Source organism: Acetobacter fabarum (assembly GCF_040702925.2).
Taxonomy (GTDB): Bacteria; Pseudomonadota; Alphaproteobacteria; order Acetobacterales; family Acetobacteraceae; genus Acetobacter; species Acetobacter fabarum_B.
Window position 1 is genome coordinate 171,614 of sequence record NZ_JBFCXX020000002.1, and the last position, 57,671, is coordinate 229,284.

At 59.4% G+C, this 57,671-nt stretch carries 51 protein-coding genes, 2 tRNA genes and 1 pseudogene (2 of these 54 running past the window's edge); 36 read left to right on the forward strand and 18 right to left on the reverse strand.

The genetic code is table 11. From position 1 onward, the window contains the following. From AB2L51_RS03200 to AB2L51_RS03215, 4 genes and pseudogenes are all read left to right on the forward strand, one after another. Positions 1-528, forward strand: the 3' portion of a protein-coding gene (locus AB2L51_RS03200) for a beta-ketoacyl-ACP synthase III (RefSeq protein ID WP_395581314.1). Its footprint begins 441 nt before the window's first position; the window shows 528 of its 969 coding nt (coding positions 442-969); the start codon falls outside the window, past its left edge; its stop codon occupies positions 526-528. Between the two features lie 67 nt (positions 529-595). Next, on the forward strand, positions 596-919 hold the full coding sequence (locus tag AB2L51_RS03205; RefSeq protein WP_221441731.1) for an integration host factor subunit alpha: 324 nt from the start codon (positions 596-598) through the stop codon (positions 917-919). 70 nt (positions 920-989) lie between these two features. Further along, positions 990-1,230, forward strand: a pseudogene (locus AB2L51_RS15365) (MerR family transcriptional regulator); the annotation flags it as partial. Between the two features lie 361 nt (positions 1,231-1,591). Further along, a tRNA-Pro gene (locus AB2L51_RS03215) sits at positions 1,592-1,665 on the forward strand. 60 nt (positions 1,666-1,725) lie between these two features. On the opposite strand, the gene AB2L51_RS03220 is transcribed toward AB2L51_RS03215, so the two are convergent. After that, a complete protein-coding gene (locus tag AB2L51_RS03220) occupies positions 1,726-2,844 on the reverse strand; it encodes an AI-2E family transporter (RefSeq protein WP_395581313.1) in 1,119 nt (372 codons plus the stop codon). A 205-nt stretch (positions 2,845-3,049) separates the two neighbouring features. Here AB2L51_RS03220 and murJ point away from each other — a divergent pair, with 205 nt between their 5' ends. After that, positions 3,050-4,600 carry a murein biosynthesis integral membrane protein MurJ gene (gene murJ, locus AB2L51_RS03225; RefSeq protein ID WP_395581312.1) on the forward strand — a complete coding sequence of 517 codons (1,551 nt, stop codon included), beginning with the start codon at positions 3,050-3,052 and terminating at the stop codon, positions 4,598-4,600. Between the two features lie 15 nt (positions 4,601-4,615). Then, positions 4,616-5,890, forward strand: coding sequence for a UdgX family uracil-DNA binding protein (locus AB2L51_RS03230; protein WP_395581311.1), 1,275 nt, complete (start codon positions 4,616-4,618; stop codon positions 5,888-5,890). 15 nt (positions 5,891-5,905) lie between these two features. Here AB2L51_RS03230 and AB2L51_RS03235 read toward each other — a convergent pair whose 3' ends face one another. The 4 genes from AB2L51_RS03235 to trxB all read right to left on the reverse strand — a co-directional run bounded on the left by AB2L51_RS03235 (position 5,906) and on the right by trxB (position 9,245). After that, on the reverse strand, positions 5,906-6,196 hold the full coding sequence (locus tag AB2L51_RS03235) for an integration host factor subunit beta (protein ID WP_086645467.1): 291 nt from the start codon (positions 6,194-6,196) through the stop codon (positions 5,906-5,908). Between the two features lie 154 nt (positions 6,197-6,350). Continuing rightward, entirely contained in the window at positions 6,351-6,815 is a 465-nt protein-coding gene (locus AB2L51_RS03240; protein WP_166112361.1) for a Ros/MucR family transcriptional regulator, read from the reverse strand. Between the two features lie 491 nt (positions 6,816-7,306). Further along, positions 7,307-8,188 (reverse strand): LysR family transcriptional regulator, encoded by an 882-nt coding sequence (locus AB2L51_RS03245; protein WP_395581310.1) that lies wholly within the window; start codon positions 8,186-8,188, stop codon positions 7,307-7,309. Between the two features lie 103 nt (positions 8,189-8,291). Beyond that, entirely contained in the window at positions 8,292-9,245 is a 954-nt protein-coding gene (trxB, locus tag AB2L51_RS03250; RefSeq protein ID WP_395581309.1) for a thioredoxin-disulfide reductase, read from the reverse strand. Positions 9,246-9,387: 142 nt separating this feature from the next. Between trxB and AB2L51_RS03255 the strand changes: the two genes are divergently transcribed. From AB2L51_RS03255 to AB2L51_RS03290, 8 genes are all read left to right on the forward strand, one after another. Next, positions 9,388-9,933: an Lrp/AsnC family transcriptional regulator gene (locus tag AB2L51_RS03255; protein ID WP_395581308.1), complete on the forward strand. Its 546-nt coding sequence runs from the start codon at positions 9,388-9,390 to the stop codon at positions 9,931-9,933. Further along, positions 9,933-11,054, forward strand: coding sequence for a glycosyltransferase (locus AB2L51_RS03260; RefSeq protein WP_395581307.1), 1,122 nt, complete (start codon positions 9,933-9,935; stop codon positions 11,052-11,054). Before AB2L51_RS03255 ends, AB2L51_RS03260 begins: the two co-directional genes overlap by 1 nt. Positions 11,055-11,056: 2 nt before the next feature. Further along, on the forward strand, positions 11,057-12,526 hold the full coding sequence (locus tag AB2L51_RS03265; protein WP_395581306.1) for an ArnT family glycosyltransferase: 1,470 nt from the start codon (positions 11,057-11,059) through the stop codon (positions 12,524-12,526). Between the two features lie 81 nt (positions 12,527-12,607). Beyond that, on the forward strand, positions 12,608-13,603 hold the full coding sequence (gene gshB / locus AB2L51_RS03270) for a glutathione synthase (RefSeq protein WP_395581305.1): 996 nt from the start codon (positions 12,608-12,610) through the stop codon (positions 13,601-13,603). Positions 13,604-13,738: 135 nt separating this feature from the next. Continuing rightward, positions 13,739-14,437: a class I SAM-dependent methyltransferase gene (locus AB2L51_RS03275; RefSeq protein WP_395581304.1), complete on the forward strand. Its 699-nt coding sequence runs from the start codon at positions 13,739-13,741 to the stop codon at positions 14,435-14,437. A 150-nt stretch (positions 14,438-14,587) separates the two neighbouring features. Next, a complete protein-coding gene (locus tag AB2L51_RS03280; RefSeq protein ID WP_395581303.1) occupies positions 14,588-15,853 on the forward strand; it encodes a heme-copper oxidase family protein in 1,266 nt (421 codons plus the stop codon). Beyond that, entirely contained in the window at positions 15,850-16,815 is a 966-nt protein-coding gene (locus AB2L51_RS03285) for a heme o synthase (protein WP_395581302.1), read from the forward strand. The genes AB2L51_RS03280 and AB2L51_RS03285 overlap by 4 nt, the downstream gene beginning before the upstream one ends. Then, complete coding sequence (locus AB2L51_RS03290; protein WP_395581301.1) at positions 16,812-16,949, forward strand: hypothetical protein; 138 nt, start codon at positions 16,812-16,814, stop codon at positions 16,947-16,949. Before AB2L51_RS03285 ends, AB2L51_RS03290 begins: the two co-directional genes overlap by 4 nt. 102 nt (positions 16,950-17,051) lie before the next feature. Here AB2L51_RS03290 and AB2L51_RS03295 read toward each other — a convergent pair whose 3' ends face one another. From AB2L51_RS03295 to AB2L51_RS03320, 6 genes are all read right to left on the reverse strand, one after another. After that, positions 17,052-18,005, reverse strand: coding sequence for a Tim44 domain-containing protein (locus tag AB2L51_RS03295; RefSeq protein WP_395581300.1), 954 nt, complete (start codon positions 18,003-18,005; stop codon positions 17,052-17,054). A gap of 24 nt (positions 18,006-18,029) precedes the next feature. After that, entirely contained in the window at positions 18,030-19,370 is a 1,341-nt protein-coding gene (locus AB2L51_RS03300; RefSeq protein ID WP_395581299.1) for a TldD/PmbA family protein, read from the reverse strand. After that, positions 19,367-20,632: a M16 family metallopeptidase gene (locus tag AB2L51_RS03305; RefSeq protein ID WP_166112326.1), complete on the reverse strand. Its 1,266-nt coding sequence runs from the start codon at positions 20,630-20,632 to the stop codon at positions 19,367-19,369. The genes AB2L51_RS03300 and AB2L51_RS03305 overlap by 4 nt, the downstream gene beginning before the upstream one ends. A gap of 64 nt (positions 20,633-20,696) precedes the next feature. Next, positions 20,697-22,097, reverse strand: coding sequence for a threonine synthase (gene thrC, locus AB2L51_RS03310; RefSeq protein WP_395581298.1), 1,401 nt, complete (start codon positions 22,095-22,097; stop codon positions 20,697-20,699). A 64-nt stretch (positions 22,098-22,161) separates the two neighbouring features. Next, positions 22,162-23,313, reverse strand: a complete 1,152-nt coding sequence (locus AB2L51_RS03315) for an L-dopachrome tautomerase-related protein (RefSeq protein WP_395581297.1) — start codon at positions 23,311-23,313, stop codon at positions 22,162-22,164. 130 nt (positions 23,314-23,443) lie between these two features. After that, on the reverse strand, positions 23,444-24,949 hold the full coding sequence (locus AB2L51_RS03320) for a carboxypeptidase M32 (protein WP_395581296.1): 1,506 nt from the start codon (positions 24,947-24,949) through the stop codon (positions 23,444-23,446). 102 nt (positions 24,950-25,051) lie between these two features. Between AB2L51_RS03320 and AB2L51_RS03325 the strand changes: the two genes are divergently transcribed. After that, entirely contained in the window at positions 25,052-25,684 is a 633-nt protein-coding gene (locus AB2L51_RS03325; protein ID WP_395581295.1) for a tetratricopeptide repeat protein, read from the forward strand. Positions 25,685-25,818: 134 nt separating this feature from the next. On the opposite strand, the gene AB2L51_RS03330 is transcribed toward AB2L51_RS03325, so the two are convergent. After that, a complete protein-coding gene (locus tag AB2L51_RS03330) occupies positions 25,819-26,379 on the reverse strand; it encodes a T4SS efffector SepA family protein (protein ID WP_395581294.1) in 561 nt (186 codons plus the stop codon). Between the two features lie 74 nt (positions 26,380-26,453). Continuing rightward, entirely contained in the window at positions 26,454-26,651 is a 198-nt protein-coding gene (locus AB2L51_RS03335; protein WP_400920703.1) for a DUF29 family protein, read from the reverse strand. Between AB2L51_RS03335 and AB2L51_RS03340 the strand changes: the two genes are divergently transcribed. From AB2L51_RS03340 to AB2L51_RS03350, 3 genes are read left to right on the forward strand one after another with little or no spacing between them, the layout of a single operon-like run. Continuing rightward, positions 26,652-27,206: a hypothetical protein gene (locus AB2L51_RS03340; RefSeq protein ID WP_395581293.1), complete on the forward strand. Its 555-nt coding sequence runs from the start codon at positions 26,652-26,654 to the stop codon at positions 27,204-27,206. Positions 27,207-27,221: 15 nt separating this feature from the next. Beyond that, positions 27,222-29,888: a DNA mismatch repair protein MutS gene (mutS, locus tag AB2L51_RS03345; protein WP_395581292.1), complete on the forward strand. Its 2,667-nt coding sequence runs from the start codon at positions 27,222-27,224 to the stop codon at positions 29,886-29,888. A gap of 46 nt (positions 29,889-29,934) precedes the next feature. Further along, the gene (locus tag AB2L51_RS03350) at positions 29,935-32,886 is read left to right on the forward strand and encodes a [protein-PII] uridylyltransferase (RefSeq protein WP_395581291.1); all 2,952 of its coding nucleotides are present in this window, start codon (positions 29,935-29,937) and stop codon (positions 32,884-32,886) included. On the opposite strand, the gene AB2L51_RS03355 is transcribed toward AB2L51_RS03350, so the two are convergent. Next, positions 32,878-33,750 carry an NUDIX hydrolase gene (locus tag AB2L51_RS03355; protein ID WP_395581290.1) on the reverse strand — a complete coding sequence of 291 codons (873 nt, stop codon included), beginning with the start codon at positions 33,748-33,750 and terminating at the stop codon, positions 32,878-32,880. The genes AB2L51_RS03350 and AB2L51_RS03355 overlap by 9 nt on opposite strands. Before the next feature lie 181 nt (positions 33,751-33,931). On the opposite strand from AB2L51_RS03355, the gene AB2L51_RS03360 reads away from it, so the two are divergent. From AB2L51_RS03360 to fusA, 4 genes are all read left to right on the forward strand, one after another. After that, the gene (locus tag AB2L51_RS03360; RefSeq protein ID WP_395581453.1) at positions 33,932-35,674 is read left to right on the forward strand and encodes an ABCB family ABC transporter ATP-binding protein/permease; all 1,743 of its coding nucleotides are present in this window, start codon (positions 33,932-33,934) and stop codon (positions 35,672-35,674) included. A 64-nt stretch (positions 35,675-35,738) separates the two neighbouring features. Next, positions 35,739-36,053 carry a hypothetical protein gene (locus AB2L51_RS03365; protein ID WP_395581289.1) on the forward strand — a complete coding sequence of 105 codons (315 nt, stop codon included), beginning with the start codon at positions 35,739-35,741 and terminating at the stop codon, positions 36,051-36,053. Positions 36,054-36,173: 120 nt separating this feature from the next. Further along, positions 36,174-36,479, forward strand: coding sequence for a 50S ribosomal protein L28 (rpmB, locus tag AB2L51_RS03370; protein ID WP_166112302.1), 306 nt, complete (start codon positions 36,174-36,176; stop codon positions 36,477-36,479). A gap of 232 nt (positions 36,480-36,711) precedes the next feature. Then, positions 36,712-38,799 (forward strand): elongation factor G, encoded by a 2,088-nt coding sequence (gene fusA, locus AB2L51_RS03375; RefSeq protein WP_166112683.1) that lies wholly within the window; start codon positions 36,712-36,714, stop codon positions 38,797-38,799. A gap of 279 nt (positions 38,800-39,078) precedes the next feature. Here the strand turns inward: fusA and AB2L51_RS03380 are convergent, their stop codons facing one another. Further along, on the reverse strand, positions 39,079-41,877 hold the full coding sequence (locus AB2L51_RS03380) for a phosphoenolpyruvate carboxylase (RefSeq protein WP_395581288.1): 2,799 nt from the start codon (positions 41,875-41,877) through the stop codon (positions 39,079-39,081). 148 nt (positions 41,878-42,025) lie between these two features. On the opposite strand from AB2L51_RS03380, the gene AB2L51_RS03385 reads away from it, so the two are divergent. The 9 genes from AB2L51_RS03385 (at position 42,026) to AB2L51_RS03425 (ending at position 50,161) form a co-directional block, all read left to right on the forward strand. Beyond that, positions 42,026-43,324: a DUF445 domain-containing protein gene (locus AB2L51_RS03385; RefSeq protein WP_395581287.1), complete on the forward strand. Its 1,299-nt coding sequence runs from the start codon at positions 42,026-42,028 to the stop codon at positions 43,322-43,324. Between the two features lie 262 nt (positions 43,325-43,586). Continuing rightward, positions 43,587-44,051 carry an SUF system Fe-S cluster assembly regulator gene (locus tag AB2L51_RS03390; protein WP_395581286.1) on the forward strand — a complete coding sequence of 155 codons (465 nt, stop codon included), beginning with the start codon at positions 43,587-43,589 and terminating at the stop codon, positions 44,049-44,051. A gap of 3 nt (positions 44,052-44,054) precedes the next feature. Beyond that, on the forward strand, positions 44,055-45,539 hold the full coding sequence (gene sufB, locus AB2L51_RS03395) for a Fe-S cluster assembly protein SufB (protein ID WP_395581285.1): 1,485 nt from the start codon (positions 44,055-44,057) through the stop codon (positions 45,537-45,539). Positions 45,540-45,552: 13 nt separating this feature from the next. Next, positions 45,553-46,323, forward strand: coding sequence for a Fe-S cluster assembly ATPase SufC (sufC, locus tag AB2L51_RS03400; RefSeq protein WP_086645443.1), 771 nt, complete (start codon positions 45,553-45,555; stop codon positions 46,321-46,323). 17 nt (positions 46,324-46,340) lie between these two features. Next, entirely contained in the window at positions 46,341-47,600 is a 1,260-nt protein-coding gene (sufD, locus tag AB2L51_RS03405; RefSeq protein WP_395581452.1) for a Fe-S cluster assembly protein SufD, read from the forward strand. After that, positions 47,597-48,850, forward strand: coding sequence for an aminotransferase class V-fold PLP-dependent enzyme (locus AB2L51_RS03410; RefSeq protein ID WP_395581284.1), 1,254 nt, complete (start codon positions 47,597-47,599; stop codon positions 48,848-48,850). The genes sufD and AB2L51_RS03410 overlap by 4 nt, the downstream gene beginning before the upstream one ends. Next, on the forward strand, positions 48,847-49,302 hold the full coding sequence (sufU, locus tag AB2L51_RS03415) for a Fe-S cluster assembly sulfur transfer protein SufU (protein WP_395581283.1): 456 nt from the start codon (positions 48,847-48,849) through the stop codon (positions 49,300-49,302). Before AB2L51_RS03410 ends, sufU begins: the two co-directional genes overlap by 4 nt. Before the next feature lie 46 nt (positions 49,303-49,348). Continuing rightward, a complete protein-coding gene (locus AB2L51_RS03420; protein ID WP_395581451.1) occupies positions 49,349-49,774 on the forward strand; it encodes an SUF system Fe-S cluster assembly protein in 426 nt (141 codons plus the stop codon). A gap of 18 nt (positions 49,775-49,792) precedes the next feature. After that, positions 49,793-50,161, forward strand: coding sequence for a HesB/IscA family protein (locus tag AB2L51_RS03425; protein ID WP_395581282.1), 369 nt, complete (start codon positions 49,793-49,795; stop codon positions 50,159-50,161). Here the strand turns inward: AB2L51_RS03425 and AB2L51_RS03430 are convergent. Then, a complete protein-coding gene (locus AB2L51_RS03430) occupies positions 50,115-51,410 on the reverse strand; it encodes a class I SAM-dependent RNA methyltransferase (RefSeq protein WP_395581281.1) in 1,296 nt (431 codons plus the stop codon). The two genes, AB2L51_RS03425 and AB2L51_RS03430, sit on opposite strands and share 47 nt — an antisense overlap. A 14-nt stretch (positions 51,411-51,424) precedes the next feature. Beyond that, positions 51,425-53,419, reverse strand: a complete 1,995-nt coding sequence (locus AB2L51_RS03435) for a DEAD/DEAH box helicase (protein ID WP_395581280.1) — start codon at positions 53,417-53,419, stop codon at positions 51,425-51,427. On the opposite strand from AB2L51_RS03435, the gene AB2L51_RS03440 reads away from it, so the two are divergent. Further along, the gene (locus AB2L51_RS03440) at positions 53,328-53,597 is read left to right on the forward strand and encodes a hypothetical protein (RefSeq protein WP_395581466.1); all 270 of its coding nucleotides are present in this window, start codon (positions 53,328-53,330) and stop codon (positions 53,595-53,597) included. The genes AB2L51_RS03435 and AB2L51_RS03440 overlap by 92 nt on opposite strands. Here AB2L51_RS03440 and AB2L51_RS03445 read toward each other — a convergent pair. Beyond that, positions 53,590-54,045, reverse strand: coding sequence for a hypothetical protein (locus tag AB2L51_RS03445; RefSeq protein WP_395581279.1), 456 nt, complete (start codon positions 54,043-54,045; stop codon positions 53,590-53,592). The genes AB2L51_RS03440 and AB2L51_RS03445 overlap by 8 nt on opposite strands. A 164-nt stretch (positions 54,046-54,209) precedes the next feature. Here AB2L51_RS03445 and AB2L51_RS03450 point away from each other — a divergent pair, with 164 nt between their 5' ends. The 4 genes from AB2L51_RS03450 to AB2L51_RS03465 form a co-directional block, all read left to right on the forward strand. Continuing rightward, the gene (locus tag AB2L51_RS03450) at positions 54,210-55,694 is read left to right on the forward strand and encodes an NAD(P)H-hydrate dehydratase (RefSeq protein ID WP_395581450.1); all 1,485 of its coding nucleotides are present in this window, start codon (positions 54,210-54,212) and stop codon (positions 55,692-55,694) included. 39 nt (positions 55,695-55,733) lie between these two features. Continuing rightward, positions 55,734-55,818 (forward strand) — tRNA-Leu (locus AB2L51_RS03455). Positions 55,819-55,913: 95 nt separating this feature from the next. Continuing rightward, on the forward strand, positions 55,914-57,248 hold the full coding sequence (gene tig / locus AB2L51_RS03460) for a trigger factor (RefSeq protein WP_395581278.1): 1,335 nt from the start codon (positions 55,914-55,916) through the stop codon (positions 57,246-57,248). A gap of 171 nt (positions 57,249-57,419) precedes the next feature. Next, positions 57,420-57,671: the start of an ATP-dependent Clp protease proteolytic subunit gene (locus AB2L51_RS03465; protein WP_179290119.1), read on the forward strand. Its footprint extends 411 nt past the window's final position; 252 of the gene's 663 nt are visible here — the first part of the coding sequence; it begins with the start codon at positions 57,420-57,422; its stop codon lies beyond the right edge, outside the window.

Consider the following 57,671-nt stretch of genomic DNA (forward strand, 5'->3'; position numbering starts at 1 on the left):
GTGGATTGGGAAGACCGCGGCACATGCGTCCTCTTCGGGGATGGTGCCGGGGCTGTTGTGCTGTCTGCATCAGAGAGCGAATCCGATGCGCGCGGTATTCTGTCCACCCATCTGCATTCCGATGGCACAACAGGTGATCTGCTGTACGTGGATGGCGCGGTGGGGCAGCCCGATAAAACCGGGCATCTGAAAATGAACGGGCGTGATGTGTTCCGCCATGCCGTGGCCAAACTGTCATCCTCCGTGGACGAAGCTCTGGAAGCCGAAGGACTGACCTACGCGGATGTGGACTGGCTTGTTCCCCATCAGGCCAATATCCGGATTATTGAAGGCGTGGCCAAAAAGCTGGCACTTCCAGCTGATCGCGTAGTTGTGACCGTTGACCGGCACGCCAATACCTCAGCCGCCTCCATTCCTCTGGCACTGGACGAAGCCGTGCGGGATGGCCGTATTCAAAAAGGTGAACTGGTGCTGATGGAAGCGCTGGGGGGTGGGCTGACATGGGGTTCGGTGCTGGCGCGTCTGTGATCTGGCGATAACAGACAAGTGACATCATTGTGAATGAATTGACGCGCCGCACAGGCGTGTTACCTTTCTGCACATGGAAACTGTCACACGTGCATCTTTGATAGAGCAGATCTATCAGCAGGTAGGGTTGTCTCGTAAAGAGTCGTCTGTGCTCCTAGAAGATGTTCTGGAGACAGTCATGCAGGCGCTCGAACGCGGCGAAAGTGTCAAAATCAGCGGTTTTGGCACGTTCTCAGTCCGAAAAAAGGGGCAGCGCTGCGGGCGCAACCCTAAAACCGGGGAGGAAGTGCCTATTCTTCCCCGCTCCGTTCTGGTGTTCCGCTCCAGCCAGTTGCTGAGGGCGGAAGTCAACCATGAGGAGGCAGAGCCGGGAGTCGATCATGACGATTGATGGCACATTCCCCCAGAGTGAATCCGCGCATGACGTGCCCGATGCCGAGATGGATGTTTCGGAGTCGGGTTCTTGTGAAAAAGGCCCTCACGCTTTCCGCACAATTAGTGAAGTAGCGGATGAACTGCATGTGCCCCAGCATACCCTGCGGCTGTGGGAGACACAGTTCCATCAGGTCCGCCCCATGAAAAGAGGGGGCGGGCGCCGGTATTACAGGCCGGAGGATGTGGTCCTGCTCACCCGGATTGCGGACCTGCTCTATAATCAGGGCTATACCGTAAAAGGTGTGCAACGTCTGTTGCAGGAAAAGACTGTGCTACAGATGGCCGAAGTTCCGCAGTCTGTAGAAATTGTGACACCGGACGGAAACAGCATGGCTGAAACCGAACCGGTGGTCGATATGCAAATACAGGATGTGGCATTGATTGCGGACTACCAGCAGGTAGAGGCTGTTGTGGCCGAGTTGCCAGCAGCGGTAGAGGCCGGGCTGGAGCAGGCGCTGGTGCAGCTTATGGGACAAAATGTGCGTCTGCGCTCGGATCTGGCCGATGTGCTGGTTGAGCTGGAAGCCATCCGGCGCAAGATTTTGGTCTGATTGAAAAAAAGATAAAAATAACGGGTGGAGTGGGTTGTGCTCCTCGCAAGGTATTGCTAAACACCACTCACACTTAACGGGCAGTAGCGCAGTCTGGTAGCGCATCAGTCTGGGGGACTGGGGGTCGTGGGTTCGAATCCCGCCTGCCCGATATTTTTTCAAATGAAATTGCTAATTAACCCCATCCTTGGGGGAAAATGCAAAAGTCTTTTCAGACTTCTGCATTGTTTCCGTATGCCCAGCGCCGCCAGATCAGATTGAGTGCGGCCATTGCGGCAGGCCCAATAAACAGGCCGATCAGCCCCCACATTTCTGCTCCACCCAGAATACCAAGCAGCACCCATAGGAAGGGGAGCTTTGTTGTGCCACCAATCAGGGTCGGGCGCACAAAATGGTCCGCCACAAAAATAACCGTGGCCCCAATGCAGAATGTGACAATGGCAGCCACGGATGCGCCTGAAATCAGGATCAGGAGCGAGACCAGCCCAATCGCGATCATGGCGCAAAAGGGGATCATGGCCGCTACGGCAGTAATAACCCCAAACAGGGCAGGGTGTGGTGCGTGGGCAAAGAGATAGACAAGCCCCATCAGCATGCCTTCACCAATCCCCACCAGAACAAGCCCCTGCACGGAACCATGGATGGAGGCAACAATCTGGCGCGCAATGCTTTCCCCCCTGCGGCCAAAAGCCCGGCAGGACGCAACACGGCACTGACGAATGACGGAAACTCCGTCCTTGTACAGAAAAAACAGGGTGAGAATGGAAAAGCAGAACAGGGTGCCCCGGTGTGCTATCTGGCTGCCAAGAGCACGCGTGACCATGACGCCCTTGCTGTCCAGAGCACCCAGCAGGCCGGAAACATCGCGCGGGTTGGACAGATGCGTTTCCCACAGATGCGCAATGCCTGTGGCTCCCACAGGTAATTGCTGGATAACATCTGGCACGGGAACACCAAATTTACGGGCATGAACCAGCCATTCCAGCGCACTCTGGGCTTCTCCAACAGCTTCAAGCGTTATCAGCGTCAGCGGGATGACAAAGAGCAGCGCCATAACAACCGTAAACAGTAGAGGTAACAGGGTGCCGCGGGCTGCATTGGGCCACATCCGGCATGCGCGGCTGTAAAGGGGCCATGTGGCAATGGCAAACACGCCGCCCCAGGCCAGAGCGGGCAGAAAACCCTGTATGGTGTAAAGGGCTACGGCTACAATAAAGAGCGCAAGCAGACTGCGTGCCATTTCCTGTCCCCGCTTGGAGCGCTGGCTGGCCTTGATAAGGCCGCAACGCTGGTGAGCGGGCACTAACGAAGATGGAGGCGTATTGGGCATGCGCGATATGTCTTTCCAAAAATTCCGCTGAATACAGGCGCTCTTTCCGTGCTGAGCCCAGCATACTGTGTTGTGGGTGAATAATACAGCACATGAGGGGGTGCGGAGTATGCACACAGCCTGAAACAGGGCGGATTGGGAGTATCTTTTTCTGAATTTATCTCTAGTGTGCCGCTGCCTGCCTGCACATTGAAGCGGATACCCCATGCTCAGAAATTTTCTGACGGTTGGTGGCTGGACCATGCTCAGCCGCATTCTTGGACTGATACGCGACCAGCTTCTGGCGGCCTTTATGGGGGCCGGGCCGTTGCAGGATGCTTATCAGGTTGCGTTTCGCCTGCCCAACATGTTTCGCCGGTTGTTTGGGGAGGGCGCGTTTAATGCAGCCTTCGTACCCATGTTCTCGAAAGTTATGGTTCAGGATGGGCGGGATGAGGCCCGCTTGTTTGCCCGCCGTGCGCTTGGGGTCATGCTGGCGTGGCTGGTGTTTTTGTGCGTGCTGGGTGAAGTGTTCATGCCGCAGGTGTTGCGCGTGATAGCGCCGGGCTTTCTGCAAAATGGGGATCGCTACGCTCTGGCGCTCAGCCTGAGCCGCATTACGTTTCCCTATCTGGTCATGATCTGTGCCGCGGCATTACTGGCTGGGGTGCTGAATGGCCTGCATCGCTTTGGTGTGGCGTCTGCTGCCTATCTGGCGTTCAACGTGGTGGGTATTCTGGCCATTGTTGGGGCGTCTCCCTTTTTCCCCAGTGTTGCCTATGCTGCGGCATGGGGGGTTACAGCCTCTGGCGTGGTGCAACTGGGCCTGCTGGCGTGGGCATGTGAAAAAGCCGAGTTCGGCCTTATGCCGTTATGGCCCATGTTAACGCCGCGTATCCGCCTTTTGCTGCGCCGCATGGTGCCGGGGCTGATCGGGAGCGGTGTTGGCCAGATCAATTTAACGGTGGATACCATTATTGGCACCCTGCTGCCCGCAGGCAGTGTGTCGCTCATGTATTTTGCAGACCGGATCAACCAGTTGCCGCTTGGTGTGCTGGGGGCAGCGGCCGGAACAACGCTGCTGCCTGTGCTCACCAGGCATCTGAGCGCTGGGGATGTAGAGGGCGCGCATGCAGCCCAGAATCGTTCGATTGAATACGTGGTGCTGCTGACCCTGCCTGCCGTTGCCGGGCTGCTGGTTCTGGCTGGCCCGATCATGATTGTGCTGTTCGGGCATGGTTCTTTTACAGAGCATGATGCGCTGTTATCCGCCCAGTCCCTGCGGGCTTATGCTGTGGGGCTACCCGCTTTTATTCTGGTTAAAGTGCTATCCCCCGCGTTTTTTGCACGGGGCGATACACGCACACCCGTTTACGTTGGGATCGGGGTGCTTGTGCTCAATTTTATTCTCAACCTGCTGTTTATGAAGCCTCTGGCACATATGGGGCCGCCGCTGGCCAGTAGTGTGACCGCCTGCGTGAATGTTGCTTTTCTGGTGGTGCTGCTGCTGCGTAAAAATGCATTGCTCGTGTACGGTTCAACCTTATTCCATATGGGGCGGGTAGGTGTTGCGGCGCTGCTTATGGGGCTGGGTCTGCTGGGGCTTGAAAGTTTTGTCTCTCTGCCAGCAATTTTTGTAACCAGAGCGCTCTGGCTGGTTGGTATGGTTATGGGCGGAGCCATGTTTTATGTAGCGTTCCTGCATGGGGTGGGGGTCATCAACCTGCCTGATGTGGTTGTGCGCATACGGGGGCGGCTGCGGCGTAAAGCGGGATAAGCGGGGGAGCGATGCATGCCTGAGGTTGTTCTTGCGCATCAGGTCGATTTTGCAACGTGGCGTAAGGCGAGTAGCCATTTTGTGCGCGCCGGTGCGTTACCGGAATCCATAGTCTGGAGGGTGGCAGAAGCCGGGCAGGAAGCAGTCTGGTCTGCCGAGTCTACGCAGAACCCACCAGATGCTCCGTCTGGCCTCAACCTTTCCCGCCGTTTTGTGGGTGTGCTGGCCCAGGCATTACAGGCGCATGATCCCGAACGGTTTACGACACTTTACCGCATTGTTTACCGTCTGGCGTATGCCGGACTGGTATTAACAGATACGACTGACCCCGACCTATTGTGGCTCCGGCAGGCCTTGGCTGCCGTCAGGACCGATACGCTGCGCTTTCGCGAAGCTTTTTCCGCGTTTACCGCGCAGGGAGATGGTGACGTGCTGCATTACGCACCAGAGCATTATATTCTGGAAGCCAACTCCCATTACTGCATGGAACGGAATGTGCGGCCGTGGCGGGTTGTCGCCCCTTACCGGCGGATGGAATGGGCCGGTGGCATACGCTTTGCGGCGGGAACAGATACGGTGGCTGAGGATGCGTCCGTGCACTGGCAGGCTGATGGCATAGGTATCTGGCAGGGATACGGCCTGAGCGTTTTTCCCCCGCAGCGTAAGGATGTGGACACCGCCCCCACTCTTGCCGCGCTGGCAGCCCGTGCGATGGACTGCCGGGCCTGTGCGTTGTGGCAACCCGCATCCCGTACCGTTTTTGGTGAAGGGCCGGAGCATGCCCGCATTATGCTTGTGGGGGAGCAGCCGGGGGATCAGGAAGACCTTCAGGGGCACCCTTTTGTGGGGCCCGCGGGCCAGCTTCTGGACCGCGCCTTGCAGGATGCCGGGTTACGTCGTGATCAGATTTATGTGACCAACGCCGTCAAGCATTTTCATTTCACATGGAACGGGACGCGCCGCCTGCATCAGAAGCCCGAAGCCGAGCACGTAGCTGCCTGCCATGTGTGGCTGGATGCGGAACGTCGGCTTGTCCGCCCCGCATTACTGGTGATGCTGGGGGCAACGGCCGCGCAGAGTGTGCTGCAACAACCCGTTACAATCTCTCGCACCCGTTCACGCCTGTTCCCGCTGGAAGAGCAGACACAGGGGCTGGTGACGGTTCATCCGTCCTATCTGCTACGGTTGCGCGATGAGGACAGTAAACAGCGCGAGTACGCTCATTTTGTAGAAGATTTACGGCTGGCGGCCCATTACGTGGCGCAGCGTCAAAACGCAGAACAGGAATAGGGGGGAGGGGAGGAGTTAGCCTGCATCCGCCTTATTAAGGCGTTGGTGAAGCTCTTTACCTGTTTTGAAAAAAGGGACCAGCTTTTTGCTGACCTTGACCTGTTCCCCGGTCTTGGGGTTGCGGCCCAGACGTGGCTCTCTTTCCTTGACGGAAAAAGCACCAAACCCGCGCAACTCAACGCGGTTACCTGCTGCCAGGCTGCTTGTAATGCCGCCAAAAACCGTATTGACCAGCAGCGTTGCCTCTCTGAGCTGCAAGTGCGGGTTTTTCTCTATGAGAATGGCAATAAGTTCAGACCGCGTCATTGAGCCCCCTGCCGATTAGGGTAGAGAAGTAAGGTCTGACCAGATCTGTGCCAGACACATACAAGCATTCCGTTCTCTATGGGCAAGCGTCAAGATAAAAAATGCATGACGGCCGGGTGTTTAGGCCCGGACCGCCGTAGCACATGTGCCTATCTTAGGCGGTCGTTGCCTTTTTGCCGCGTTTTGCACGGCCAGACGTATCGTCTTCATCCCCGGCAGCATGGATTTTACGGCCAAGACCGATTTCCCGCGCCAGAGTGGAACGGCGCTCCGCATAGTTGGGGGCAACCATGGGGTAATCCGCAGGAAGGTTCCAGCGTTCACGGTACTGTTCGGGGGACATGCCATACGCGCTCTGAAGATGGCGCTTGAGCATTTTCAGCTTTTTGCCATCTTCAAGGCAAACGATGTAGTCAGGGAAGACTGACCGTTTGACGGGGACGGCTGGCTGCAGTTTTTCCGGTTCGCTCTGCGGCTGGTCAGCCGTTTTGAGAGCCTGAAAAACGTCCTTGATCAAAACCGGAATGACAGCAGGGTCCGTCTGGTTGTTGGAGACGTGCGCAGACACGATCTCAGCTACAAGATCTAGGAGAGGCGAATAGTTCTGGATCTCACTCATGACAGGCCTAATTAAAAATTCAGTGTGAATAATAAGAACCATACAAAATTATTTAATCTTTGTGAACTACCAAATATACAAAAAAGCAAAAATAAGGCCGCGATGGTATATAATGTTGGAGCGGTCGGTTGATTTTTTTAGTATTTGAGGGAATTTGCATAAATTATTCGTAATATTTTGTTTAATAATACTCAATAATTATACAGGCGAACGGGGAAGCGCCACCGCATGCCTTAGTTCTGACGATTGTCTTGGTGTTTTATGAAGCTTGTTTGAAGATATTATAATATTTTTGATAAAGGATGTATTTCCAGAATGGAGAGACGGTAAAAAGTAACAGTTCAACTATTTAGTATTTTCCATGCACAAGAAAGCACTGCATTTTTGGAATATCTGCCGTGCTTTGGTTGGTGATATTGATTTTGAAATAAAAAATCCCGGCCTTCCGCATCAGGGAAAAGCCGGGATTTTTTAAATCCGTGCATTCAGTTTTAACGAATGCCGAGTTCGCTCATGAGAAAGTCACGGAATACGGCAACACGTTTGGAACTGCGCAATTCCTCGGGATAGACAAAATAGGCATCAACCGTCGGGGTCGTGATTTCTGGCAGAATCTGTATCAGATCGGGAAACTTGCTTGCGGCATAAGACGGAATGGAGCCAAGGCCCAGTCCTGCGGCTATGGCTGAAGCCATGGCTGCCATGCTGTTGACCTCCAGCCGTGCAGGGCGTGCGTGGCTGCTGGTCTGTCCGGCTTCGGCCAGCCAGTTAATGTGGGCAACAGGGGGGTGGTGTTCACCAAACAGAACCAGCTGGTGATTCTTGATGTCTTCCAGAGAGGAAGGCGCACCATGGCGTTCAATATACTGCGACGCGGCAAAAATGGGCAGGCTGAAGTCCGCCAGATGCCGCTGGATCAGGTCCGGCTGGCGCGGGGCATGCATCCGCACGGCCACATCCGCTTCGCGCATGCCAAGGTCCAGATCGTTATCTTCCAGAATAAGGCAGATATCAATTTCGGGGTTGGCTTCCATAAACTTATGGAGTCGTGGCATAAGCCAGCAATTGCCAAAGCCTGTTGTGGTTGTAACCCGTAGGCGACCTGCGGCTTTTTCCTTGCTCTCTGTCAGCAGGGTCTGTGTCATCTCCAGTTTGGAGAACACCTCCCGCACTGTTTTATGCAAGGTTTCCCCCTGCTCAGTCAGGATCAACCCACGCGCATGGCGATGGAATAGGGGAACCTGAAGAACATCTTCCAGAGCAGAAATCTGTCTGGATACGGCAGACTGGCTTAGGTTAAGCACATCCCCCGCGTGGGTAAAGGAACCGGCTTCCGCTACGGCATGGAAAACCCGGAGTTTGTCCCAGTCCACGCACGCCTCCTGCTAAATTGACTGAAATTATAAAAGCACAATGCCATGCTTTCGAAGCTACTACGTGCAGTAATTACCGCACGTGGTCAAGGTATGGGCAGCGTTACGGTTTGGTCAGTTCTGCCAAATACCGTTCCGCATCAAGTGCTGCCATGCAGCCTGTGCCTGCGGCTGTAACAGCCTGCCGGTATATCTTGTCCTGTACATCTCCTGCGGCAAACACACCGGGGACAGATGTCCGGGTCGTTCCGGGTGCGGTCTGAATATATCCTTCGGTATCGAGCGCGAGCTGCCCCTTGAAGATCCCGGTAGTGGGGGCATGGCCAATGGCAATGAACAGCCCGTCGGTTTCGAGCGTGGTTGCGCTCTGGTCCTTGAGGTTGCGCAGGCGTACGGCGCTGACCACCTCTGGCGTTCCGGTGGAGAGAATATCCTCCACTTCGCTATCCCAGATGACCGAAATCTTGGGGTGGCTGAATAACCGGTCCTGAAGAATTTTTTCAGCCCGCAGGGAGTCGCGGCGGTGGATCAGGGTTACGTGGGCTGCGTGGTGGGTCAGGTACAGGGCCTCTTCCACTGCGGTATTGCCACCGCCAACCACTGCCACCTTTTTGCCCCGGTAGAAAAAACCATCACATGTGGCACAGGCGGAAACGCCAGCACCCTGCAGGCGTTTTTCGCTCGGCAGGCCAAGCCAGCGTGCCTGGGCACCTGTCGCAACAATAATGACCCTTGCACTATAGACGCTGCCGGAATCCCCTACCAGCCGGAAGGGAGAACCCGTGGTAAAGTCCACCTCTGTAATAATGTCGTATTCAATGCGGGTGCCAACATTAAGGGCCTGTTCGGCCATCTGCTCCATCAGCCACGGACCCTGCACGGCCTTGGCAAAGCCGGGGTAGTTTTCCACATCCGTTGTAATGGTTAATTGCCCGCCGGGTTGCAGGCCTGCCACCAGAACGGGGGAGAGGTTGGCGCGGGCAGCGTAAATAGCCGCCGTGTAGCCTGCGGGGCCTGCGCCAATAACAAGCAGATCGGTTGTGATGGTCTCAGTCATGCCAGAAGAATTCCCCAAAGCAAGAAGTGCGGGTGCAGTTGTGCCGCGCAAGCATGGTCCAGAATGTGTTGGATAAAGGATATGACGGGTGACTTGGCGTTGAGCAAGTGTTGAGAGATCAGTTTGCGGCATGGCGGGGAGCATGGCATATACTCCCCACTCTTCATGGGAGTGGCATCTTGCACAGGATAGGTCGGATAAGGTGACGGATCTGGACGCTGTTGATCTTCGTATCGTAGCCGAATTGCAGGATGACGGTCGCATGACCAATGTCGAACTGGCGCGGCGTGTGGGTATTTCCGCTCCTCCCTGCCTTCGTCGTGTCCGGCGGCTGGAGGAGGAAGGTGTTATCCGTGGTTATCATGCCCAGCCGGATGCAACGGCCCTTGGGTGGCCAATCATCTTTTTTGCGCTGATCGGTCTGGATAGCCAGAAAGAAACCGTGCTCTCCGCCTTTGAACGCCAGCTTGCCGAATGGCCTGAAGTGCGTGAATGCCACATGATTCGCGGCGGGGGGGATTTTCTGGTCCGCTTGATCGCGCGTGACGCAGCGCATGAAAATGCACTTACCCGGCAGTTGACAGAGACCGCACACGTTATTCGGGTGCAGACATTGCAGACCATCCGCACCAGCCTGGAGCGCAAGGGCGTGCCGTTGCCCGGTACCCGGGAAGGAACCGCGGAGTAATGCCTGCCACGGACGCGCCCGAGGGCGGTATGGCAGGTGGTCCCCCAATCAGCATTATTGTACCGTGTTATAATGAAGCCGCCAACGTGGCGCCCCTTGTTGCCATGCTGGAATCCGTTATGGCGGGGCGACGCTGGGAAGTGATTTTTGTCGATGACAATTCACCCGATGGCACAACAGAAACAATATGCGCTCAGGCAAGGGGCAAAAGCTATGTACGCGGCATCTGCCGTATTGGCCGCAGGGGGCTTTCCTCCGCGGTTATAGAAGGGGTTCTGTCCTCCTCCGCGCAGGTCGTGGCCGTCATGGATGGTGACCTGCAGCATGATGAAAGCCGCCTGATTGCCCTGATAGACGCCGTAGCTACCGGTACGTGCGATATTGCCGTCGGCAGCCGCCATGTTGAGGGCGGTAGCAATGCGGGGCTTGCCAATGCGTGGCGGCATGCCCTGTCGGATAGTGGAATATGGCTGGCGCAGCGGTTTTTGCCGGTCAGGCTGACAGACCCCATGAGCGGCTTTTTTGCCTTGCGACGGGATACTTTTGTGGCCATTGCACCGCATCTGTCGGGGGCCGGGTTTAAAATCCTGCTTGATCTGCTGCTCTCATCCAGAAAGCCACTTACTGTGCGTGAGATAGAGTGCGGCTTCAAGCCCCGTGTGGCGGGGAAGAGCAAGCTGGATGCCGTGGTCATGCTCCAGTTTGCCGCACTTCTGGTAGAAAAAGTGTCACGCGGGTTGGTGCCTTTGCGCTTTGTGGCTTTCTGCGCCGTGGGGCTTGCGGGTATTGTTACCAATCTGGGGGTCATGCATCTGGTCAGGCTGTGTGGGGTGCATTTTTCCATCGCGCAGGCCATTGGCACCATTGCCGCCATGGTTGTGAATTTTTCGCTGGATAATAACTTCACCTATAAGGACCGGCGTCTGCACGGTCGGCGCTGTGTGTGGGGGCTGGTCCTGTTTATGCTGGTCTGTTCCGTTGGGGCTCTGGCCGATGTGGGTGTGGCGCATCTGATGTACGCGCAAAGCTACAGGGTGAACGAGGCCAGTCTGGCCGGGGCCGTGCTGGCCGTGGTCTGGAATTATGCCATGTCTTCTACAATTGTCTGGAGAACCCGGTAATCTTGCGCAGCGGTCTGGCACAGTACGGATACTGGGTGTGGGGGCTGGGGCTTGTTACCGCTTTCCGCCTTGTGCTGGCCGCGTATATCCCGCTTGCGCCGGATGAGGCTTATTACCGTATATGGGCTCTGGCTCCGGCGGGCGGGTATCTGGACCATCCTCCCATGGTGGCCGTTTGGGCACGTATGGGGATGTTCCTTGCAGGGGATACCCCTTTGGGTGTGCGCCTTATGGGCCCGCTTTCCGCCTGTTTGGGTACGGTGCTGGTTGTTCAGGCCGCGTCCTGCTGGTTGCGCACGCAGCTTACGCCGGAACAGGCCCGTATTGGGGCCATTCGTGCAGGCGTTTTGCTGAATGGCACTCTGAGCATCGGGCTTGGCGCTCTGGTCATGACCCCGGATGCACCTCTGCTTCTGTTTGTAGCATTGATGCTCTGGGGGTTGGTGCATGCCTGTGTGGGGCGGCAGCGCTGGATGTGGCTGGTTGTAGGGATGGCAGCCGGGCTGGGGTTTGAGAGTAAATATACCATGCTGCTTCCTCTGGGTGGGCTTGCCGTGTGGCTGTTTGCGACCAGGGCGGGGCGGGCATGGCTGCGGACGCCGTGGCCCTTTGGGGCGGCCTGTGTTGCGGTTGTCTGCGTTATTCCGGTAATCTGGTGGAATGCCCAGCATGGCTGGGTCAGTTTCTTCAAGCAGGGCGGACGGCTGGGAGACTGGAACTCCGCACGCGCTCTCGGCTTTATGGGCGAGTTGCTGGGTGGACAGGTCGGGTTGGCAAGCCCGCTGATTTTTCTGTTTTTTGTTGGTGGTGTCTGGCTGCTCTGGCAGCGGTGGGATAGTTTTTCCGTATTGCTGCTGTGCATGATTATGTTGCCCGTGGCCGTGTTTGTGCAGCATGCTCTGGGGGCGCGGGTGCAGGCTAACTGGCCAGTCGTGCTGTACCCCGCCGTGGCGCTTGCGGCGGCATGGGTGCTTTGGCCATGGTGGAGGATCGCAGGTTTTCTGGGGCTGGGACTTACGGGGATCGTGTGTGTGCAGGCGGCGTTTATGCCGCTCCGCCTGTCCCCTCATCTGGATGTCACCTTGCGGCAGGTCGGGGGGTGGCCCACTTTTGCGCGTGCAGTCTCAGCGCAGGTGCCGCAGGGTTTTCCGCTGGTTGCGGATGAGTATGGTCTGGCGTCCGAACTGGCATTCTATGCGCCGGAGCGCGTGGTTGCCGGGGTTGAGCCGCGCTGGGCGCTGTTTGCGTTGCCCCGGCCAGCCTGTGGTGCGCAGGCCTACCTCGTTCTCAGCCACCGGCGGCAGGGGCCGCCAGATACCCGTTTTTTTGAGGTGCTGGACGTATTGCCAGAGCAGGCGCGCGCGTGCCGGGGTGTTGTGGCGGACACGTATTCCCTCTTCCACGTAAGGCTGCGCTGTGCGGCGGCGGGTCTTATGCGTGATGCTGCTTTGCTTTCTGGCAATACGCGCTAGCGGGCGGCGTTTGCGTGTTGATGTGAAAAAAGGCAGGATGGCGGGCAATCACTTCGCCAGCAGAAACAGGAACCCGAGTTTATGGCTTCTCCACGGCTTGTGGCGGTCCAGATGGACCCACTTGAGCATGTTAATATTGATGGGGATTCAACCTTCGCCCTGATGCTCGAAGCACAGGCCCGCGGGCATAGCCTGTTTGTGTACGAAGTGGGGTCCATGGCTCTGGATGAAGGTGTGCACGAAGCGCACGGCGCAACCCGTACCGATGTGACGGCCCTCATGCGCCCGGTCACCGTGCGGCGGGAAAAAGGGCGGCACGCCACATTCGGTGATGCCGGGCGCCGCTCGCTGCGTACGATGGATGTGGTGCTCATGCGCCAGGACCCACCGTTTGACATGGCATATATTACCGCTACGCATATGCTGGACCATATCCACGGTGTTGGTCCTGAGCACGCGCTCGTGGTCAATGACCCGCGCTGGGTGCGTGACAGCCCGGAAAAACTGCTGGTCACACATTTTCCCCAGCTTATGCCGCCAACACTGGTGACATGGGATATCGGGCAGATTCGGGCATTCCGCGCCAAATGGAAGGATATTATTGTCAAACCCCTGTTTGGTAACGGCGGGAGTGGTGTTTTCCGGATTAAAGCGGATGACCAGAACCTGAACGCCCTGCTGGAAATGCACTTTGCCCGCTCGCGTGAACCTCTCATGATCCAGCGATACGAACCCGCCGTAACCGCGGGGGACAAGCGCATTATTCTGGTGGATGGTCAGCCGATTGGTGCGATCAACCGCGTGCCATCGGGGGATGACCACCGCTCCAACATGCATGTGGGGGGAGTGGCCTGCAAAGTGGAGCTGAGTGCCCGTGACCGTGAGATTTGTGAGGCGATCGGGCCGTTTCTTAAAGAACATGGCCTGATTTTTGTGGGGATTGATGTTATTGGGCAGTATCTGACGGAAATCAATGTGACATCTCCCACCGGTTTGCAGGAGCTGGAACGGTTCGATGGCATAAATGGTGCCGCCAGCATATGGGATTGTATTGAACGTAAGTTGTCTGTCCAATAAAAGCAGTCAGACCCTGTTGGGCGGTATCATGCCGGGCTGCCACACAAGGGCACTTTTGTGGTGCGTGCCGCAAGCAGGAAGGATGAGAGTATAGTGGCTCTTGAAGAAATGTCCGTCAGCGGGCACAGAGAGAACATGAGTGACGTTCTCCAAGAATACCCCTCCAGCGGAGGGGAAAGCGCCGTACCCCCTCCCTCGCGTTCCGCGCTTGATGCAGAGGCCGTCAAACAGGCCTATCGGCGTTGGGCTAATGTCTATGATCTGGGATTCGGCGGTATTTCGCGTTTCGGTCGCCTCAAGGCGGTCAACACGATCAATGCCCTGCCCGGCAGGGATGTGCTGGAAGTGGGTGTGGGGACCGGGCTTGCGCTCCCGCATTACAACCGCAGCAAGGCCATTACCGGCATCGACCTTTCAACCGACATGCTGGCCAAGGCGCGTGAACGCGTCAAACGCGATAACCTGAGCAATGTGACAGCCCTGCTGGAAATGGATGCAGAGGACACCACGTTCGAAGATAACTCGTTTGATGCAGCCGTTGCCATGTTCGTTGCATCCGTTGTGCCGCATCCGCGCAAGCTGCTGTGCGAACTCAAGCGTGTTGTGCGTCCGGGCGGGCATATCCTGTTCATCAATCATTTTCTGGCCCCCGGTGGTATCCGCGGTGCAGTGGAACACGCCATGGCGCGCGCCTCCCACTCGCTGGGCTGGCACCCCGATTTTGCCATGGAATCGCTTCTCCCGCAGGAAGACATCGCGCGGGCCACGATTCAGCCAGTGCGGCCTTTTGGTCTTTTCACACTGGTTACTCTCGAAAATCTGTCAGGTTCGTAAACATGTGCGCTCCAGTGTTGGCTGGGGCGCTAGACATGCGTGGCTTGGCAGAACGCTTTTGTGCCATAAAACACTAGAATATGGTCGTTTTTTGTCTAGCGGGTTTACCATTCTCCATTACGGACCTGCACAGAATATGGAACGTGGAGCATGATCTCGGCTCACAGCCTGTCTCACCAGTATGCGGCTCCGGTGGATAAAACCGTCAGCCAACGGCAGGATGCCACTGCTGGAACAGCCTATCTGCTGCTTGCTGCTTCTGCCGCTCTGGTCGGTGGGGGCGTTTCCGTTCTGGCGGGCATGGGCATGCTGCCCGCAACCGGGCTGTGGGGCAGGCTTGCGCAGGCCCATCCGGCCCTGATGCTCCTGTATGTTGTTGTTCCTGCATTGGTAAGTGGTTTTGGCACGCTCTGGCTGCCTCGCGCCCTTGGGCGGGGGAGCATGCTGCTGGGGCGGCTTAATCTGGCAGCCGTTGGCGTGCTTGGCGTCGCTGCGGTGTTGACCTGCACTCTGCCCGATGCGCGCATTGCCCATATTCTGTGGTCACTGGGCGCGCTTATGTCCGCTATGGTACTGTTGAGCACTATTTTTGACAGTTGCGCAGACAGTCTGGAACAGACGTCTTTTTCCCCCTTTGTGTGGGGGGAAATGCTGTCTGCTGCCGTGCTGCTGCTGAGTGTTCCGGTTTTTGCGGCTGCCACGCTGCGGACATGGCTGTGGCCTGCGACCAACCCTGTGATCGGCGCTGAATATTTTGCAGCCCCCATCGCGTTGATTGTACTGCTGGCCGGGTTCGGAATCGTGTTTGAAATGGCCGCCCGCATCGGGCAGGTTAAAACACGGCCTGTCGCCTATATTATGGCGGCTACTGCGGCTTCGGGCGTTGTGGCATGGGCCAAGAGCAGTCTGGCGCATGGAGCCGATAGCCAGACGGCACAAATGGTTGGCAACAGCCTGCTGGCGTTGTGCTCCCTTTCTGCCGTGTGCCTTGCCGGTCTGTGGCTTGCGGCTACATGGAAAGCCCGGGTTTCGTTGCGTACGCCGCTGCTGTGGGGCATGGGTTTTCTGGCCGTTGTGGCCGGTGGCTGGGTTGTCCAGCTTGTGCAGGGCACAGGTCTGCACCCGGCTTTGCAGCTTGGCGCGCTTTATGCCGTTTGCGGTGGCTTTTACCTCTGGCGGGGTGAGGCCTGCGGGTTCTGGTACCCACAAAAGCTGGCCCGCCTGCACTTTGTATTAACGGCGGTTGCAACGCTCTGCCTGTTTGTTTCCGGGATGCAGGTGCTGGGTTGTGCCCTGTTTGGCATGGCGGCACTGGTATTTGTGCTGGCAGCAATTATCAGCTTCCAGCGTGATATTCCCATGGTGGCTGGTCATGCAAATGCGGCAGCAGGTGTGGCCGGAGGGTCTGCCCTATGAGCGAAGCCAGTCTTTCCGAGCCGCAAGCCAGACGGCTACGTTTTAAAACGGATCAGGTTGGTACGCAGGCGCGTGACTGGCTGGCCTTGCTCAAGCCCCGGGTCATTTCACTTGTCGTGTTTACGGGTGCTGCGGGCATGTTCATGGCGCCCGGGCATCTTGACCCGTTTGTGGGGCTGGTTACTATATTCTGCATCTGTCTGGCCTCGGGCGCTGCCGGGGCCATTAACATGTGGTACGACCGGGATATTGATGCGGTCATGCAGCGGACCATTACACGGCCGGTACCTTCGGGGCGTATTCCCCAGAACGAGGCTCTGGCCTACGGGGTTGGCCTTTCCTGCCTGTCCGTCTGCCTTATGTGGATTGCAACCAATACACTGGCTGCTGCTATTCTGGCGTTTTCCATTTTCTTCTATTCCGTTATTTACACCATGTGGCTCAAGCGCTCCACGCCGCAGAACATTGTTATTGGTGGGGCGGCGGGTGCCTTCCCCCCCATGATCGGCTGGGCAGCCACTACGGGTCACATGGCGCTTATGCCGGTGGTTATGTTCGGTATTGTGTTCTTCTGGACACCGCCGCATTTCTGGTCTCTGGCGCTGTATGCCTGCAAGGATTATGGGCGTGCGGGTATTCCCATGCTGCCGGTTGTGCGTGGCATGCGCCATACGCGGTGGCAGATATTCTCCTACACACTGGTTCTGCTCGCTGTTTCCCTTATCCCGTCCTTTGTGGGGGAGAGCGGGCTGATCTACACGGTGACTGCCTTGGTGCTGGGGCTTGGTTTTATAGCCTGTGCTGTGCGCGTGCTTCTGGAGCCGCAGGACGAAAACGGTGTCAGCCAGAAGGGCGATAAGGCTGCGCGGATTTCATTCCGGTTTTCTCTGGCTTATCTGTTCTTTCTGTTCTGTGGCCTTCTTGGCGATCACTTCTTCCGGATATGGATGCACTCGGCATGACCACTCTTCCAATGGAGCAGTCCCCAGAACAGCTTGAGCGGCAGAAGCGGCAGAGCCAGCGGGTACGGAGCATGCTTGTGTTCATGCTCGTTCTGGCTGGTATTATGTTCGGGCTGACAGTGTTTCATCCGTAATGCAATGCCCGTATGGGCCATGACTGGTGCTTCCTGCAGTAAAAACCCCGCCTTCCATAACGGAAGACGGGGTTTTTTATTACACCACAGTTGACCCGAGGTTTAGTGGGCCTGCTGAATGGCGGAAAGCAGCCAGCGCCCCCCACGGGAAGGACGGACGAATGTCCAGACTTCGGTAATGGTTACGGGGGTGGTGGAACTGCCATCAATCACCTGCCCGGTGGCGTTGGTTGTCAGGTCGATCAGGCTGTAACGCATGGCAACACTTGCGTAATCCATGTTGTTTTCGCGCCATGCTTCGGCCAGATCCCCCTGAAGGAAGCGTACATCCGAGACAACGTTGCGCGCACCCTGACTGGCCAGAGTTGCCAGCTGCTCATTGAAGTAGGAGACCATTTCCGGCGTGGCCATCTGCTGCATGGCCGGAATGTTCTGCTGGTTCCACGCACTCTGAATATCCATCAGCGTTTGCTGGAAGGACTGGTAATCCGCCGTGGTAATCTGCACGGGTGCCCCCCCTGCGGATGGCGTGGGGGCGGCAGGAGCCGCGCCGGGCATACCGCGGGGAGAGGACATGCCAAACCCGTTAGTGCTCTGACTGGAACGCCCGAAACGGCGGATCAGCCACAGGACAAGCATGACCACCAGACCGATCTGGACCAGAAGACCCAGAAAGCTGAAGAAGTCATGCATCCCGCCCATAAAGCCATGGCCGCTCAACATACCAAACAGTCCGGCCCCCAGAAAACCACCGGCCAGACCGGTCAGGAATGGGTGGCGGTTCGGATAGCCCATGGGGCGGGCAAAGGGAGCACCCATCTGTGGTGCGCCATAGCCGGGCGTGGGCGCAGTACGTGGCGTAATGGAGCGGTCCATGGGGGCGGTACTGTACGGCGTTGTGCGCGTAACAGGGGGCGCACTCCATGTGCGGCTACCACGGCTCCCCATGGACCCACCCTGACCGGGCCGTGCATCGGCCTGTATGGCCAATGGTCCGGCCAGCAGGCTGGCAGCCAGCAATGCATGAAGGGTTGATCGCAGCAGACGTGATTTCACTGGTTTTGGGTCTCCGGCTAACAGTTATGCCCCGGCAGTATTCAGGACATCTGTGCGTAATGTGGGGGCGTCGGTGCCAAAACGGAATACCAGATCATCCGCTAATGTGATGGAAGCAAAAATTTCCAGCAGATTCCCCGCAAGGGTAAAGCCCGCTACAGGCTCGGCTATCTGACCATCACGGATCATGAAGCCCGAAGCGCCACGGCTGTAATCCCCGGTCAGGCCGTTAATGGAGGAGCCCATCATTTCTGTAATGTACAGCCCTTCCCGAATATCGGCCATCAGCGCAGAGGGGGAAAGAGGACCGGGTTCAAAGAACAGGTTGCTTGCCGAGGGACCGGGCGGGCTGGCCGTGCCGCGGGCTGCGCGGGCATTGCTTTGCAGGCCAAGCTGGCGCGCGCTCCGGTTGTCCAGCACCCAGGTCTGCAAAACGCCGCCCTGCACGAGCGAGAGCGGGGCCACGGCCATGCCCTCCCCGTCAAACGGGCGGGAACGCAGGCCCTTTACGCGGGTCGGGTCATCGGTAATGCCAACCGTACTGGCAAAAATGGCCTGTCCCATCCTGTCTTTAAGGAAGGATGTGCCACGGGCAATGGCGGTGCCCGTAATGGCTCCCACAAAATGCCCCAGAAAGCTGCCAGCAACCCGCGGGTCAAACACAACGGGGTAGCGCCCTGTTTTGGGGCGGCTCGGATTCAGGCGTGCGACTGCTTTTTGCCCGGCATTGCGGCCAAGTTCTGCCGCGTCCTTCAGGTCATGCAGCCAGACTGTGCCGTGGTAGTCATAATCACGCTGCATCCCATCCCCTGCGCCTGCCAGAACACAGACTGAGTTGGAATGGCTGGTGCGGCCGTAAGTACCCGCAAACCCGGCAGATGTTGCCAGAGTAATGTCGGTGCGCCCCCAGGATGCACTGCTACCCGCGCTGTTGGTCACGCCTTTTATGGCCAGTGCGGCTTCTTCCCCCGCCTGAGCGCGTGCGAGCAGGGCGGCCGTATCGGGCTCGGCCGGGTCTGCCAGTTCCAGAGCATTGGTCTGGAATGTGCCCTGCATGGCGTTGGGCGCAAGGCCCGCGTACTGGTCGTCGGGGAGCACGCGGGCCATGGCCAGAGCCTGCTCGACCAGCGCGCCAAACTTGGCCCGGTCGGGAGTTGTGGTGGAGACAATGGCGTTTTTGTTGCCAACAAAAACCCTCAACCCCAGATCGGTTGTTTCCGAGCGTTCCAGTTCTTCTGTCACGCCATTGCGCACACCAGCGCCTACAGCGGTACTGCTGACAAAAACGGCATCGGCGGCATCCGCCCCACTGGTGCGGGCAAGTTTAACCAGATCGGCAATAAGGTCGAGGGGCTGTTGCGTCATGCTGCCAGTGTCTCCTTGATGCTTTGCAGGGAAGGAATGTGGCCGATGGGGCCAAGGGCTGCAAGTGTTGGCGTTCCTGCAAAAATGCGGGCTGCCGCACGGCAGATGTCCTCACGCGTGACGGCCTCGATCTTGGCGACCGTTTCATGCGTGGGAATGACGCGGCCAAAAATCTGGAGTTGCCGTGCAATCTGCTCGCACCGGCTGCCCGTGCTTTCGAGCGACATGAGCAGGGAGGATTTAAGCTGCGCGCGGGCACGCACCAACTCGTCCATGCTCACTTCCAGCTGAACCTTGCGGAGTTCTTCCAGTGTTACGGGAATAAGCTCTGCGCATTCCTTTTCCCCCGTGCCTGCATAAATGCCAAACACGCCGCCCCCCTCAAACGGGGCGTTAAAGGAATAGACCGAGTACACCAGCCCGCGTTTTTCCCGGATTTCCTGAAAAAGACGTGAGGACATGCCCCCACCCAGCAAGGTGGAAAGCAGCAGGGCAGCGTAATAGTCGGGGTCATGGTACCCGGTGGACGGGAAGCCAAGCACAATATGCGCCTGATCCAGTTCCTTGATCTGGCGGAACTCGCCCCCGGCGTAGTGTGCGGTCTCCATGGCTGGCGCTTTGGTGGTGGGCAGGTGGGCAAAATGCTGCTCAACCTGCGTAACAACAGCCTGATGCTCCAGATTGCCAGCAGCGGCCACAATCATGTTCGCAGGGTTGTAGTGCGTGCGCATATACGAGGTGAGCGTATCGCGCTGCATGCCCTTGATCAGCGCCTCGGTGCCCAGAATGGGGCGACCCATGGGCTGGTTGGGAAAAGCGGTTTCCTGAAAATGGTCAAAAACAACGTCATCCGGCGTGTCATTCGCCTGACCGATTTCTTGCAAGATCACGCCCCGCTCGCGTTCAAGCTCGGCGGCATCAAACGTGGAGTGGGTGAGAATATCGCCAATAATGTCGATCCCCAGCCCAAGATTTTCCTTGAGAAGCTTGACGTAAAAAACCGTCTGCTCACGGGCGGTATAGGCGTTGATATGCCCACCCACATTTTCAATCTCTTCGGCAATGCGCAGGGCAGAGCGGCTGGTGGTGCCTTTGAAAGCCATGTGTTCCAGAAAATGGGATACGCCATTTTCCGCCGCGGTTTCGTTCCGGGTGCCAGCGGAAATATAGGCTCCAAAGGAAACGGTTTCCACACGGTCCATGCGTTCGGTCACAACGGTCAGGCCGGAGGGCAGGCGGGTGAGCTGGATGGGGTCTGTCATTCTTGTCCTGAAAAACAGCAGGGCCGCCGCGTGGGCAGCCCTGCAATGGATGAGGGTGTTTTACTTAGTCTGCGTTGGAAAGGACCGCCGCGCGGACCGCATCCTTGATCGCGCCTTCGGTCGCGGGGACCGTGCGGTAACGCTCCTCCCGCTCGAACAGGTCCGCCAGATGCACGGGGAGCGCGGGGTGAATACCCGTGGCGGCCACCATGGCGTCGGGGAACTTGGCCGGGTGTGCCGTGGCCTCGGCCACCATGGGAATACCCGGCTGGCGGAAGCGGCGGCCAGCAGCAATGCCAATGGCGGAGTGCGGGTCGGCCATATAGCTGGACCGCTGGTGCAGGGTACGGATTTCGGCCTCGGTCTGGGCATCATCCAGCGCCAGACCAGAGAACAGGGTGCGGGCGTTTTCCCAGACTTCGGCGGGTACGTCCATATGCCCCGTGCTGCGGAAGCCGGTCATGATGCGGGCGCAGGCCGGTGCATCCCGCCCGAGCAGTTCAAACAGCAGGCGCTCGAAGTTGGAGGAAACCTGAATGTCCATGGAGGGAGAGAGGCTGGGCACCACCCCTTTGATGGTCATGTCATTGGCGTTGAGGAAGCGGGTGAGAATGTCGTTCCGGTTGGAGCCGACACAAAGCTGGCGGATAGGCAGGCCCATCTTGCGCGCAGCCCATGCGGCCAGAATATTGCCGAAATTGCCCGTGGGCACGGCAAAAGAGACTTCACGTTCCGGCGCGCCCAGAGCAAGTGCAGCATGCACATAGTACGGGATTTGTGCGGCAATACGCGCCCAGTTGATGGAGTTGACGGCGGAAAGGTGCATTTCCCGGCGGAAGGGAAGATCCGCAAACAGGCTTTTTACCAGATCCTGACAATCATCAAACGTGCCTTCAACCGCAAGGTTGGTCACGTTGGGTTCGCGCACGGTGGTCATCTGCCTGCGCTGCACTTCCGATGTGCGGCCCTTGGGGTGGAGGATGATCACGGACAGGCGCTTGCGGCCCCGGCAGGCTTCAATGGCAGCGGAGCCCGTATCCCCCGAGGTGGCGCCGACAATGGTGACGTGCTCGTTACGTTGGGTCAGAACATGCTCAAAAAGCTGGCCGAGCACCTGCATGGCCATGTCCTTGAAGGCAAGGGTCGGGCCATGGAACAGTTCCTGCACGAACAGCCCGTCCTCCACCTGTGTCAGCGGCACAATGGCAGGGTGGTCAAAACCGGCATAGGCCCTGGCGCACAGGGTTTTGAGCGTGTCTTCGTCAATGTCGGAGCCGGTAAAGCGGGCCAGAATACGGGCGGCCAGTTCCGGGTAGGGCAGGGCACGCATGGCCTGCCACTCGGCTAGCGAGAATTCGGGCCATGTCTGTGGCAGATACAGCCCGCCATCTTCGGCAAGACCACTCAGCAGGACATCGGAAAAAGAAAGAACGGGAGCATTCCCGCGTGTGGAAATGTAGCGCATGAGGGCGTTTATATCCTGAATGACGGATGCCGCGAAGTGGCTTGTGCGATAATTTCGGCAGTGCCTAGCCCGGCGGGGGTGTTGTGGGCAGGGTCAGCTCGTAAATGGTGATCGGCCACGTAATGGTGGCCGAAGGCGCGCCAAAAGCCGTGCTGTGGTTGAGCTGGCTGGCGGAAACATACAGGTGCCCGTGCCCGTCCAGTCCCGGTGTCGTGGGCCATTGCAGGCGCGGGTCGGTTATCAGCCTGCGTGGCACCCGCCCGGTGGTGTAGCTGAGAATGCTCGATGTTGTGATGTCGGCCCAGTAAAGCGTGCCGTCATTATCAATGGCCATACCGCCAAGCGATGGGGTTTTGAACCACTGTGTCACGCTTTCCTCAAACGCGGCGGGAGTTATGTCGGGGTCGGTAAAAATGGCGGTGGACACGCGGGAGAGATATTGCCCCGGAGCCTGAAGCACAATCCACGTGCCATCGGGGCTGACCGCAACCATGCTGGCATCCACGGCTGCGTAACGGCCTGTGTTGTCCCGTACCGGGCCGGTGGGCGTTACAATCGGGCGGCTGGCAATAAGGTCGGGGTGGTGGTCCAGAAAGCGCCGGGCTGTGGCGGTGGCAATGTCGATCACCAGCAGGCCCGCAACGCCTGAATCGGGCACGTAAGCCGTAGTGCCATGTACGGCAATGCCCGACAGAATACTCCTCGGCCGCAAGGCGCTGGCCTGTACGGGTACCGTGCGGAGTACGGTATTGGTGCCGGGGTCAATCTCCACCAGTTTGGGGGAGGCTACGGGCGGGTTCGCGCGGTTTGTCACGCCGCTGTCGAGCACCCATATGTGGCCGTCTGCGGTTCTGGTCAGCCCGCCAAGGGCTACAAACCGGGCTTGCGCATCCCCTTCGGGCGCGTTCCACGCGGCATTGGGCCATGCGGCCAGTTGCCCGTTTGTGTCCCGCACAAAAAGCTGCGGGCCAGTGTTGCCAACCCATGCCGGGGCTTCCAGCAGCATGCGTCCGTCTGGCAGGGGAAGTACTGCATCCCATATCTGACTGTTAGACTGCATGAAAGGCTTGAGCGCACTGGCAGGCAGTTCCGCAACCTTGGGCATGTGCAGCGCCCATGCCGGGGCGCTAGCCAGTGGGAGAGCAAACAACGCTGCCAGCAGGCCAAAAGCCGCGCGGCGACTGGGGGCGTAGGAGCGGGGGAAAAGAACAGTCATGCGCGCGGGCACCCGGTTGGTGGAGATTCAGGCATAAAAACGTGGGCAGAAGTTTCCGCCCCACAGGCTGGCCTTGCAAACGCCTTGTGTGCAGGGCCGGTTTGTCGTGGGTGTGGTGGTGCGGTCCCTTTTACGCATCGGGCGCGCGCTCAAGGTAACGGCGGCGGATATGGGTCAGGTAGGCCGTGGCGTCCAGCGGCTTGCCGGTGGCATCCTGTATGATCCGGGGCATGCTGGCACTGCGTGCGCGGCCATGAACATTCTGGCGCAGCCATGCCAGTAGAGGGGCAAAATCTCCCTGGCCAATGGCGGGCAGAATGGCCGGGTTGGCTTTGCAGGCCGCGTTACGCAACTGGGCTGCGGTCATGGCGCCAAGAGCATAGCAGGGGAAGTAGCCGAACAGCCCCGCAGGCCAGTGAATATCCTGCAGGCAGCCGCGCCGGTCATCTGGCACGTGCAGGCCCAGCAGGGCGTGCAGGCGGTCATTAAAGGCTCCGGGCAGGTCGGCCAGTGCCAGATCGCCCGAAATCAGGGCTTTTTCCAGCTCGTAGCGGACCAGAATATGGGCTGGGTATGTGACCTCATCCGCATCCACACGAATGAAGCCGGGTTCAACATGCGTCAGGTGCCGGTGCAGGCTGGCTGCGTCCCATCCGGGGGTGTTGTCCGCTACGCCAAAACTGTTGCGAACCTGCGGAGCCAGCCAGTTTGCAAAGGTGAGAGAACGGCAGAACTGCATTTCCATCAGCAGGGACTGGCTTTCATGCAGGGTCATGCCGCCGGACTGGCCAACAGGCTGGCTGGCCCATTCGGCAGGGAGCCCCATTTCATACAGGGCGTGGCCTGTTTCGTGCAGCACACCCATCATGGCGGGAATAAAATCCGCCTCCACGTAGCGGGTGGTCAGGCGTACGTCGTGGGTAGCACCACCGCAGAACGGATGCGCGCTTACGTCCAGCCTGCCACGTGTTACGTCAAACCCCATATGGTGCATCAGGCGGCGGCCCAGAGCCTCCTGCCGTGCAATGGGGAATGGACCTGCGGGAGGCTGAAGGGCGGGCAGGCTGGCCTGCCGGTCCAGTACGGAGCCAATCAGTTCGGGCAGTTCTGCGGCCAGAGACGTAAAAACAGGGTCAATATCCGCCTGACGTGTGCCGGGGTCAAAACTGTCGAGCAGGGCGTCGTATTCAGTCAGCCCCATGGCCTCGCCTGTGGCTACGGCGGTCTCACGCGTCAGGCGCAGCACTTCTGCCAGATGCGGCTCAAGGCTTTTAAAGTCACTTTCCTCGCGTGCGGTGCGCCATGCCATTTCGCACCGTGCGGTGGCCTGCGTGCTGGCTTCCACCAGTTTGCCCGGCAGGGCGGTGGCCTGAATGTGCTGCCTGCGCATCTGCTCCAGATTGGCAGCACGCCACGGGTCATCCCCCGCTTCGGCCTCGGCCAGCAGGTCCGCCATAACCGGAGCAGTCAGGATTTCGTGGCGCAGCCCTTCCAGCATGGCCAGATTGTCGGCCCGGCGCTCGGCAGCGCCCGATGGCATCATGACTTCCTTGTCCCACCCCAAAATACCAAGGGCATCATTGAGGGAGGAAAGGCGCGCAAAGTGGCGCTCGAGGGAAAGATAGGCTTTGTTCATGCAGAGGATGCTACAGCATCATGCCCGCAAACAAAACGTGTCTGATCGGGCATATCCACCTTTCAGGCCGGGTTTGGCTGCAAAATTAAAGGGGCAGACCGTGTGAACGGGAAAAAAACGGATCAGGACCCTCCACTGGCTCCGGCGGATATGGCGCTGGCCTGTCTGGCGCGGGGGGATGCCGAGCGGGCCGAATCCCTTTTGCGTGCGCATTTGCAGCTTAACCCTGCGGATGCACAGGGCTGGCACGCCATGGCCTGCATTGCCCGTGCCGGGGGGAATGCAGCGGTCGCAGTAGCCCTTGCGGGCAAGGCGGTGGGGCTGGTGGGGGAGCCGTTTTTTCATATCACGCTGGGGTTGGCCCTGCTGGAACTGGGGCATGTGGCGCAGGCGCGTGCGGCGGCCAATGTGGCCGTGCTTGCAACGCCTGCGGGCCCCCGCGCGCATGACGCCATGGGCCAGATACTGGAAAAGGCGGGCCGCCTGCCCGAGGCTGAGCAGGCTTTGAAAAAAGCGCTCTCCCTGTGCCCGCTGGAGCCGGAGCGGCATATGACGCTGGCTGCCTTTATGGCCCGGTATGGGCGGGTGAACGCAAGGTCGCGCATCAGGCCGAACAGGAGGGGCGGGAGTATGAACCCCGGACCCATCGTGCCAAGGCGAACGTGGAAGCCGCCGAGAAGAACACTCTGGCTAAAACTCTGCATCAGATCATCGAAGGTGCGGAACAGCTCATAGCCAAGGTTCAGAAGGCAACGGATGACCTGATGGACTGGTTCGCCGATCTGGCTGACGAAGTGGGCCGAGAATGAGGCCCGCCGTTCCCAAGAAATCAAAGAACAAACTAACGGACCAAAACGCGGATGGAGGCGTTAATTCCCTGAGTGTAACATCCCAGTCTTGCCGGGGTACTGCGCTTTTGGATTTTGCCTCCATTGGAACTTCACCGAGACAGGGATACGCCACTTTTTGGCAAGACGATCTACTTCTTTCCAACAGGCAGATGCGGATTGTCCCTGCACTGAAATGCCAAGGTCTGGATGATATTTAAAACCATCGGCTTCGTAAGAACCGGCTTTGGCAGGAATAGACAACTCCTGAACTAGATTGTCGTTTTTTACCCCTTTGACCTTCACGGCCTTAATCGTTGTGATCAAGATAGCCAGCCAGTTTGGATTGGGAAGTGCTTTATTGTTGATGGATGCAGATAAAGGCTTTGTATACGAAAGTCCCGGTGTGGTGTCGAAATGGATAATTTCTTCGTCGGTTGCGGAAAATACAGATTCTGGCTCGTCATCTCGTTCAATTCCGAGTTGTTCCATCGCCTCAATCACAAGGAGATCGATAGTTTCACTTGGTGTTTTGATACCATGCCATGTTTTGAGAATGCTGAGGTTCGCAAAGGTGGCATCATTGATTCGGACTACGGGCATTGTGTTGGGCTCCATCAGGGTACGACGGAGAATATGTAACATATAATCCTAACTTGTCAAGGATATGTTACATATTATTCCAAGAGTCTGCCTAAAATATCAGGTTCTGCCCAGAAACCTTCATCCATCATATGGCTGAAGGTCCACGGGCAGGCCGTCGGGAAGGTGTTTTCTGATAGGCCAGTTTCCAGAGCCGCGTCACGGCGGGCACGGCGATAGGCCGTTTCCACGCTGGCTTCCAGAACGCTTCGCAAGCTCGGATTGTCGGCCAAATGGTCGGTCAGAGCATCGCGCGTATTGGCGATCGAGATGGGTGCACAACGACAGGTGCCGGGCTGCTCTATGCCGAGCAGGGGCTGGGCGATGCCTTGCAGTGCCTGCGCTATATGGGGCTGGCTGCTGTAAAGGGTGTGAGTTTTCAGGCTTTGCAGCCCTGTTCGCGGCTGGAGGGTGTGCCGCTAGCACTCAGCCCCCTGCCAGTGGGGGACCTGCTGGTCACAGCCCGGATCATAGCCGGTTTGGATGTGGTGGTGAGTGTGGACACCATGATTGTTCATCTGGCGGGGCTGCTGGGCAAGCCCACCCTGCTGTTGAACCGGTATGCAGGGGACTGGCGCTGGGCAGCGGCCTCTGCCTTTCCCGCAGGGGCTGCGGCTTCCCCCGGTGCGCTGGAGCGCAGTGTGTGGTACCCTCCGGTCCGGATTGTCCGGCAGCCTGCCCCGGAGGGGGATGTTCCCAGTTGGCACCACCCGCTTGCAACGGCCGCACACTGGCTGGAGCAGGCAGTGCTATGCAAAGAGCTGGGCGGTTGCTCCCACGAATTGTAGCTTTATGATGCAGGCATGACACGTATCTCTCCCGATGGCGCTACGCCAGCCATGGCGCAGTGGTTCACGCTCAAGGCGGAAAATCCCGAAGCCCTTCTGTTTTTTCGCATGGGCGATTTTTATGAACTGTTTTTTGATGACGCCACGGCCGCCGCCGCCGCGCTGGATATCGCCCTGACCGCCCGGGGCAACCATGGGGGCGAGCCCATAGCCATGTGTGGCGTGCCTGTGGCTGCGGCCCCGGCCTATCTGTCGCGCCTGATCCGTCGGGGGTTCCGGGTCGCGGTGGCCGAGCAGACCGAGGTGCCGAGCAAGGGGCGGCCCGCCAGCAAGGGGCCACTGGCGCGTGGCATTGTGCGGGTGGTAACGCCCGGAACGCTCACGGAGGATGAATTGCTGGAGCCGGGCCGCTCCAACCTGCTGCTCGCACTGGTCTGCCCTGCCGGGGCAGATAAAGGCAAACGCCGCAAGGATGCGCCAGCGGAGGGTGCAGCCCCGCTTGGCGCTGCGTGGATTGACGTGTCCACCGGCCTGTTTGAAACCGCAAGCCTGCCCGCCACTGCCTTGCCCGCCCTGCTGGGGCGTTTGGACCCGGCTGAAATTCTGGCCGGTGCTGCCGTGGAACTGGGCGATTATGAAGCCCGGCGTGCGCCCGAGGCCACATTACCCGCCCCCGGCAGTGCCCGCCAGCGTCTGGCCGCAGCCTTTGATGTGGCGAGTATTGAAGCCTTTGGCACTTTTTCGGACGAGGAGAGTGTGGCGGCTGCCATGGCGGTGGACTATGTGCGCCGCTCGCAGGCGGGCAAGCTGCCCCGGCTGACCCACCCCATTGCACAAAGCCAGAATGGCGTACTGGGCATAGACCCGGCTACCCGCGCCAGTCTGGATATTCTGCGCGCGCGCGATGGTGGGGTGGAACATACCCTGTTTACAGCCATCAACCGTACGGTCAGCGCTGCCGGGGCGCGCATGCTGGCGGAATGGCTGGCCTCTCCGCTCACGGAGGTAGCGGCTATTGCCGCCCGGCAGGAAGGCTGGTGGTGGCTCAAGGACCACGTGGCCCGTTGTGCGGCACTGCGCGATGCGCTGAAAAAAGCGCCCGATATTGCCCGTGCGCTGGGCAGGCTCTCGCTCGGGCGGGGGCTGCCGCGTGATATGGCAGGTATACGCGATGGGCTGCATGCCGCGCGTGAGGCGGCCCGTATTCTGGCCGGGCCGGATGGAGGAGATGTCGCCCAGCTTCCTGCGGTTCTGGCCCATGCCATGGGCTGGCTGGGTGCGGCCCGCGCGCTGGAGGCCGAGTTGCACACGGCACTGGCGGAAGAACTGCCCGCCCGGCTGGATGATGGCGGAGTGATTGCCGCAGGCTATGACCGGGAACTGGATGAACACCGCGCCCTGCGTGATAACTCGCGTCGCCTGATTGCCGCCTTGCAGACGGAGTACGCAACCCGGTTTGAGGTTTCCAACCTTAAGATCCGCCACCACGCCCAGCTTGGCTACGTTATGGAAGTGCCTGTGGGGGCCAGTGCGCGGCTCAAGGATCATCCAGACCTCATTCTGCGGCAGGGCACGGCCAGCATGGCCCGGTTCGCAACGGAGGAACTGGCCAGCCTGAACATACGCATTACGGAGGCGGCGGAAAAAGCTGCCCAGCGCGAAAAGCAGGTTTTTGCGGAGTTGACGGCCAGAGTGCTGGCCGAGAGGGAACTGCCCGCACTGGCTCAGGCGCTGGCGGTGCTGGATGTGTTGCAGTCCTGCGCGGCACTGGCCACGGGTGGAACATGGTGCAGGCCCGACGTGCGTGAGGATACGGCGTTTGACCTGCAAGGCTGCCGCCACCCTGTGGTGGAGGCGGCCCTGCCACGGGGGACGCGCTTTACCCCCAATGGCTGCGTACTGGCCCCAGAGCGGCGCGTCATGCTGCTGACAGGGCCGAACATGGCCGGCAAGTCCACCTTTTTGCGGCAGACGGCGCTGGCGGTCATTCTGGCGCAGGGGGGCTTTCCTGTAGCGGCGGATTCCGCATGCATCGGGGTTGTGGACCAGTTGTTCTCCCGTGTTGGCGCATCGGATGATCTGGCGCGCGGGCGCTCCACCTTTATGGTGGAAATGACCGAAACCGCCGCCATTCTCAATCAGGCTGGTCCGCGCTCGCTTGTGGTGGTGGATGAGATCGGGCGGGGGACAGCGACGCTGGACGGGCTGGCCATTGCCTGGTCGGTGCTGGAGGCCCTGCATTCAACGGTGCGCTGTCGTGCAATTTTTGCAACCCACTTCCACGAACTTTCGCGGCTGGTCGATACTCTGCCCCGTTTGTGCCTGCATACAATGGCGGTGCGTGAGTGGCGTGGGCAGATCGTTTTTTTGCACGAAGTGCTTGCAGGATCAGCAAAAAAAAGCTGGGGTGTACATGTGGCGCGGCTGGCTGGCGTGCCTGTAGGCGTGGTGGAGCGGGCTGGTCGGCTGCTGCGTGAACTTGAACGTGCTGAAAATACCATACCTGAACCATTACCGCTTTTTGACACACAGAAGACATTACCTCCACCATGCGAAAATACGTTAAAGAAACGATTGATGGAGATTGACCCGGATAGTCTGACCCCAAGAGCCGCGCTGGATATTCTGTACGACCTGCGCAGGCAGGCGGGGCAGGAGACAGACACACCTGCTAGCGGCTGATCCCGTCCAATCCCCGACTGTTCTCAGGAGCTGAACCCGTAACCCTATGCCCACCTCTTCCGCACAGGCTGCCGCCCGGCAGCAGACCGACATGTCCGTTCTGGCGACCCTGACGCCAGAAGCCCTTGCCGCGTGCCTGACGCGGGAGTTGCGGGACGCCACACCAGATGATGCCGCCATCCCCCCGCGGGATGAGGCCGTGGCCATTTTCCGGCGGCATCTGGGGCGTTATCAGGCGGATGTCCGCAAGCGCTTTGAGCAGTATGAACTCAAGGGGGCGGCTGCGGCCAAAACGCTCGCCACTTTTGCCGATGTCATGCTGCGCGCCATTGTGGATCTGGCCGTGCGGGCGACTACGGTGGATGCGCCGTCCGCCGTGGGGGGGCGTTCGGGGTTTGCCGTTGCCGCAACGGGTGGCTACGGGCGCGGGCTGCTGGCCCCGTTCAGTGATATTGATCTGCTGTTCCTGATCGCGCAGGACGCGGGTGAGCGTGCTCATCCCATAGTTGAGTATGTGCTGTATTTTCTGTGGGACCTGGGGGTCAAGGTCGGCCACGCCACGCGCACGATAGATGAATGTATTGCCGAGGCATCCAAGGATACAACGGTCCGTACCGCCCTGCTGGACGCGCGCCTGCTGGAGGGGGATATGGCGCTGTTCGCCATGTTCGAGGCCCGCTACATCCTCTCCTGCGTGGAGGCGGGGGCTGCGGGCTTTATTCATGACAAGCGGCGTGAACGGCTGGAGCGGCACCGCAAGTTCGGGGATAGTCCCTATCTGGTCGAACCCAACATAAAGGAAGGCCGGGGCGGCCTGCGGGATCTGCAGACCCTGTACTGGATGTGTCGCAACACTTTTGGCACGCGCCATGTGCGGGACCTGCTGGCCCCGGAGTTTATATGGATGGGCCTGCTGACCGAGCAGGAAGCCGCCCGTGCCCGCCGGTCGTGGGACTTCCTGTGGACCGTGCGCCTGCACCTGCATTACGTGGCCGGGCGGGCAGAAGAACGCCTGACCTTTGACATGCAGCCCGTTATAGGCGCGCGCATGGGCTACACCCGCCACGGCCGCCAGAACGGGGTGGAGCGGTTTATGCGCCACTACTTCCTGACCGCGCGGGAAGTCATGCGTCTGACCCATGTGCTCGAACCCGCTGTGCTGCGGCAGGCGCAAGGTCCGGTGGCCAATGCCGCCAAGCCGGACGAAGCCATGCGTGAGGCAGGCTTTACCCTGCTCGATGGGCAGATATTGCCTGATCGGGGCGTGTCCTTTGATCAGGACCCCATTAAAATGATGCAGATTCTGGACTGGGCGCGCCTGCGCCGCCGTCCACTGCATCCGCTGGCGCGGCACCAGCTTATCCGGTGGGAGCGCCGGGCCATTACCCTGCGCGACAACCCCGAGGCCGCGCGCATCTTCCTCGACCTGTTGTGTGGAGACACGGCAGAGGAGGAGCAGCGCCCGCGCAGGCGTGGGGTGGCCCTGCCTCCGCCAGTTCCTACGGAGGAGACCTCGCCGGTCTATTCCGCCGCCTATGGCAGCCATCCGCCATCGGGCCATTCCTACTGGCTCCATATCCTGAACGAGACAGGGATTTTTGGCCGCCTTATTCCTGACTGGGCGCGTATTGTCGGGCAGATGCAGTTTGACACCTACCATGTGTTCACGGTGGATGAGCACACGGTAGAAGCCATCCGTATTCTGGACGAAGTGGCCGCCGGGCGCATGGCGGACGAAATTCCCATTGCGTATGAACTGATCAAGGGCCTGCATTCGCGCCGCGCGCTGTATATGGCCGTGCTCCTGCATGATGTGGCCAAGGGGCGTGGCGGGGACCATTCGGAAATCGGGGCCGAAATTGCCGCCGAACTCTGCCCCCGCCTTGGCATGTCGGGGGAGGAGACGGAAACAGTCTCATGGCTGGTCCTGCACCACCTCCTGCTCAGCCATACCGCCTTCCAGCGCGATATTGACGACCCCAAAACCATTCTGGACGTTGCGGATATCGTGCAGTCCCCCGAGCGGCTGCGCCTGCTGCTGCTGCTGACCATTGTGGACATGCGCGCGGTAAGCTCGCGCGTGTGGAACGCGTGGAAGGCAACCCTGCTGCGGGAGCTGTACCTGCGTGTGGCGGAAGTTCTGGCCGGTGGCCTGTCCACCACCGAGCGCGACGTGCGCGTGCGCCACGCCAAGAATGTAACCGCCGAAATTCTGGGTGAAGAGGGTGTACCCCAGCGCGATATCGAGCATTTTCTGGGGCTGGGTTACGCGGGGTACTGGCTGTCGTTCGATTACGAGACCCACAGCCGCCATGCCCGCCTGATCCGCGATGCGGATGCGCACGGTGCCCCCCTTACAGTGGAGGTTCTGCCTCTGCCCGCGCGGGGCGTGACCGAGGTCACCGTCTATACGGTGGACGTGCCGGGCCTGTTTTCCAAAATTGCGGGGGCGCTGGCGCTGGCCGGGGCCTCCATTGTGGATGCACGCATCCACACCATGACCCACGGCATGGCGCTCGATACGTTCTGGATTCAGGACACATCAGGCCAGGCGTATGAGGAAACGCATCGCCTTGCACGCCTGACATCCCTGATCGAGCAGGGGTTGAGCGGGCAGCTTGATATCGGGGCCGAAATTGCGCGGGCAGGCTTTGGCCATATGCCGCTGCGCATGCGGGCTATTCATGTGCCCCCGCGTGTGGTGGTGGATAATGGCGTGTCCAACACCTACACGGTTATCGAGGTCAACGGGCGTGACCGCCCCGGCCTGCTGCATGACGTTACCGCGGCCATGAGCCGGGAGAACCTCCAGATCGCCTCTGCCCATATTACCACCTATGGCGTGCGGGCGGTGGACGTGTTCTACGTCAAGGACCTGTTCGGCCTGAAGATTACGGACAAGAAGCGGCTGGAGGAAATCCGTGAACGTCTGCTGGCCGGGTTGAAGGAGGCGGAGGCCGAGGCCTCCGCCTGTGCTAACGCCCGCTACTCAGCCTGACGTCACGTTCCGGCCCGGGCTGGCGGGCGATAGTCCTTTGTCCAGCCCGGTACGCAGTTCCAGGCCCTGCGGGCTGGAAGGGTCAATCAGCCCGGTGCGCAGGAACAGGTCGATCAGCACCAGATTGACGTTGAACTTGAACTCATCCGTGTCCCGCACAATGCGGTAAGCTTCGCTGAGCGGGAGCAGGGCAAAGCTTTCCACCTCGCCATCGGCGGCGGTCGGCTCAAAGCTTTCGGGCAGGTACAGGTCGTAGCAGTATAAAATATCGCGCCGCAGGCCTTCGGGGCGGTTCAGGGCGTAGACAAGTCGTCCTACCTGCACGGCCTGCTCCGCCAGTGGGCCGGGTATGCTGGCTTCTTCTGCCGCTTCCTTGACCAGTGCCTCATGCGGGGTGTGGCCTGCGGGCATGCCGCCCGCCACCAGATGGTCCAGCTTGGAAGGGTCCAGCCGTTTGTTGGCCGCCCGCCGCGCGGTCCACAGGTGCAGCCCGTCCGCCTTGCGGACAAGGCCGTTCATGTGCACACCCGTGGCCACAAACCCGAACAGGGGGAGCGCTCCGCGGTCTATACGGCCCACAACGGGCTGGTCCATGTCGGTGTAAACATCGAACAGTTCGTGGTGGGATTTGTAAAACCCCTCTCTGGCAAGGTCTTCTCCCAGTTCTTCAAGCCCCTTGGGGTGGGGCATGTCAAACCCTTTGTCTGGCGTGCCAAAGCCAGCCTGTTCCATGCGGGTGAACAATTCTGGCGCCAGCCAGCCAGAGGGTGTGCCGCCAAGGGTAAGGGGGGCGCGCCCACCCGGAAGAGTAGCCGTGTTGCAGTCCCTCAGGTGGCGGAGGAACGGGTTGGCATGGGAGGGCATAAGGGCAAAGGTCCTGTTCTTGCTGTGCCAGACACGAATGCTGTTATCGGGTCATAAAAGGGGCATGGCAAGGTGGCGGGGGGTTGCAAAAACTGCCTGACGTGCCACATCCGGGGGCATGTCCCCCCGTAGAGCAGTGTCTGGCCCACTTAATAGGCCGGTTTCCTATACGTTTGCCCGTTTGTTGCCCTACCTGTGGCCTCAGGAGAACAGGACGCTACGCTGGCGCATGGCGCTGGTGCTGGCTGTTCTTGTGGCCGGAGAACTGGCCACGCTGTCAGTGCCCATTGTGTATAGCAAGGTGGTGGACAGGTTTGTGCACCCCAACAGTCTGGCCATGGCGCCAGCGTTGCTCATCCTGTGCTATGGTCTGGTGCGCCTTGTGTCCGGTGCGTTGACCAACCTGCGGGATTCCCTGTTCGCGCCCGTGCGTTTCCGTGTGGCGCGGCAGGCAGCCTATCGCAGCTTTGCGCATATGCATAAGCTTTCCCTGCGCTTCCATCTGGACAGGCGCACAGGGGGCGTTACGCGCGCCATAGAGCGTGGCACGGAAGCGGTGGAAACGCTTTTGCGCATGCTCATGTCCCTCTCGCCTACCATTTTGCAGGCCCTGCTGGTGATGGGGGTGATCTGGCACCTGTTCAACTGGGCTTATGTGCTCATGATCGCGCTCATGATCACGGCCTATATTGTGTTTACAGTCCGGTTTACCTCGTGGCGGCTGGGCATTCGCCGCCGTATGAACGACACCAACACCGAGGCGTCCGGCCGGGCGCTGGATAGCCTGCTCAATTACGAAACCGTAAAATATTTTGGCAACGAGGAGCATGAGGCCCGGCGGTACGACAACGCGCAGGCCCGCTACGAAACAGCAGCCATGAAAACCCAGTACTCGCTAGGGGTGCTCAACTTTGGTCAGGCGGCCATTATTGCCATATCCCTTGCCGCAATCATGCTGCTGGGAGGGCATGATGTGGAGGTGGGGCGCATTACGGTAGGTGAGTTTGTCATGGTCAACACCTACCTGCTCCAGCTTTATGGTCCGCTCAACTTTCTGGGTTCCGTGTATTCGGGTATCCGCACTGCTCTGGTCGATCTGGAGCATATGCTCAGCCTGACGGAAGAGGTGGTGGAAGTGGCGGACCCGGCCAGCCCGCTCCCCATTGCCACGCGGCTGGCGGGCTCTGCCCCGGCACAGGTGGCGTTCCGTGATGTGCATTTTGGCTACCGCCCCGAGCGGGAGATACTGCACGGCGTCAGCTTTGATGTGCAGCCGGGGCACAAGGTGGCCATTGTGGGGAGTACGGGGGCAGGTAAATCCACCATAAGCCGCCTGCTGTTCCGTTTTTACGATACATGGTCCGGGGCGGTCATGGTGGATGGGCATGACGTGCGCTCATACCGTCAGGCGGACCTGCGTGCGGCCATAGGCGTTGTCCCGCAGGATACCGTGCTGTTCAATGACAGCATAGGCTACAACATCGCCTACGGGCGTCTGGGAGCTACTCCCGGGCAGGTGGAGGAGGCTGCCCGGCTGGCCCAGATCCATGATTTTATCATGACCCTGCCCGAAGGGTACGAAACACAGGTGGGCGAGCGCGGGCTCAAGCTTTCAGGCGGGGAAAAACAGCGCGTGGCCATAGCCCGCACGATTTTGAAAGACCCACGCGTTCTTGTGCTTGACGAGGCCACCAGCGCGTTGGACACACATACGGAAAAAGAAATTCAGGCAGCGCTTAAAACCGTTTCCGCCCACCGGACAACCCTTGTGATCGCTCACCGGCTCTCCACTATTGTGGATGCGGACGAAATTCTGGTCATGGGGCAGGGGCTGGTTGTGGAGCGTGGTACACATGCGCAGTTGCTGGCGGCACAGGGCCAGTACGCAGCCATGTGGGCTGCGCAGGCCACGGGGGAGGGCTGACCTGCCGATTGTTGCCATCCCGCCGAATCCGGCAGATGCTGCAAAGAACGTAAGGAGTAAAAACATGGCGGATACCCACGCACACGCCACGACAGGGGCGGAAAATGCAGCACATGCCGGACAGCGCCCCGAAGTGCCCGAAGACCTTGCCCGCTGCGCAATGGTGATCGAACACGCCATTGACCATTTGCGGAATGAGAAGTTCCCGCCACTGGCTGTGGCCTCGGCATTGCTTGGCGGATCGCTGGGTGTGATGGCCCGCAGCATGGACAAGGAAACCATCCTGCGCATTCTCGACTCTGCCGCGCAAAGCGTGCGTCTGGGTGATGTTCACGCCTCCGTTCTGGCCGATGGTGGTGAGGAAAGCGAGAAAGCCTGAGCTTCAACCCTTGACTGAATGCGATGGCTGATGTCATAAGCCGCGCCAATCCTGAATGTGGTCGCCGGGCGTTTGTCTCGGCCCTCTAGTTCCTTTTTTGTTTAAGACAAGGATGAGACAATGTCCCGTCGTTGCCAGATCACCGGCAAAGGCGTGCTGACCGGAAACAACGTCAGTCATGCCAACAACAAATCCCGTCGTCGCTTTCTGCCTAACCTGCAGGAAGCATCCCTGACGTCCGAAATTCTGGGCTCCGCCGTCCATATGCGCGTTAGCGCACGTGGCCTGCGCACCATTGAACACAATGGTGGTCTGGATTCCTTCCTGCTGAGCACGCCTAACCGCAAGCTCCCCACGGAAGCACAGGTCATCAAGCGTCGCGTTCTGCGCGTGCAGGCCAAGAAGCAGGCTGCCGCAGGCGTCTGATTCAGGGCTTTGTCTATTCCGTAGGAACCGGGGTCTGCCACGTTAGGTGACAGAACCCGGTTTCTGCGGTTCAGGCGTCTGCCACTCCTTGTCAGACGCTTTTGTCTATCGGCCGGTGTCCGGCAGCCAGCTTTCTGAAAGCAGTAATTTTCAGGGGGCGTTCAAGGCGTTCGGCGGCCACAGGCGCGAAGGTTTGTTCCTGTCGCGCCTTACCTGTTTTCTGGAGGTTTTCGTGTCCGCCACAACTGATCTGTCCAAGATCCGTAATATCGGTATCACCGCGCACATTGACGCGGGTAAGACAACCACGACCGAACGCATTCTGTACTACACCGGCGTGTCCCACAAGATTGGTGAAGTGCACGAAGGTAACACCACCACAGACTACATGGCCCAGGAACGTGAGCGTGGTATTACCATCACCTCCGCCGCCGTGACCTGTGACTGGAAAGAGCACCGGATCAACATCATCGACACCCCCGGACACATCGACTTCAACATCGAAGTGAACCGCTCGCTGCGCGTGCTCGATGGCGCCGTGTTCATCATCGAAGGTGTTGCCGGTGTTCAGCCGCAGTCTGAAACCAACTGGCGTCTGGCTGACCGTTACAACGTTCCGCGCATCATCTTCATCAACAAGCTCGACCGTACCGGCGCAGACTTCTACCGTGCATTCGACACGCTGAAGGAAAAGCTGGACATCGTTGCTATCCCCCTTCAGCTGCCCATCGGTGTGGAAGACCAGTTCCTCGGCGTTGTCGATCTGGTGGAAATGAAGGCCATCATCTGGGAAGGTGGTGAACTGGGTGCGAAGTTCCACGATGAGGAAATTCCCGCCGACCTGAAGGAAAAGGCTGCCGAAGCACGCCAGAACCTGCTGGATACGGCCCTGGCTGTTGATGAAACCGCCATGGAAGAATACTTCGAAAAGGGTGACGTTTCTGTCGAAACCCTGAAGCGCTGCATCAAAAAAGGCACCATTTCGGGCGAGTTCCGTCCGGTTCTGTGTGGTACGGCCTTCAAGAACAAGGGCGTGCAGCCCCTGCTCGACGGGATTGTTGACTACCTGCCCGCTCCTAACGACGTTGAAGGCATTCGCTGCGCCCCCCCCGAAGGTGAGGACGAAGACGAAGCATCCCAGCCCATTCTGCCGGTTGATCCCGATGGCAAGTTTGCTGGTCTGGCCTTCAAGATCATCAACGACAAGTACGGCACGCTGACCTTCGTGCGCGTCTATCGTGGCGTTCTCAAGACCGGTGACACCGTTCTGAACACCACCAAGGGCCACAAGGAACGTATTGGCCGCATCTATCAGATGCACGCTGACAAGCGCGTGGAACTGAGCGAAGTGCACGCGGGTGATATTGCTGCGTTCGTGGGTCTGAAAGACTCCCAGACGGGTGACACGCTGGCCGATGCTGCCGATCCGGTTGTGCTGGAACGTATGTCCTTCCCGGTTCCGGTTATCGACATTTCCGTCGAACCGAAAACCAAGGACGCAGTGGAAAAGATGACACTGGCCCTGCAGAAGCTGGCTGGTGAAGACCCCTCCCTGCACCTCAAGACCGACCAGGAAACGGGCCAGATCATTCTGTCCGGTATGGGCGAGCTGCATCTGGACATCATCATCGACCGTCTGCGTCGTGAATATGGTGTGGATGCAAACGTGGGTGCGCCGCAGGTTGCATACCGCGAAACCATTTCCAAACCGCATACGGAAACCTATACCCACAAGAAGCAGTCTGGTGGTTCGGGCCAGTTCGCTGAAGTGAAGATTTCCTTTGAGCCGGTTGACCGGAACGCTGGTATTTCGTTCGAGAACAAGGTTGTTGGCGGTACCGTGCCGAAGGAATACATTCCTGCGGTGGAAAAAGGGATCCGCATGCAGTCTTCCACAGGTGTTCTGGCTGGCTTCCCCACGGTTGACTTCAAGTTCACCCTGCTTGACGGCAAATACCATGACGTTGACTCGTCCGCGCTGGCGTTTGAAATCGCTGCGAAGGCCTGCTTCCGTGAAGGTATGAAGAGCGCTGGTCCGGTTATTCTGGAACCGATCATGGACGTGGAAGTGACCACCCCGAACGATCACGTTGGTGACGTGGTGGGCGATCTTAACCGCCGTCGTGGGATGATCCAGAGCCAGGAAACTTCGGGTTCCACGGTTATGGTTCGTGCACATGTGCCGCTGAAGGAAATGTTCGGTTACATTTCCCACCTGCGTTCCATGACCAAGGGCCGTGCGTCCTTTACCATGCAGTTCCATCACTATGATCCGGTGCCGCGTAACGTGGCAGACGAAATCATGGCGCAGTCCCGCTAAGTTTTTCATCCTTCGGGTTGAAAACACATCAAGGCCGCCTTCCTTCGGGGAGGCGGCTTTTTTGTTGCGTGGATGTCTGGGCAGCACAGGACCATGCGGCCCTAACGGTTCCGGATTTTGGAAGAGGGAAAGGGGGAGGGAGCGCTGGCTCCGGTTCCCGTTTCCGTTGTGGCGGCATCTGAGCGCCGCATGGGCCTTCCCGGCAGGGAGGGGGGGGGCTGTGCTGGTCAGGCTTTCTGGCGGCAAACGATGGTGCGTTTGCCGCCCTGATAGGGGCTGTTAGCCAAATTCACCAATATCATGCATGAGCGCTACGCTGATTTCGCGCATGAGTTCGAACATCTGGCCCATGGGGGCAAAGATGTCGCGGTGTTCACGCACGTAAATCCCTTCTTCGCGCGGGCCGCGGGGTTCGTGGAAGTCCAGATCGGACGGTCCGGTGCCTGTGGGGAAGATGAACTTCATTTCCTTCAGAACCGTAGGGATATCCAGGCACAGGATATGCTGCATCATCATCTCGTGGTTGAAGCCGCCACGTGGCATGAAGAAGGGGATACGGCACGCCAGCAGCCAGATGCGCTCGATCAGCATGATCCGTATGGCATGGAGCAGGCGAATACGCGGCTCCGTGCGCGGGGCATGCTGCCATGCTTCACGCAGGGCCAGGTGGTCGGCCTGAATACGGCGGAACATGGTATGCAGTTCCGCAGACAGGTTCAGGCCCTCCAGCCCGCTCATAAGGGCCAGAAAAGCTTTCTGGCGCTTGGGAGATGTTTCCTCTGTTGCGCGGTCCAGCCAGAAGCCGGGGTCCAGCATGCACACAACGCTCTTGAGCACCTTGTCATCCGAGCAGGCGAGGGCATGGCGGGCAAAGTCCAGCGCGCGGTGGAAGCGGGGGCTGGAGGTGTTGAGTGTTTCAAACGTTTCCGGGTGGCGCTGGGCGGCGGCCCCCAAACCCTGCAAGGTATTGGCGCACCAGCCAAGCTGCTGGAGAATGGCGTTGTTTGGGATGGCCCGCAACTGGCTGGGATGCGTGATCCGGCTACGGGTTGCGGCCTCCGCACTTTGCCGCGCGGGTGGGCGGGAGCCGGTGCGGTCAATCAGGGATGGGCCAAAAGCCCCCAGCAGGGCCGCGTAACCGGGGTCGGCGACCAGCTCTTTCATGTTGTCGATCACGCTGGAGAAAAAATCTGCCGAAAAGTCCGGGTGGTCGTAAATGGGGTCGCTTTTCTGCTGGTCGCTGAGGAACAGGTTTTCCGCAATGGTGGCTATGGTGGCGGTGGCCAGTTCCGGGCTGCCAAACAGCAGGTAGCCATCCCCACCCTGAAAAGCGGTTTCCTCGCGGCAGTGGATGTTCGAGCTTTCAAAGCGCTTCCGCACATGGGCGGGAGAGAGGTAGTCCAGCCGGTCTGACATGCGGAAGGGGTGTGCGCCGCGGCCTATGCTTTCACCGTGCGTGTCAAAGAATACGACCTCAACATCGCTCAGGTCCCAGCGTACCAGCAGGTCGTGGATGTGTAGCCGCAGCCGCTCGATCTGGTAGGAGGCAGCAAGCTGGCCAATATAACGCCCGGAATCCGAGTATCCGAACTGGAAGCATATCCGCCCGACGCGGCGCACGTAATCGCGCCATAGGGGGGAACGGAGGGCTTCCTCCACAATATGTTCGCCTTTGACCAGCGCGTCTTCTGTTTCAAACAGCGGCGAAATTTCAATACGGTCGGCTACCCCGAAATAGGTGGCTATCCACAATGCGGTCAGCAGGGTGTAGCCGGTTTCGGTCTCGGCAATCAGGAAGCGGACGGGAGTATCGGAATCCACGTATTTGACAATCTGGGCGATTGTCATCATCAGCCGCCCGGCCGATGAGGGATCGCTGAGCAGGGCGCCAAAGTCCACCGGGACGGGGGTTACACTTTCCAGCGCCTCGTTCACCCGGTTGAGCAGGGCGCGGCGCTGGGCCGGATTGGTCGGGTCGTCCAGCAGGTTCAGCTTCTGGCGGACGAAGTTATGGATCTGGCTGGCGTTCAGCCGGACATGGGTATGCGCCAGCCCAAGGCCATGGGCCATAAACCCGGCACGCGCCACCGCAAGGGGGAGCTGGGCGGAAGGGGGGGCACTCTCAATGGCGGTCTGTAAAAGCGCGCTCAGGTCGGATGCGCAGATCAGCGCTGTTGTGCGGCCATTCACCAGCAGTTCGGCAAAACGGGCTACCGCCTGCCCATCCGTTGCACCGTTAGGAACTGCGCTAATCTGGGCTTTTACGCAGTCTATGGCCTTTTGGAGTGTCTCTGTCAGTTCGGGGGCCAGAACGCCTTCGTGGGCAATCTGGCGTTCGAGCCGCATAAGCTGGAACAGCTTCATGCGCAGGCGCAGGCGCAGGGTGTCCCACCAGCCTATGTCCGTGCGGCCATCCGTGTCGTAGCCCACCCAACTTGTGGCAATGACGGGGCGGGGGGAAAGGGTAGTCCATTCCTGCGGCCAGATATTTTTGGCAGTGGTGAGCAGGGCGGCGTTAAGCTGGTCTATGGCGTCCCGCGCACGGGTAATGGCCTGCACGGCCAGCGTGAACTCCTCCTCCAGCGTCGGGTGAACGCTGCGGCGGTGGGTTGCAAAAAACGGTGCGGTTTCGGGTGGAATATCGAGCGAAGCGCTCTGGGCCAGTGCTTCGTACACCGGGTTGCTCAGGGCAAAGGTCGGGTGGGCCGTAAACACGGCGGCAAAACGGATGGAGGAAACAAGCTGGCTATACGCTGTAAAGGAGGGCGTGGGCAGGCTGGCGCAAAGCTGCTCGGCAACATGGCGCAGCTTGTCCTGTGCGGTATCGAGCGTAGCACCGCCCACATAGCGGTGCAGGCGGCGTGAGCGGCTTAAAAAAGCCTGGTCGCGCAGGGTGCGCACCATCTGGGTGACATCTTCAAACGTGATTGCCCCACTTTCCAGAGCCTCACTGAGTCGCAGGGCCGTGCCCATGACAGGGTTGGTGCCTTCCGCCGGGGTGCCGGTGGAGGACATGCTGGCAATGGAGGCGAGCACGCTCCCGATGCGAGGAGGAAGGGCAGAAAAATCCGTGGTCATGGCGCGCTCTATATCCTTGCGGATTGAATCGGAAAAGAAACAAAACGTTAGGGCAACAGTTTGTATGTTAGCTTTTCATGTCTGCTTTCCGTGCGCAACTGCCTCACGCATACTTGGGGTGACGGAGGGGGAGTGCTATTCATGCTTCATGACAGCGCATACCGACACGGAAGCAGACATTGCCGCCCGGCAGACACTCCGGCGATACCAGAATGCAGCCACAGGGCTGCTGGTTGCCATGGGGGGGATGACTGCTCTGGGCTATGCCGCCCCGGCTGCGGGCTGGGTAAAGGATGGTTTTTTTCTGGAAATGTTCCGCGCCGGTGCGCGCGCCGGTGTGGTCGGGGGGGTGGCGGACTGGTTTGCGGTTGTGGCCCTGTTCCGCCACCCGCTGGGGCTGCCTATTCCGCACACGGCCATTCTGCCCGCGCAAAAAGACCGCCTTGCCCGCGCCCTTGGGCGGTTTGTGGCCAGTCAGGTGTTTACCGCCAGGGAGGTCGAGCGTGTGCTGGCCAGGGTGGATGTGCCGGGCTTTATTGCCAATCTGCTGGAAGACCCCGCAACGCAGGATGCGGTGGTGGGGGCCATGGCGCGTTCCATGCCGCAACTGCTGGACCGGCTGGAGGATGGCAGGGCCAGCAACGCCATAGGCCGGATTATGCCCGGCCTGCTGGGGGGGAGCGACCTGTCCCCCGTTATTGCCAAGGCGTTGCGCAGTCTGGTCGATGATGACCGACATCAGGAGGTGCTCTCCTACTTCCTCAGCCAGCTCAAGGATGGGCTGAAGGCCAAGGAAGGCGCTCTGCGCGACATGATCGAGGACCGCGTGCGGGAGCAGGGGGGGCGTATTCTGGGCTGGGCCATTGGGGGGTCGATTGCCACCAAGGTGCTGAGTGCCGCAGCGCAGGAACTGGACCGAATCGATCCGGAAAATTCCAGCCTGCGTGAAGGCTTTACAAGCTGGGTGAGACTCCAGATCGACCGGATAGAAACAGACCCCGAGCGCGGGCGGGAGTTTACGCAGGCCGTGACCTCCGTCCTGTCGCACGAAAGTGTTGTGAGCTGGTGGGGGGATATCTGGCTGCGTTTCCGGCGCATGGTGGAGGCTGACGTGGAGGACCCGCAGGGGCGCACGGCCTGCCTGCTGCGCGATGCACTGGCGCGCATGGCGGGTCAGTTGCGGAATGACGCAGTACTGCGCCAACGTATTGAAGAACGTGTTGACGGCACCATTGGCAAGGCCCTGCCATTTGTGCGGGACCAGATGGCCGAGTTTATCGCCCGTGTTGTATCGGGCTGGAACGCGGTGGAAGTTGCGGAAAAGCTGGAACTGCGTGTTGGCAAGGACCTGCAGTTCATTCGTTTTAACGGCACACTGGTCGGGTTTGCGGTTGGGGCGTTACTGTTTGCTGTTCTCCGGCTGACATTCGGGATTAACGCGCAGTAAGTTTTCTTTTTTGTGCCAGAATCCCCCGGACGAGGCAAAAGTTGGTCGCATGGCACTTGAGCGGATATGGAAGGGCTGGTGCAGCGGGGATAGGCGTAAGCTTGGTTAAAGGCAGCTCCGCAGGGACCCGCAGATCACATATGCGTTGAAAGGCCGGAGTAGGCTGCCTGTAACAGGACGTTTTGGGTTGACGTTGGCAACGCTTGTCGCCATGTATCCGAAACAGGACCATTCAGGTCTTTAATTAGGTGAAAGCCGGATTATGCTGAAACTTTCCCGTCTGGCGGACTATGCGATCGTCATACTTGTTAAACTGGGGGAGCAGGACGGTGTGGTGACATCCCCAGCCCTTGCCGCCATTACGGGTGTGCCTGAACCCACGGTTGCCAAGGTGCTCAAGGTTTTGTCAGCCCATGGTTTTGTGCTCTCCCAGCGTGGCGCAAAAGGGGGGTATCGTCTGGCCCGGTCTCTGGCGGATATGTCTGTTGCCAGTGTGATTGCCGCAGTTGATGGCCAGATTGCCCTGACCGCCTGCGTTGGCGGGCGTGAGTGCGATACCGGCCTGTCCTGCGGTCTGTGTGGTAGCTGGGATGTTATCAACACGGCAATACGCTCAACGCTGGAGGGGATTTCGCTGGAAAGCATGCGCCCCAAGGAAGCATGCTTCCCGCTTCCCTCCCAGATCAACACGCTCAATACGACCCACACAGTACGGGAAGGGGCCTGAACAATGCCAGCAGTCACACAAACGCGCGAAGCCGTAGAGAAGCTGGGCCAGTCCACGTACAAATGGGGCTTTGAAACCGACATAGAAATGGACATGGCTCCCAAAGGGCTGAATGAGGACATTATCCGTCTGATTTCCAGCCGTAAGGAAGAGCCGGAATGGATGCTGGAATGGCGTCTGGCCGCCTATAAAACATGGCAGGCCATGGAAGAGCCCAAATGGGCCAAGGTCGCCTTTCCTCCCATTGATTATCAGGATGCACATTATTACGCGGCACCGCGTAAAAAGCCCGGTCCCAGGTCTTTGGACGAGGTGGACCCCGAACTGCTGCGCACCTACGAAAAGCTGGGTATTCCCCTGCATGAGCAGGCTCTGCTGGCCGGGGTGGAAGTGCCCGAGGGCGAGCGCATGCCCGTGGCCGTGGATGCGGTGTTTGACAGTGTTTCCGTCGCCACCACCTTCCGCAAGACGCTGGAGGAAGCGGGGGTGATTTTCTGCCCGATTTCCGAGGCGGTCAGGGAGCACCCCGATCTGGTGCGCAAGTATCTGGGTACGGTGGTGCCTGCGGGGGACAACTTCTTTTCCGCCCTCAATTCCGCCGTGTTTACGGATGGTTCGTTCGTGTACGTGCCCAAGGGGGTACGCTGCCCCATGGAGCTGTCCACCTACTTCCGGATCAATGCCAAAAACACCGGGCAGTTTGAGCGGACATTGATTGTGGTGGAGGAAGGGGCTTCCGTTTCCTACCTCGAGGGCTGCACGGCCCCCATGCGTGATGAAAACCAGCTCCATGCCGCTGTGGTCGAACTGGTGGCCATGGATGATGCCTCCATCAAATACTCCACGGTGCAGAACTGGTATCCGGGGGATGAGAACGGGCGCGGCGGGATTTATAATTTTGTGACCAAGCGCGGCGCATGCCGCGGGGCACGCTCCAAAATATCCTGGACGCAGGTGGAAACCGGCTCGGCCATTACGTGGAAGTATCCTTCCTGCATTCTGCAGGGGGAAGGCTCGGTGGGTGAGTTCTACTCCGTGGCGGTCACCAACAACCATCAGCAGGCCGACACCGGCACCAAGATGATCCACCTTGGCCGCAACACGCGCTCCACCATTATTGCCAAGACCATCAGTGCTGGCCGTTCGGACAGCACGTATCGTGGTCTGGTGCGGGTGCAGCCCAAGGCTTCTGGCGCACGCAACTTTACCCAGTGCGACAGCCTGCTGATTGGCGATCAGTGCGGGGCGCATACCGTGCCGTATATTGAAAGCCGCAACATGAATGCGCGCATCGAGCACGAAGCAACAACATCCAAGATTTCAGAAGACCAACTGTTTTACTGCCGCCAGCGTGGCCTGTCCGAGGAAGACGCCGTCGGCCTGATCGTAAACGGTTTCTGCCGTGACGTTCTGAAGGAACTGCCCATGGAATTTGCCGTGGAAGCGCAAAAACTGTTGCAGATCAGCCTTGAAGGCAGCGTGGGTTAAGGGAGAGCAGAGTATGAGCCAGTTTTTGGAAATTTCCGGCCTGTGCGCGCAGATTGATGCGGACGGGCAGAAAAAGCAGATTCTGCGTGGTGTGGATCTGAGCATCCCGCCGGGTGAAGTGCATGTGATCATGGGGCCTAACGGCTCGGGCAAATCCACGCTCTCCTATGTTCTGGCCGGGCGGGAGGAGTACGAGGTAACAGCTGGTACCGCCACCTTCCACGGGCAGGACCTGCTGGCCATGGAACCGGAAGAGCGCGCTGCTGCGGGCCTGTTTTTGGCATTCCAGTCTCCTATCGAACTGCCCGGCGTTAACAATGCCAACTTCCTGCGCACGGCGGTTAATGCCGTGCGGCGCGCACGCGGGCAGGACGAGCTGGATGCCGTGGCGTTCCTGAAGATGGCGCGCGAGGCGGCCAAAGCCCTCTCCATGGCGCCGGACATGCTCAAGCGTAACGTGAATGTCGGCTTTTCGGGTGGTGAGAAAAAACGCAACGAAGTGTTGCAGATGACCCTGCTCCAGCCAACCTTTGCCATTCTGGATGAAACAGATAGCGGGCTGGACGTGGATGCCCTGCGCATTGTGGCAGAAGGTGTGAACCGCCTGCGCGCCCCCACCTTCTCGGCGCTGGTTATTACCCATCATCAGAAGCTGCTGGATTATCTGGTGCCAGACCGTATTCATGTGATGGCCCGTGGACGGATCATCCTGTCCGGTGGGCCGGAACTGGCCCGCCAGATTGATCAGGAAGGCTACACCAAGTTTCTGGCGGAGGTGGCGTGAACGCACTCAGCAAAGATATGTCTGGCCCGTTAGCGCTCTTTGCAAACAGGCTGAACACCCTTGCCGGGGCAGAGCGGCAATCTGCCGCCGGGGCTCTGGCCAGAACGGGCCTGCCCGACCGTAAGGTAGAGGCATGGCACTACACAACCCTGCGCGCTTTGGGCAAGCAGGACTATGCTGCCCCCCCCATGCAGGTGGAGGCCAGCACGGTCCGCTCCCTGCTGGATGGGGTATTGCAGGCCCACCCCGCCATGGCAGCCCTGCCACGGGTGGTGTTTGTCAATGGTCGGCATGCGCCCGCCTTTAGTGCGCTGCCTGATGATGTTGACCTGTCTTTTTTTGCGGACGATCCCCAGTTTGGCCAGCAGGCCGCCCCCGACCGGGACCCGCTGGTGGCCCTGAACACCGCATTGGCGGAGGATGGTCTGGTGCTGCGTGTGCCCGCGGGGGTGGATGCGGGGCATGTCATGCTCATCTCCCTTGGTGTTGCAGGGGCGGACCCGCTTTCTTTCCATCCACGGCACACGGTTGTGGTGGAAAAGGAAGCCCATCTGCGGCTGATCTGCGTACAGGCGGGGCAGGGGGCGTATTTTCATAACCCGGTCATGGATATTCAGGTGGAAGATGGCGCAACGCTGGAACACCTGACCTTGCAGACCGAAGGCGCGCAGGCCGTTAGCCTTGGCACCCTGTATGCCCATGTTGGCCAGCAGAGTGTGTATGACAGCTTTGTGCTGGGGCTGGGCGGCCAGCTTGTGCGGCACGAGGTACATGCCCGTCTGGCGGCAACCCGTGGTGTTGTGCATGTGAATGGCGCGCAGCGTCTGGCCGGGCAGCAGGTGGGGGATATTACCAGCGTTATTACCCACGCGGCATCGGACTGCACATCGCGCCAGACGGTGCGCAACGTGCTGGATGGCCATGCGCGCGGTGTTTTTCAGGGCAAGGTGCTGGTCGAGCGCATTGCCCAGAAAACCGATGGTTACCAGATGAATCAGGCTCTGCTGCTCTCCCCCGATGCAGAAATCGATGCCAAGCCTGAACTCGAAATTTATGCCGATGACGTGCGGTGCAGCCACGGTGCGACTGTTGGCGCGCTGGATGATGACCAGCTTTTTTACCTGCGCAGCCGGGGCATTCCCGAGCAGGAAGCCCATCAGATGCTGATTGATGCCTTTCTGGACGAGGCTATTGCTCTTGTGGAAGACACAACAGCACAGACCTTCTGCCGTGCGGTTATGGCAGCGTGGTTTGCAGGTAAGGGAGAAAGCGCATGAGTACGCATACCCCCACAACGCAGGCGCATGCACAACTGGACGTGCAGGCCATTCGCCAGCAATTCCCCATTCTGGGGGAAAAGGTGCATGACCGTCCGCTGGTTTTTCTTGATAGTGCGGCTTCGGCCCAAAAGCCCAATGCGGTGATTGACAGCATGGCCAGCACCATGCGGCACCAGTATGCCAATATCCACCGTGGCCTGCACTGGATGAGCGAACGCACGACCGAGGCGTATGAAGGTGTGCGTGATCTGGTGGCCGATTTCCTCAACGCGCCCTCGCGCGAGGAAATCGTGTTTACCCGCAACAGCACCGAAGCCATCAATCTGGTGGCCCATTCCTTTGGTGCGCTGCTCAAACCCGGTCAGGCGGTTCTGATCTCCCAGATGGAGCATCACGCCAACCTTGTGCCCTGGCAGATGCTCCGTGACCGGGCCGGTATTGACCTGCGCGTTGCTCCGATCACCGATGAAGGTGATCTGGACATGGACGCCTACAAGGCCCTGCTGGCAGATGGCAAGGTTGCCCTTGTGTCCATGACGCACATGTCCAACGTGCTGGGCACCATCACACCAGCAAAGCAGATAGCGGACATAGCCCATGCTGCTGGCGCGCTGGTGCTGTTTGATGGCAGCCAGTCCGTTGTGCATCACAAAACCGACGTGCAGGAACTGGGGGCGGATTTTTACACCTTTACCGGCCACAAACTGTATGGGCCTACCGGCATTGGCGTTCTGTGGGCGCGGCGTGACCTGCTGGAGCAGATGCCGCCCTTCCTTGGTGGGGGGGATATGATCTCCACCGTCACGTTTGAGCGTTCCACATGGGCCAATATTCCCCACAAGTTTGAGGCGGGAACCCCCGCAATTGTGGAAACCATCGGGCTGGGTGCCGCCATAGACTGGGTGAGCAGGATCGGGTTTGACGCAATTGCCGCGCACGAGGCGGAACTGACCGCCCATGCCCTCACGCGGCTTGCGACAGTCCCGGGCCTGAACATTGTGGGTCATCCGCGTATGCGGGGTGGGGTGGTATCCTTTACCATGGCTGATGTGCATCCGCACGATATTGCCACCCTGCTGGACCGCAACGGTATTGCCATACGGGCCGGGCATCATTGCGCTGAACCGCTGATGCGCCGTCTGGGCCTGAGTGCCACGGCCCGCGCCAGTTTTGGGATTTACACCCAGAAGGAAGAAATAGACGTGCTGGCGGATACACTGGTGCGGATACGGGACTTTTTTGTGTGAACACCACCGCAGAGCGTGACGCCCTGTATGACAGGCTGATTGTGGAGCGTGCCCGTGCTCCCCTTTACGCTGGTCGGCTGAGCGCGCCCGATGTGCAGGGTGATGGCCGTAACCCGTTATGCGGGGACAAAACACATCTGGATATTGTGCTCAACGGGCACCATATTCAGGACATCAGGCACAACACGCGTGGGTGCGCCATCTGCGCCGCCGCTGCGGACCTTATGGCCGAGCATGTGCGTGGGAGCACCGTTGCCCAGGCGCTTGCGGTGTCGGACCGTTTCAGGGCCATGCTGGTAGGCTCGCCATCGCTTCCGGTGGTGGAGGACCAGCCGGACTCATTGGGTGCGCTGGAGGTTTTTGCTCCATTGCAGTCCCATAAAGCAAGAATACGCTGCGCAGAACTGCCTTGGATTGCGCTGAAGGAGGCTTTTTCTCATGTCGATGGTTGAAGAAGGCGTTCAGGCGCAAACACAAGCAGCGGCTTCGCCGCAGGATATGCCGGTGGAAACTGTTCTGCACGCGGAGCATGATCAGGCCGCAGGCGCTATCGCAAAGGTGGAAGGCTGGACCCCTGATGGTGATGCCGCTCCTCAGGACGGGGAGGGTCAAGCAACAGGCCCTGCATCCGAAGATGCCGTGATCGAAGCCATAGCCACGGTGCATGACCCGGAAATCCCGGTGAATATTTACGAACTGGGACTGATCTACGCCATTGACCTGTATGACGACGGGCGCGTGCGTATTGAAATGACACTGACCGCTCCCAACTGCCCCAGCGCACAGGAACTGCCCATTCAGGTCAAGGATGCGGTGGAAAAAGTGCCCGGTGTTCAATCAGCCGAAGTGGAAGTTGTGTGGGATCCACCATGGGATATGTCGCGTATGAGCGATGAGGCCCGGCTGGCCCTGAATATGTTCTAACGGAAAGGATGGAGTGTTATGTCCCAAACAGCGACCATTTCATCAACCAGAAGGGAACTTCCCCCTCTTATGCGGCTGACGGATACAGCCGCCACACGCCTGCGGCACCTGTACGCCACGGCGCATGCGGGGGAGTTGCTGCGTATTTCCGTTTCCACCAAAGGCTGTTCAGGCAAAGCCTATGACATGGAGTTTGTGACGCAGAGCGGGGAGGGGGACGAAGTTGTTAAAGACCACGGCCTGACCCTGCTGGTGGACCGCAAGGCCACCCTCTTCCTGATCGGGACACAGATGGACTACCGTGAAACCGATCTGGAGGAAGGATTTGTGTTCATCAACCCTAATGAGAAAGGGCGTTGCGGCTGCGGCGAGAGCTTTCACGTTTAAAGCGGCACACGGCTTCGGTTTCGGGTGACCACAGGAACTGGTCAATGACCGAAACCGTCTCCAGCCTGTAACCGGCCTGTGCAAGCTGGCTTGCATCGTTGCTTAATGCGGCCGGGTTGCAGCTCACATAAATCACGTAGTCTGGCTTGCCCAGAGCAATCTGGCGCATTTGCAGTTTTGCTCCCGCGTGGGGTGGGTCCAGCACAACCACATCTGCCTTGCCTAAATCCTTGCCCATAATGGGTTGGCGGTTCAGGTCACGGCAGATGGGGGTAATACGGGATTTGCCAACACTTTTAAGGGCTGCCAGAGCGGGTTCATACCCTTCGTAAGCCTGTACCTGGCACCGGTCTCCCAAAGGCAGGCTGAGCGTGCCACACCCGGCATAGAGTTCAATCAGGCTGGCACGCTTGCCAAGGCGTGCGGGTAATGCGTCCAGCACAGCCTGTTGAATGGCTGTTTCGCTCTGGGCGCTTGCCTGCAAAAAAGCACCGGGAGGGGGTGTAAGCTGGTGCCCGGCAATGGTCTGGTAAACAGGCGCGCGCTGCACCGCAGTTTCATACGGGGTTGCAGCCTTCAGGCGCTGCCAGCTTATGCGTGGAATATCCAGTTCTTCCGCCAGCGTCGTCAGACGCTGCCGGTCCGTGGCAATGAGCGGAGAATCGGTGCTGAGCAGAATATCCAGCCCCGAATCCAGCAGATTGATGTGTAGGTCAGCTGTTTTGTGCACTGCATTCAGTGTGCGCAGGGTGGTGCGCAATGCAGGCAGGCTGGACACAATGGCCGGGTGCAGTACTGCGCAACTGGTCATGTCTGTTACGTCCTGGCTGCCTTTGGCATGCAGGCCGATCACAATACCCTGTTCTGTCCGGCGCACGGCCAGATCAGCCCGGCGACGGCTGTTGGGCGGCACCTGAAAGCTGGTTATGTCCTGCGGGATCTCAAACCCGGCTTTTTCCAGCGCATGGCTTACCAGCCCGGTCTTCCATGCCAGAAGGGAGGGCTGATCCATATACTGCAAGGTGCAGCCGCCACAGCGCTCAAACAGCGGGCATGGCGGGGTCGTTCTATGGGGGGAGGGTGTGACAATCTCAACCGGTTGGCCGCGCCCATTAGGCTGGATGCGGATGCGGACCTGCTCACCGGGGAGTGCCCCTGCAACAAAGACGGTATGTCCGTCAGGGAGCCGTGCGGCACCATCTCCCTGAGTTGCAAGATGGGAGATGGTGACTTCCTGTATGTCGGACACTAATTTTCCTTGGGTCAGGATGCCACGTCAGAGACGTGGGCGATATCCTGCACTGTTTCTGCTTCAAGCACTCCCGGTGTGGCCGGGCGTGAAGAATTGCGGCGTGGGAGCAGCATGAAGGCAGGCGTCTGGTCGCCAAAGCCTGCAAATTCGCCTGCGGGTGCGGGCGGAATTTCGTCACGCTGGTTGCGCCCACCCTTATTATGGAGCTGGGGCTTGTTGGCTACAGGCTGAGCGGCCTGCGGCTGGGCTGGGCGCTGCTGTTCACGCTCACGGTTGGGTTCACGGTCGCGCTCGCGCGTTGCTTCACGCGTGCGGTTGGGTTCACGCTCCCGCTGCGGGGCCGGTTTGTCCTTGCGGTTCTGCCCGCCACGGGACTGGCTGCCGCCGCGAGGGCGCTTTTCTTCCGACCATTCCAGCTGCTGCACACCTTCTATGGAAAGGCGGGGAATAGGCTTGCCAGTCAGCTGTTCAATGGCTTCGGCCAATGTCTTGTCATACGGCGTGGCAATGCTGAAGGCATGCCCCTCACGCCCGGCGCGGCCCGTGCGGCCAATGCGGTGGACGTAGTCTTCCGCATGGAACGGCAGATCAAAGTTGAACACATGGGACAGGCCGCCAATATCAATGCCACGGGCGGCTACGTCCGAGCAGACCAGTACCTTGAGTTCGTTGTTTTTGAATTTTTCCAGAGTGGAAAAACGCACGGACTGGGGCAGGTCCCCGTGCAGGGCGCCAACTGAAAAACCATGCTTGGTCAGCGATTTGGTCAGAACATCCACGTCGCGCTTGCGGTTGCAGAACACAATGGCGTTCTGGAGATCAGGGTCCTTGAGCAGCAGGCGCAGTGTTTCGCGCTTGCTGAACTCATCAACAATGACCAGCCCGGCTGTAATGGTTGTTGCCACGGAAGACTGGCGCGCAACCGTGATCTCCTTGGGGGAATGCAGGAACGCATCGGCCAGTTTGCGAATGGGTGGCGCCATTGTGGCCGAAAAGAACAGCGTCTGGCGGGAAGGGGGCAGCAGGCTGACAATTTTTTCAATGTCAGGAATGAAGCCCATGTCCAGCATCCGGTCTGCTTCATCAATAACCAGAATTTTGGTGTGGTTCAGCATCAGGCCGCCACGTTCGAACAGGTCCAGCAGTCGACCGGGGGTTGCAATCAGCACGTCCACGCCGCGGTTGAGCACTTCCTTCTGGTCAGCCATGCTCTCACCACCAATCAGCAGGGCATGGTTGAGCTTGAGGTGCTTGCCGTATTCCACAAAGTTTTCCGCGACCTGTAACGCCAGTTCACGCGTGGGCTCCAGAATAAGCGAGCGTGGCATACGGGCGCGGGCACGGGAGCCGCTGAGAATTTCCAGCATGGGCAGCGTAAAGGACGCCGTTTTACCCGTGCCGGTCTGGGCGACCCCCAGCACATCGCGCGCCATGAGCACGGCGGGAATGGCCTGTGCCTGAATGGGAGTGGGGTGCTTGTACCCCATTTCCTCAATGGCCTGCAGAATGGGCTTGGAAAGCTCGAGGTCGGCAAAAGTCAGGGAGGGTTCTTCCGCAACAGGTTCCGCAGCCGCAGGTGTGGCAGGCTCAACCGGGGTGGGAGCTGCCTCTGGCGCAGGTGTAACCGACACTTGCAGTTCCACGGCAACAGGGGCTTCCACCTTTGTTGCAGGGGGAGTTCTGGTGGCCGTCGCCGCCTTTGTGCGCCGTCTGGCCGGAGCACGTGGTTTTTTGGGAGCCGCTTCAGCCACGGCTTCCGTGGTTGCGCCTTCATCTGTGGCAATGTCCGCTACAGGCTCGGCAGCCGATTCGGCTTTGGCTGTACGGCGGCGGGGCGCGCGCTTTTTGGGAGCGGGTTTGTCCTCAGCGGGTGCACCGGCTGCGGAAGGTGTGTTTTCCACCTCGGTATCCTGCATGTCCAATGCAGTTGAACTGGCGGAAACCGCCGCCTTTTTCCGGCTGCGCGTTGTCGTCTTGCGGGGGCGGGCGGTTGTTTTGGCTGTCAATATGCTCTCGGAACTAGGTCTGTCGTTGCTCAGCTTGCTGCTGGCTTTGTGCATGTCCGGCAAAGACCGTTTGCCAGTTAACCCATGGTATTACAAAGCCACTCAGGCGCTAGTTCCGATAAAGGTCTTTGGGCTTAAAATCAAGTTTTTGGCAGGGATACTTGCTATCTTCACATAAAAGGATGGCCAAGGCAGGCTGCCAGCACGGTAATAATTCCCAGCGCCACAATAACCAGCACCTGTTTGCGCACCGAGTCGAAGCCTGATGCCTGCGGGCGGATGGCCCGGCGCAGCTTCTGGTAGGTGCCCATGTACATCCGCACAAACAGTGCTGCCATGATCAGGCCCAGCAGTTGCATGACGTTGGTTGTCCACGGTGCGTTGGCAAACCCGCCTTCGTGCAGCACCAGCAGCCAGCCGGTGATCAGCGTTGTGGGAATGGCGTGTGTCAGCCCCTTGAAAAAACGGGCCATGGTTTGCAGGTGCACGGAGTTGCGCTGTGTCTGGTCCAGAAGGCTCAGGCTGGGGCGCAGCACAACAGCCGCATAAGCGCCACCACCAATCCACATGATGATGCTGATAAGATGGAGAGCGAGAACAAGGCTCCAGAGAATGGAATGTGGCATGGTGTCTCCGTGTTGGCACGGTTGGGGGTAGGGATGGGCGCGAAGGCTGTTATGCGCAGCGTCATGCCCGGTGCGTATCTGCCTGCCTGATTGCCAAGGGGACGGGACGGGTGCAAGGGGCTATTATGCCTGACAGTAGTCACACACCCTGTGCGGAGCCAAGCATGCAGCCTGCTTATCCTTCCTCCCTAAGCCTTTATACCCCTTTGCAAATGGGGGAGGTGGACCGGCGGAGTGCGGCCCTTGTGCCTGTTGCCGCGCTTATGGAGAATGCAGGTCGGGCCGTTGCCCGCGCCATCCGCCGGTACGAGCGGCCTGCCCGTGTGCTGGTGTTGTGCGGGCCGGGGAATAATGGGGGCGATGGGTACGTAGCCGCCCGGTATCTGGCGGGTATGGGCTGGCCGGTTGCCGTGGCGGAACTGGCTCCCCCCAGGGTGGATACGGATGCAGGGCGCGCCAGTGCGGCCTATGTGGGGCCGCGTGTCCCTTTTGCTCCGGCGGAAGCGGCGCGGGCCGAACTGGTGGTGGATGCCGTGTTTGGTGCGGGGCTTAGCCGCGATGTGGGCGGTCTGGTGGCCGAAACACTGGCCGCAGCCCGCCGGATTGTGGCGGTGGATATGCCCTCGGGGCTGGATGGAGCCACAGGGCAGGTGCGCGGTTATGCGCCGCAGGCTGCCATGACTGTTACCTTCTGCCGGTACAAACCCGGCCATCTGCTCTATCCTGCGCGGGGGCTGCTCGGGCGTCTGGTTCTGGCGGATATTGGTGTACCCGACTCTGTGCTGGCGGCTGTGCCTGCCAACACGTGGCACAACAGCCCCGGATTGTGGGCGCTGCCCGTGCTGGGTGGGGAGAGCAACAAATACACGCGAGGGGTGGTGAGCATTTGTGCCGGGCAATCCATGCCCGGTGCCGCGCGGTTGTGTGCTTCTGGTGCGCGCTCCGTGGGGGCGGGGCTTGTGCGCGTGGCGGCAGGCGCTGCTGCTCCGGCATACCGTCTGGGGCAGCCGGGCCTGATTGTGGACGATGCTCCGCTGGCGCAATTGCTGGAGGACAGGCGCCGGCATGTGTGGGTCTGCGGTCCGGGGCTGGCGGAGGCGGAGGTGGAGGCAGCCCTGCCCCTGCTGCTGGACTCGGGGCGGTGTGTGCTGGCTGATGCCGGTGCGCTGAGTGCCTGCGCCGGGCAGCCGGAAAAACTGCGCGGTGTTTCCGTAATGACTCCCCATGCGGGTGAATTTGCGCGGGTGTTCGGGCCTGTAGGGGATAACCCACCCGAGCAGGTGCGCGAGGCAGCCCGGCGGATTGATGCCGTGGTCGTGCTCAAGGGAGCTTCCACCATGATCGCGGCTCCCGATGGACGGCTGGCAATTAACACGCATGCCACGGCAGCCTTGGGTACGGCGGGGTCCGGGGATACGCTCTCGGGCGTGATTGCGGCCTTGCTGGCGGCTGGGATGCCTACGTGGCAGGCGGCGTGTGCGGGCGTCTGGCTCCATGGGGAGGCAGGCTTGCAGGCCGGTCCGTGGCCAGTGGCGGAGGATCTGGACCGTTATCTGGGGCTGGCCCGCCAGAAGGCGGAGCAGGCGCAGGGGCAATGGCATGTGCAAAATCCGTTTCGGTGTCTTGCCGTGCCCGGCACTTTGAGCTAAGTCCACGCATCTTGCCGACGGTGAGTATATTGAGTGTGCGCGGGCGTGGTGGAATTGGTAGACACGCCAGATTTAGGTTCTGGTGACGCAAGTTGTGGGGGTTCAAGTCCCTCCGCCCGTACCAATAGATTTTCATGCTCCCGTCCGCAGTCCGCCGCCGCCTTCTGGCGTTATTGCAGCGGGTGACTGATTTTTTGTACCGAGAGGAAGGCCTGGCCGATGCAGGTTACCGAGACCCTTTCTGAAGGGCTGAAGCGTGGTTTCACAGTTACAGTTCCGGCCGCGGAACTTGAGGCTAAGCGTGATGCGCGCCTTAAGGAAGTTGCTGGCAATCTGAACCTGCCGGGCTTCCGTCCGGGCAAGGTGCCTGTCTCTCTGGCACGCCAGCGTTATGGCGATGCCATCTGGGGCGAAGTGCTTGAACAGGCCGTAAGCGACGCCATTCGCACCGTGTTTGAAGAGCGCGGCCTGCGCCCTGCTGGCCAGCCCAAGGTTGATCTGGTTTCCGGTCAGGAAGACAAGGGCGTGGATCTGGAATTCAAGGTGGAAAGCGAAATTCTGCCTGAAATTGCTGTGCCGGACCTTTCCGACCTCGCGCTGACACGCCTGAAAGCCCCGGTTTCTGACGAAGCCATCAACAAGGTGCTCGAAGATATTGCCAAGCGTGGCCGTACCTTTGAAGTGATCGAGGAAGTGCGTCCCGCAGGCAAGGGCGATGTTGTCGCCATTGACTTTGTTGGCAAGCAGGACGGCGTTGCCTTTGATGGCGGTACCGCGCAGGACGTGAATGTCGAGATCGGTGGCGAAGGCTTTATTCCGGGCTTTGCCGAACAGATCGAAGGCATGAAGCCGGGTGAAGAAAAAGTCATTACCGTGACTTTCCCCGCTGATTACGGCGCAGAAGAGCTGGCTGGCAAGGAAGCGACTTTTGACATCAAGGTGAACCAGCTCAAAAAAGCTGTGGACGCCCCGGTGGACGAAGAGCTGGCTAAGACCATGGGCTTTGAAAGCCTTGAACAGCTCAAGGATCTGGTGCGCAAGCAGATCGAAGGCGAATACGACCAGATGTCCCGCCTGCGTATCAAGCGTGACCTGCTCGACATCCTTTCCAGCAAGGCGGATTTTGCTGCCCCTGCAGGTATGGTGGAAGCCGAGTTCCAGCAGATATGGAATCGGGTGGAAGCCGACCGCAAGGCTGGTCAGCTTGATGACGAAGACAAGGACAAGGACGAAGACACCCTTCGTGCTGACTACCGCAAAATTGCGGAACGTCGCGTGCGGCTGGGTCTGCTCCTTGCTGAAATCGGCCGCAAGAACGGTATTTCCGTCAGTGCGGAAGAGCTTGGCCGGGCTGTGCGGGCAGAAGCCATGCGCTACTCCGGTCAGGAAAAAGAGGTCTTTGAATTCTTCCAGAAGAATCCGCAGGCTGCTGAGTCCCTGCGCGGACCGATTTTTGAAAACAAGGTTGTTGATTACCTGATTGAGCTCGCCAAGGTCACGGACAAGGACGTGAGTCTGGAAGAACTATCAGATATTCCCCCAGCTAATATCTGATAAAACGGCTCTGTCCCGCCAGTGTGAACTGGCGGGACATTCTTTTTGGGGCTGTTTTTCGTTTCTGGGGTGGCATATTGCCACTTTATCTCTATCTTGAATCAGTGTGCCTGACCCTGGTTCTGTCCATGGCAGAAGGCAGGGAGGGGCGTTTAAGTTTTTTGTACGGGAATGAGTGGTATGAGGGATCGTGATCCCGTTGAGATCTTCAGCAATGCACTGGTGCCGATGGTGGTCGAGCAGACCTCTCGCGGTGAACGGGCTTTTGATATCTATTCCCGCCTTCTGCAGGAACGGATCATCTTCCTGACCGGGCCTGTCTATGATCAGGTTGCTTCGCTTATTTCCGCGCAGCTTCTGTATCTGGAAAGTGTGAACCCGACCAAGGAAATTTCCTTTTACATCAACAGCCCCGGTGGTGTT

Bases quoted from the DNA above. Each gene is read 5' to 3' on its own strand.
- AB2L51_RS03420 (WP_395581451.1), top strand. From the start codon at position 49,349: ATGCCGGTGGAAACTGTTCTGCACGCGGAGCATGATCAGGCCGCAGGC.
- mutS (WP_395581292.1), top strand. From the start codon at position 27,222: ATGACACGTATCTCTCCCGATGGCGCTACGCCAGCCATGGCGCAGTGG.
- murJ (WP_395581312.1), top strand. From the start codon at position 3,050: ATGCTCAGAAATTTTCTGACGGTTGGTGGCTGGACCATGCTCAGCCGC.
- AB2L51_RS03450 (WP_395581450.1), top strand. From the start codon at position 54,210: ATGCAGCCTGCTTATCCTTCCTCCCTAAGCCTTTATACCCCTTTGCAA.
- AB2L51_RS03390 (WP_395581286.1), top strand. From the start codon at position 43,587: ATGCTGAAACTTTCCCGTCTGGCGGACTATGCGATCGTCATACTTGTT.
- AB2L51_RS03220 (WP_395581313.1), bottom strand. From the start codon at position 2,844: ATGCCCAATACGCCTCCATCTTCGTTAGTGCCCGCTCACCAGCGTTGC.
- AB2L51_RS03290 (WP_395581301.1), top strand. From the start codon at position 16,812: ATGACCACTCTTCCAATGGAGCAGTCCCCAGAACAGCTTGAGCGGCAG.
- AB2L51_RS03425 (WP_395581282.1), top strand. From the start codon at position 49,793: ATGTCCCAAACAGCGACCATTTCATCAACCAGAAGGGAACTTCCCCCT.
- AB2L51_RS03305 (WP_166112326.1), bottom strand. From the start codon at position 20,632: ATGACAGACCCCATCCAGCTCACCCGCCTGCCCTCCGGCCTGACCGTT.
- AB2L51_RS03275 (WP_395581304.1), top strand. From the start codon at position 13,739: ATGAGTGACGTTCTCCAAGAATACCCCTCCAGCGGAGGGGAAAGCGCC.
- AB2L51_RS03410 (WP_395581284.1), top strand. From the start codon at position 47,597: ATGAGTACGCATACCCCCACAACGCAGGCGCATGCACAACTGGACGTG.
- AB2L51_RS03355 (WP_395581290.1), bottom strand. From the start codon at position 33,750: ATGCCCTCCCATGCCAACCCGTTCCTCCGCCACCTGAGGGACTGCAAC.
- AB2L51_RS03280 (WP_395581303.1), top strand. From the start codon at position 14,588: ATGATCTCGGCTCACAGCCTGTCTCACCAGTATGCGGCTCCGGTGGAT.
- AB2L51_RS03440 (WP_395581466.1), top strand. From the start codon at position 53,328: ATGTCCAATGCAGTTGAACTGGCGGAAACCGCCGCCTTTTTCCGGCTG.
- AB2L51_RS03285 (WP_395581302.1), top strand. From the start codon at position 15,850: ATGAGCGAAGCCAGTCTTTCCGAGCCGCAAGCCAGACGGCTACGTTTT.
- AB2L51_RS03260 (WP_395581307.1), top strand. From the start codon at position 9,933: ATGCCTGCCACGGACGCGCCCGAGGGCGGTATGGCAGGTGGTCCCCCA.
- sufB (WP_395581285.1), top strand. From the start codon at position 44,055: ATGCCAGCAGTCACACAAACGCGCGAAGCCGTAGAGAAGCTGGGCCAG.
- trxB (WP_395581309.1), bottom strand. From the start codon at position 9,245: ATGACTGAGACCATCACAACCGATCTGCTTGTTATTGGCGCAGGCCCC.
- AB2L51_RS03315 (WP_395581297.1), bottom strand. From the start codon at position 23,313: ATGACTGTTCTTTTCCCCCGCTCCTACGCCCCCAGTCGCCGCGCGGCT.
- AB2L51_RS03365 (WP_395581289.1), top strand. From the start codon at position 35,739: ATGGCGGATACCCACGCACACGCCACGACAGGGGCGGAAAATGCAGCA.
- AB2L51_RS03240 (WP_166112361.1), bottom strand. From the start codon at position 6,815: ATGAGTGAGATCCAGAACTATTCGCCTCTCCTAGATCTTGTAGCTGAG.
- AB2L51_RS03380 (WP_395581288.1), bottom strand. From the start codon at position 41,877: ATGACCACGGATTTTTCTGCCCTTCCTCCTCGCATCGGGAGCGTGCTC.
- tig (WP_395581278.1), top strand. From the start codon at position 55,914: ATGCAGGTTACCGAGACCCTTTCTGAAGGGCTGAAGCGTGGTTTCACA.
- gshB (WP_395581305.1), top strand. From the start codon at position 12,608: ATGGCTTCTCCACGGCTTGTGGCGGTCCAGATGGACCCACTTGAGCAT.
- sufC (WP_086645443.1), top strand. From the start codon at position 45,553: ATGAGCCAGTTTTTGGAAATTTCCGGCCTGTGCGCGCAGATTGATGCG.
- AB2L51_RS03340 (WP_395581293.1), top strand. From the start codon at position 26,652: ATGGTCGGTCAGAGCATCGCGCGTATTGGCGATCGAGATGGGTGCACA.
- AB2L51_RS03330 (WP_395581294.1), bottom strand. From the start codon at position 26,379: ATGCCCGTAGTCCGAATCAATGATGCCACCTTTGCGAACCTCAGCATT.
- sufD (WP_395581452.1), top strand. From the start codon at position 46,341: ATGTCTGGCCCGTTAGCGCTCTTTGCAAACAGGCTGAACACCCTTGCC.
- thrC (WP_395581298.1), bottom strand. From the start codon at position 22,097: ATGCGCTACATTTCCACACGCGGGAATGCTCCCGTTCTTTCTTTTTCC.
- AB2L51_RS03385 (WP_395581287.1), top strand. From the start codon at position 42,026: ATGACAGCGCATACCGACACGGAAGCAGACATTGCCGCCCGGCAGACA.
- AB2L51_RS03230 (WP_395581311.1), top strand. From the start codon at position 4,616: ATGCCTGAGGTTGTTCTTGCGCATCAGGTCGATTTTGCAACGTGGCGT.
- AB2L51_RS03350 (WP_395581291.1), top strand. From the start codon at position 29,935: ATGCCCACCTCTTCCGCACAGGCTGCCGCCCGGCAGCAGACCGACATG.
- rpmB (WP_166112302.1), top strand. From the start codon at position 36,174: ATGTCCCGTCGTTGCCAGATCACCGGCAAAGGCGTGCTGACCGGAAAC.
- AB2L51_RS03235 (WP_086645467.1), bottom strand. From the start codon at position 6,196: ATGACGCGGTCTGAACTTATTGCCATTCTCATAGAGAAAAACCCGCAC.
- AB2L51_RS03300 (WP_395581299.1), bottom strand. From the start codon at position 19,370: ATGACGCAACAGCCCCTCGACCTTATTGCCGATCTGGTTAAACTTGCC.
- AB2L51_RS03255 (WP_395581308.1), top strand. From the start codon at position 9,388: ATGGCATATACTCCCCACTCTTCATGGGAGTGGCATCTTGCACAGGAT.
- AB2L51_RS03320 (WP_395581296.1), bottom strand. From the start codon at position 24,949: ATGAACAAAGCCTATCTTTCCCTCGAGCGCCACTTTGCGCGCCTTTCC.
- AB2L51_RS03445 (WP_395581279.1), bottom strand. From the start codon at position 54,045: ATGCCACATTCCATTCTCTGGAGCCTTGTTCTCGCTCTCCATCTTATC.